Here is a 57,671-nt window from a genome sequence, read left to right as displayed (position 1 = left end):
CCGGTGTTGGAGGAGTATGCCGTCGCCTGCTTAAGCGTGATGTTGCCATAGCTATGGTTGGCGTAGTTTTGGACCTCGGTCGTGGTGCCCTTGGCCTTGAGCGGCGAGTTGCAGTTGAGGGTGACGTTGGGGTTCATGCCGTTTTGGATGGCAGTTGCCAGTGTAAAGGCCTTGAAGGTGGAGCCGACGGGACGCTTGGCCGTGGCATGGTTTACGTGGTTCTCGTCGGCGTTGTAGTCGTAGCCGCCCACCATGCACTTGATGTAGCCGGTCTTGGGGTCGACGACGACCATGCCCATGTCCAGGCCGTCGAGTGAGAGCGTGTCGAGCTGCTCGCGGACGGCATTCTCTGCCACCTGCTGCATCGTGGGGTCGATGGTGGTCTTGACGGTCAGGCCGCCCTTAAAGAGCACGTCGGTCGAGAACTCCTGCTCCAGCAGCTGCTTAACATAGGCGACAAAGTAGGGCTGCGAGTATACGTCGACGCCGCTGCCCGAAATCTCGGTCACGTTGAGGGTGATGGGCTCGGCCTGTGCGGCATCGTGCTCCTCCTGGGTGATGTGGCCCAGGCGCAGCATGTTGTCGAGGACCTTGTTGCGGCGAGACAGTGCCAGGTCGGGATTGACCGTGGGGTCGTACTGCGAAGGCGAGTTGGGAAGGCCGATGAGCAGCGCGGCTTCGCTCAGGGTGAGGTCGGCGGCGCTCTTGGATAGGTAGGTCTCGGCGGCGGCCTCGATACCGTAGGCGCCGTGGCCGTAATAGATGGTGTTGAGGTACATCATGAGGATCTCGTCTTTGGAGTACATGTCCTCCATCTTTACGGCGATGTAGGCCTCGCGCACCTTACGCTCGATGGTCGAGTCGAACTGCTCCTCCTGCAGGATGGTGTTGCGCACCAGCTGCTGGGTGATAGTCGAGGCGCCTTCGTGCCCGCCGCCGAGGGTTGCCACCGCAGCACGCGCGATACCCCACAGGTCGATACCGCCGTGCTCGTAGAAGCGCTCGTCCTCGACGTCAACGGTGCCCTGCAGCACGTAGGGGGAGACCTCGTCCTTGGTGATGGACTTGCGGTTTTGCGTGTAGAAGCTTGCGATCTTGTTGCCGTTGCAGTCGACGATCTCGGTGGGCTCGCTCACCAGATACGCGTTGGCGTCGGTGTAGTCGGGCAGATCGGACAGCCAGCGGTTGACGTTGCCGACCATGCCGATGCCAAACGCCACGCCCGCGATAAGCAAAAAGCCCAAAAACGAGAGCAGGATTATGGGCAGGGCATGCGTCTTTGAACGGCTGCGTCCCTGTCGTTGGCGAGGACCCATATATTGACCTCCAGGTATGTCGTGCCGGACGGCGGATGTGCCGTCGGGGCAGGATGGACATAAGTTATTACACGATAAACCAAACGGGGCGCGCGAGGCCTCGTGTATGCTGGAAGACGGCATTTTTCAGAGTGAATGCATACCTTGGTAAGGAGTTTGCCGATGGCGATTCGGGCGATGGGGCCGAGCGGACAATACGAGACTGGATTGGATGCTGCCGGTGTGGCGCTGCCCGAGCTGCTGGCGCCGGCGGGCGGGCTCGACCAGATGCTTGCGGCCATCGCCGCGGGTGCCGATGCCATCTATGCGGGGTTGGGCGGCTTTAACGCCCGCGTGAGCGCGCATGGCTTTACGGATGACGAGTTTGCGCGCGGCTGCGCCGTGGCGCATGCCCATGGCGTGCGCGTGTACGTGACGCTCAACGTGTTCGTGTTTGACGATGAGTTGTCCGACGCGGTGGCGTTGGGAGCTCATGCACTGGAGTTGGGCGCCGATGCTCTGATTGTCGCCGATGCCGGGTTGGCCTGCGCGCTGCGCGCGGCGATTCCCGGGGTCGAGATTCACCTGTCCACGCAGGCGGGCGCTCATAGCGAAGGCGCCGTGCGGCTTGCCGCCGATGAGCTGGGGGTCGAGCGCGTGACGACGGCACGCGAGCTGACGGTCGACGAGATTGCGGCGCTATGTGCCACGGGCGTGCCCATCGAGGTATTCTGCCACGGTGCGATTTGCATCGGCTATTCGGGGGCGTGCGAGTTCTCGGCCCTGCGGCGTGGGCGCTCGGCGATGCGCGGCGACTGCACGCAGCCGTGCCGTCTGGCGTACGACCTAGTGGACGAGGCGGGACAGAGCGTTGTTGCCGTCGAGGGAGATCGCCTGCTGTGCCCGCGCGACTATCTGGGTATTGCACATCTGCCTGAGCTTGTAGATGCCGGCGTGGCGTCGCTCAAGATCGAGGGGCGCATGAAGAACCCCGATTACGTATTCAACGTGGTACGGGTGTGGCGCCGGGCGCTCGATATGCTGCGCGACGGCGCGTGGGACTCCGGTGCCGTGGAAGAGCTTGAGCGCGAGCTGGGAAGGTCGTTTAACCGTGGGTTTACCGATGCGTACCTGCGAGGGCGTTCGGGTGCCGGGCTGATGAGCTTTGAGCGCGCAATTAACCAGGGCGTGCGCGTGGGGCGCTTGGTCGCTGTGGGCCACGAAGAGGTGACCGTTGAGCTCGACGCCGCTGTGGCGGCGGGTGACACGCTCGAGATTCGGTTCTATCCGGGTGTCGACACGCGTCCCGATGTGCCCAAGCGCTGGCCGCAGGTGCCCTGCCCGGTGGATGCCGCAGCGGGGAAGCGCGTCGTCGTGCATTGCAAGCGTAAGGTGGACGCGGGCTGCGAGGTATACCTGATTCGCAGCGCCGGCGTGTTGGATCAGACGGCGGCGGTGTTGGAGCGCATGCGGGCCGAGGCGGATGCGATTGCGCCCGTTGCGCGTGCCGTTGAGGTGCTGCCCTTTGAGGGCGTTGCGGTGGATGGTGGTGCGTCGACGGAGTTGGTGGAGTGCGCGGTTCCCGCTCGCATGGTTTTTGCTTGGCAGCTGATGGATGCCGACCCGCGCGGAGAACTCGATTTGTCCGACGCCGTTGTGGTGCTTGACGAGGTGTGCCGCACGGGTGACGCTGACCGGACCCGCTCACTGATGCAGCGTGCCGGGTGCGTCGTCTGCCGCAACCTGGGACAGGTGGTGATCGCTCGCGAGCTGGGCGTGACATTTGACGTGGCGGCGCCGGTGTTCTGCGCGAATCGGGCCACGCTTACCTGGCTGCGCGGACTCGGTGCGGGGCGGGTGTACTTGCCGGCCGAGTTGCTCGGCAATGATGCGGAGCGTATTGCCGAACTGGCTGCTGAACCCGGCGTCTTTGGTCCGGTCGACGCCGACCGTCCCGAGCTTATGGTGTGCGAGCACTGCCTGCTGACCGCCGAGGGCGTCTGCGCCACCGATGCGACGGGACAGGTCCGTTGCCGCGACTGCTTGCGTCGTCGGCAGGTGCGCTATCTGGTTGAGCGTGACGGTACACGTCTGCCAGTTGCCATTGACGCATGCGGCAGGACGAGGATTTTCCTGTCGTAGGTGCCGCGTCGCGTCAGTTTGTTATCATAAGAGAGTTTATGGACTTCCAGCACCGCCGTTTTCGGCGAGGGTGCTATAGCAAAAGGAGGATACCCAATGCTGTCTGTTGACGAGCAAATGCGTATCATCACCTCGGGCGCCGCGCAGATCGTTCCCGAGGCCGACCTTCGCAAGAAGCTTGAGAAGGGCGAGCCCCTCAACATCAAGCTCGGCGTCGACCCCACCAGCCCCGACCTGCACCTGGGCCACGCCGTGCCGCTGCGCAAGATGCGTCAGTTCCAGGACCTGGGCCACAACGTCACCCTCATCATCGGCAACGGTACCGCGTTGATTGGCGACCCTTCGGGCAAGAATTCCACCCGTCCGCAGCTTTCGCAGGAGCAGATCGAGGCCAATGCCGAGACCTACGTGAGCCAGGCCATGAAGATCCTGGATCCCGAGAAGACCACCATCGTGCACAACGGTGACTGGATCCTTTCGATGGATCTGGCCGGTCTGCTGCAGGTGTGCTCCAAGTTCACCGTCGCCCGCATCCTCGAGCGCGACGACTTTACCAAGCGCTACCAGTCTCAGACGCCGATCGCCCTGCATGAGTTCCTGTATCCCGTGATGCAGGCTTTCGACTCCGTGCAGATCAAGGCCGACGTCGAGATGGGCGGCACCGATCAGCTCTTCAACCTGCTCGCTGGCCGTGAGCTCATGGAGAAGATGGGCATGGAGCCGCAGATCGCGCTCACCATGCCGCTGCTCGAGGGCACCGATGGCGTGCGCAAGATGTCCAAGTCCTATGGCAACTACATCGGCCTGACCGACGCTCCCAAGGATATGTTCGGCAAGACCATGTCCATCCCCGACGAGATGATCGGCAAGTACTATCGTCTGGCCAGCTCGCTCACCCCGGCCGAGGTCGACAAGATCGACGCCGCCCTGGCCGATGGTTCTGCCGACCCCTACGAGCTCAAGCGCGCTCTGGGCCGCGACCTGTGCGACACCTACCACGGCGCCGGCGCCGGAGACGAGGCTCAGGCCGAGTTCGACCGCGTGTTCAAGGAGGGCCAGCTTGCCGACTTCCCCGAGAAGCATGTCGAGCTGACCGTCAACGACGAGGGCCAGATCTACCTCGCCGGCCTGCTCAAGAACTTGGGCCTTTCGGCGAGCGCCGGCCAGGCTCGTCGCGATATCGACGGCGGTGGCGTCAAGATCAACGGCAAGGCCGTGGCTCCCAAGAGCTACAACATCGATCCCAGCGCCCTCAAGCTGGGCGACACCCTTTCTGTGGGTAAGCGCAAGGGCTTCAAGTTGATTTAGTTCCGCCGTTCTACCGAACGGCGGACCGGCCGACGCTGCGCGGGCCGCATTTGGACAATCTGACGTTCAACTTCAAGGGCGCGACCAGAAGGTCAGCGCCCTTTCGTTTCACGTCACCTTGTCTCAAATGCGACCCGCTCGCTGGCGATGCCAAAACATCGGCGCTTCCGTGGTTGGCACTTGGGGACGTTCCTTTTGTGCCGGCACTTTGGGACACTCCTTGTCATTGGTGCAAAGTAACCTGCCCCCATTGCGCCAAGCGGCGTGTGCCGTTAAGCGGAGAGGCGTATTGTTGACCCATCGTTTGGGCATACAATGGCTATTGGCTTGCTGCGGTGAAGGTCTGTCCGCTCCGCAGCTTTTTTCTACGGTTAAAGGAGTATGTATGTCCGTTGAGGTCATGAGGTCTGTGATCGAGGCCGCCGAGGGCCGCGTGCCCGTCGACACGCTGTTTACCAATGCGCAGATCGTCGACGTATATGGTCAGCGTGTGGCACCCGGCAGCGTTGCCGTTAAGGACGGCGTGATCGTCGGCGTTTTGTATGACGGGCGCGACGATGCCGCTGGCACCTACGAGGCTGCCGAGGCCATCGACTGCCAGGGTCGCTACATCGCCCCGGGCTTTATCGACGGACATCTGCACATTGAGTCTTCGAACATCCGTCCCGCCGAGTACGCGCGTATGGCCGCCACGCGCGGCACCACCACCGCTATAGCCGATAGCCACGAGATTGCCAATGTTGCCGGTCTCGACGGCTTGCGCTTTATGATCGAGGATGGCCGCCGCGCGCCCATCTCCATCAAGTACATGATGCCTTCGTGCGTGCCCGCGCTGCCCGACGAGCAGGCCGGTGCCGTGATTACCGCCGCCGATATGCAGGAGTTTTTTGCCGAGCATCCGGGCGATGTCTTTGGCCTGGGCGAAATGATGAACCTGCCGGGCGTCTTTATGGCTGACTCCGAGACCTGTGCTCGCATCGATGCTGCCAACCAGACGCCGTCCAAGCAGGTCGACGGCCATGCGCCGCTCGTTGCCGGTAAGGACCTCAACGCCTATGCCGCAGCGGGCATTATCGCCGACCACGAGTCGACGATTCCCGAGGAGGCGCTCGACAAGCTGTCCCGCGGCATGTATGTGATGCTGCGTGAGGGCACGTGCAGCCACGACCTGGCCAACCTGTCTCCGATGCTGTTGGAGAATCCTTCCCGTGCCCGCCGCTGCTGCTTTGCGACCGACGACCGCGCTCCCTCCGATGCGCTTTCGACCGGTATGATCGACAACGCCTGCCGCGTGGCGATTGAGGCCGGTATCGACCCCGTGGTCGCTATCTCCATGGCGTCCCTCTCCACGGCCGAGGCGTTTGGCCTGGACCACGGTTGCCGCGACCCGCACGAACTGCGTGGCGCCATCGCCCCGGGCAAGCGTGCCGACCTGCTGGTGCTCAATGACCTGACGTTTGCCACGGCTCCGCATCGCGTATATGCCGCCGGTGCTCTGGTGGCGCAGGACGGCACCTTTGTGGGCGAGATCGCACCCGAGATGGCCGAGGTCGCGGCCCTTGCCGACGAGCTGCGCGCTTCCGTTAAGCTGCCGAAGCTATCGCTCGACGTGTTCGACTATGCCTTTAAGCCGGGCGAGGCTGTGATTGACGTGGTGCCGGGTAAGGCCATCACGGGTATGGTCCGTCCCGAGACTGACGAGGACTTGCGTCGCATTATGCTGATTGAGCGCCATGGCCGCGGCGTGTCGCTGCAGGCCGAGGGCGTCGATGGCGATGGCCCCGCTGGCCTGAGCCTGGTCGGCAAGCACATCGGTCGAGGCTGGGTGCGCGGTTTCACTATCACGGGCGGCGCCATTGCCTCCACGATCGGCCACGACTCGCACAACGTGTGCGTGGTGGGCGACAACGCCGCCGATATGATGGCCGCTGTTGAGGCCGTGGGCCAGGGTGGTCACGTGCTAGTGCGCAACGGCGAGGTCGTGGCGCGCATTCCGCTGGCGCTCGGTGGCCTGATGAGCGAAGGCACGGCCGAGGACGTTGCCGCGCAGCACGACGACTTTATGGTCAAGGCACGTGCCATGGGTATTGAGCCGCCGCTCGATCCCATCATGGGCATCATCTTCCTGCCCCTGCCGGTCATCCCGACGCTCCGCATCCGCCCCGAGGGCATGTTCGACGTCACGACCTTCACCTACGCGGACTAGTCATCGGGGACGTTCTTAAACGACTGGTCGTTGGGGTGACGTGTCGCCTGGCGCCGCGACCGTAGGACCTCTGGCATGTGTGAGCTATTTGCCAGGTCCTTGTAACGTTTACGCCCGCGGAGTCTTATTTGAGCTCCCTTTGGGTACGGTGATTTTGGATATACGTCCGATTCCATCAAGCCCGAAGGGAGCTTTTCTATGTTTAAACTGATTGCATCCGATATGGACGGCACACTGCTTGACGAAAACGGCCAGGTGCCTCCCGAGACCTACGAACTGATTCTGGCGCTACACGAGCATGGCGTGCATTTCGCCGCATCGTCAGGTCGTCGCTACGATCGCCTGTGCGAGTTCTTTGCGCCCGTTCGCGACAAGATGGACTTTGTCGCCGCTAACGGCGCCCAGGTCTACGCCGACGGTAAGATGGTAGACCGTGAGGTGTATTCCCACCTGGCGATTCGAAGGCTCGCCCAAGCCGTCAGGACGTTCCCCAATCTGCATCTTGCGCTCTTTGACCGAACCAAGTCCTTCCTGCTCGATGACGAGTGCAAGTTCGTGCGTGAGGTCGATAAGGACCTTCCCAATGCCGAGCGTATTTGGGAGCTGCCCGATCCCAGCGTAAATATCATCAAAGCGAGTATCTTTTGCGACGACAGTGCGGTTATGGACAGTGCGTACGTGCTACAGCGCGAACTTGGTCAGCTCTTTACTTTTGCGCCTTCGGGCAACGCGTGGATCGATGCCATGCAGCCTGGTGTGTCGAAGGCCTCGGGTATCGCGCAGCTCGCGGAGCATTACGGCATTGGTCGCGACGAGGTCATGGCGTTTGGCGATTCGATGAACGACTACGAGATCATTCGCTTTGTCGGCACGGGCTGCGCCATGCAAAACGCGCGTCCTGCGCTCAAGGCGGTTGCCGACCGCATCGTGGGCTGCAACCGCGACCATGCCGTCCAGCAAGAACTTCGCCACGTGCTGGAGAGCCTCGCCTAATCCTGCAGTTAGGGACACTCCTTGCGGTTTTTCGGGGTAGCTAATTTGGGACGGGGCTATTTTAGCTACCCCACTAGCGGGTAGCTAAAATAGCCCCATTACAGTTTGAGCCGTCCGAAAGGGCGGCTCTTTTCCGTTGCACGGTTATACGATTGAGCCGTACCGGTGGTCGCTGGCCGACCGCCCCGGACGGCCGTCAGCCCCTGCCCCGTAGAGGGCCCGGGACGTGTTGCCGCCGGGGCGGGAGGGGCCGCGGGGAACGACTGATAGAGATGTGCCGGGCCCGGACCGGGCCACGGCGGGGTAATGTGGGTGTCGCTTCCGCGGCTAACGGCCGGCTCAAGGGAGAGGATACACCATGCCTGCAGCAGAGACGCCCGTGGCCTACCTGGGGATCGACGTCGGGAAGAGCTCGCACAGCGCGTGCGCGCTCGATGCGGGAGGGGGCGTCGCCTTCAGGGCCGAGCTGGCAAACAGGCCCGACGACATCGACCGGCTGCTCGAGCGGGCCGGCTCCGGCGCGCTGGTCGTCGTCGACCAGAAGCGAAACATCGGCGCACTGGTCCTCGCGCGCGCCCATGCGCACGGGAACCCCTGCGCCTACCTGCCCGGATATGCCGAGAAGCAGGCCCGCGGGATGTTCCCCGGCATCGCGAAGACCGACGCCATCGACGCCGAGGTGATCGCGCGCACCGCGCTCGGCGTGCCCCGCGCCCTCAGGCCGGCGCCCGAGGAGCCCGAGGGGACCGCCTCGCTGCGGATCCTGTCGTCGCAGCGCGAGTTTGCGTCGTCCGCCAGGACCCGCGCGAAGAACAGGCTGCGCGCGACCCTGCTCGAGGCCGACCCCGCGCTCGAGGGCGCGGTCGACCCGTCGAGCCGCTGGCAGGTGTCGATGCTGGCCGAGTTCGGCGGGGCCGCCGGGTGCTCGGCCGCCGGCTGGCGCAGGTTCTCGAACGCCGCCAGGCGCGCGGGCGCCCCCGCGGCGGGGGCCAGGAGGCTCTGGGAGGCGCTGCTGGCCTCGTCGCGCTCGGGAAGGCGGCTCCCGGCCGGCGAGGACGTCGCGGTCCGGATACTCGCCCGGGAGATAGCCTCCCTCGACGCCGACATCGAGGAACTCGACTCGCTCGTGGCCGACTCGCTGGCGGGCGACGAGGTCTACGAGTGCCTCCTCACGGTGCCCGGGATCGGCCCCAAGACCGCCGCGGCGCTGGTGACGTCGATCGACATATCCGCGTTCAGGGGGCACGACGAGCTCGCGAGCTATTGCGGCGTGGCGCCGTCAGACAGGCGCTCCGGGAGCAGCATCAGGTCGACGTCGCCTCAGCACGGCGGGAACAGGCGGCTCAAGAACCTGCTCATATTCAGCTGCAACTCCCTCATCGGCACGGACAACAGGTTCGGGAGGTACTACGGGGAGTGCAGGGCGAGGGGGATGAGGCACAGCAAGGCGCTGAAGGCGGTCGCGAGGAAGAGGCTCAAGGTCATCTACGCGATCATGCGCGACGCCGTCCCGTACGCGGCCTAGCGGGCGGCGGGATCAACCGAAGAGGAAACCAAGCGGGGGCGCCAGATGCCCGGATGCGTCATGCCGAAATGGCGCGAAGCACGCGGTTGACAAAACTATAGAGACACGTCCCAAATTAGCTACCCCGCTGGGTTGCTGCTGCTAGGCGAGGGCGACCATGATGGCGCGGGCTACGCCGTCGTGGTCATTGTCGTACTCGGTCACGGCGTCGGCGGCCTCGCGGTCCTCGGGCTCGGCGTTGAGCATGGCCATGCCGTGACCCGCTGCCTGCAGCATGGGGATATCGTTGATGTTGTCGCCGAAGGCCCAAGCGTCGGCAAGGGACTCGCCCAGATGCTCGCACAGCCATGTCAGAGCCGTTCCCTTGGTGGCGCCCTCGCCCATGACCTCGATATTCATTTCGTACGAACGCGTGACCTCGATCCCGTCGAGCGTGCCGAGCGCCGCCGCGATGGCGTCGCGGTCGGCGGGGTCGTGCCAGTACATGGCGATGCGCTCGAGCGTCTCGACCTCGTCGATCTTGCTGTCGACGTCCACGTCGATGGGCGTGCGCGTGCGCCTGAGCGAGCCGGCAATATGCGGGTCGCCGCCGCAGAACTCGTCCAGGCGCTCGTAGAGCGAGCGGGGGAGGAAGCACTGGCCGTCGGCGAAGATATCGAAGGTCACATCGTGGCCGGCGGCGATGCGATGGATGCGATGGGCGATGCCACGGTCGAGCGGTCGGCTCAAGATACGTTTGGCGCGTGAGGCATCGGTAGGCGCATCTTCGTCGAGCTGCCAGACGCTGGCGCCGTTGGCGCAGACCGCGTAGTGCACGGCGGGGTGGGCAAGGATGGGCTCAAAGACGCCCGACAGCGGACGGCCCGTGCAGGGCACAAACTCAATGCCGCGACGTGCGAGCTCATCGAGCATCGCCCAGGTGGCGTCGCTCATCTGCTTGTCGCTCGTCAGCAGCGTTCCATCCATATCGGAAAACACGATCATCTGATGTGGTCCTTTCCAAGAGACATAAAAAGCGTGGCCGAGGGCTTGGGGCCCTGGCCACACTCTGGATCTATAACGGTCCGCGTCCTAGCGGTCGGCGAGCGGCTTGTACTCTAGCGGCTCGATTACCGGGCGATATGCCGGGCGGATGATGCGGTGCGCGCAGAAGAGCTCTTCCATTCGGTGTGCCGACCAGCCGGCCATGCGGGCGACGGCGAACAGTGGCGTAAAGAGCGTCTCGGGCACGCCGAGCATCTTGTAGATAAAACCTGTGTACAGGTCGATGTTGGCGCAGATGGGCTTGGTCATGCCGTGGTCGCGCATCACCTGCGGCGCCAGGCGCTCGATGCGCTCGATGAGCGCGAACTCCTCGCCCAGGTCCTTTTTGGTCGCCAGCGAGCGCGCGTAATGACGGCAGACCTCGGCGCGCGGGTCGCTCAGCGTGTAGACAGCGTGGCCCATGCCGTAGATGAGGCCCGTGCCGTCGAAGGCCTGCTTGTCGAGGATCTTGCCCAGATAGGCTGCGACCTCGTCCTCGTTTTCCCAGTTGGAAACATGCGCGCGGATGTCCTCGTGCATGGACACGACCTTGGCGTTGGCGCCGCCGTGGCGCGGGCCCTTAAGCGAACCGATAGCCGCGGCGTAGGCGGAGTACGGGTCGGTAGCCGAAGAGGACAGCACGCGGCAGGCGAAGGTAGAGTTGTTACCGCCGCCGTGTTCGGCGTGCAGCATGAGCATCACGTCGAGCAGCATGGCCTCGTCGCGAGTGAACGCCATGCCGCCGCGCAGGACCTGCAGGATGGTCTCGGCGGTGGAAAGGCCGGGCGTCGGGTGCGGCACGTGCACCTCGGAGCCGCGACGCTTGGCGACCGATGCCATATGCGCGAATGCGGCGATGCGGGGGAGACGGGCGAGCATGGAGATGGCGACGTCGATCTCGTGCTCGGGCGTAATCACGTCGGGCTCGGCGTCGAAGGCGTAGAGCAGCAACACGGCGCGCTGAAGCACGTTCATGATGCTCGACGACACCGTGGTCATGGGGAACTCTTTGACGTACTCGTCGCTCAGGTGCCTAAAGGCGCCCAGGCGTCCGCAAAAGCCGTCAAGTTCCTCCTTGTTGGGCAGCGAGCCCGTGATGAGCAGGTAGGCGACCTCTTCGTAGCCATAGCGATTCTCGGCCTGGGCGCTGTTGACCAAGTCCTCGATGCTATAGCCGCGCAGCGTGAGCTTGCCCTGGTCGGGTACGACCTTGCCGTCGACCTTGTTGTAGCCGTGCACGTCCGAGATGCGGGTAAGGCCCGCGACCACGCCCGAGCCGTCGGCATTGCGCAGACCGCGCTTGACGTTATGCTCGACGAACAGATCCTCGTCGTAAGGGTCGGTCGGCAGGCCATAGTAGAGATTTTCGCTTTCGGGCGAAATCTGGCGGCTCGCTTCATAGTCCAGAACCAGGCGGCTCAGGTGATCGTCAAAGCGGTAATAGATTTTCTTGGCGTCGTAGGCCATGCGCGCTCCTCTCTATGCTGCGTCGGGACGGCGCGCTTGGGCGCAGACGCGCCAGCCTGTCCCCGGGCAGCCTGTTCGCTACAGGCGGTACATAAAGTTAAAAACATCCTCGCGTTGGATGGACACGTTGACGCCCGAAAGCTCGCCGGCCTCGGCCAGTGCCTTCTGCAGTTCGGCGAAGTCGAGCTTGGACTCGGCGGTGTCGGCCAGCATGGTCATGGTGAAGATGTCCTCGATAATGGACTGCGTAATGTCGCGGATGTCGACGTTGGCCTCGCCCAGAACGCGGGTGACGCCGGCGACGATGCCGGGGCGGTTCTTGCCAAGGACGGTGATGACGATACGGGAGGACGAGATCTCGGCCATGGGAAACCCTTTCGCGTGATTGCGGCGCGCGCGGGGCGCTCCGCTACGGTACAGTGTTCATCATTGTACCTGTCTGGCGCCAAAAGGGGTGTGCTTACTGCGGCGTTACACGTCTGCAACATGGGTGAAGGCTCGTCGGGGTGCGTGCTCGCTGCGGTTGGCCACGCCGCCCTGCACAAAGACCGTGAACCTTTTGTGGGACGCGCGACGCCGTGGTACCATAGCCAAGTTTGTTGTCTTGGTCGGAAACCAAGACGCCTTATGCGCTGATCGGTAACCAGCGCCTGACCAATAAGGAGTCCTACCATGAAGCAGGGTATCCATCCCCAGTATGTCGAGTGCACGGTGACGTGCTCCTGCGGCAACACCTTCAAGACGCACGCTACCGTGTCTGAGATGAAGGTCGAGCTTTGCAACGAGTGCCACCCGTTCTACACCGGCCAGCAGAAGTTCGTCGACACCGGTGGACGCGTCCAGCGCTTCGCCGACAAGTTCGGTGGCGCCGCTGCCGCCCAGCTCAAGAAGGCTGAGGAGGCCAAGGCTGCCAAGGCTGCCAAGGCTGCTGAGGCCGAGGCCGCTCGCAAGGCCGCCGCTGAGGCTAAGGCTGCCGAGAAGGCCAAGCGTGCTGCTAAGTTTGCCGAGGAGGCTGCCAAGCAGGCCGCCGAGGCTCCCGCAGAGGCTCCCGTCGAGGAGGCCGCTGCCGAGGCCGAGACCACCGAGGCTGCTGAGTAAATAGCTCGCCGCGGAATCACTCGCATTCATGGCATGAGGGCCGTGCATCCGTTTGGGTGCGCGGCCCTTTTCTTTTTATTGGTGCAGGCTAACCCGTTCCCATTGCACCAGATTGGTGCGAAGGGGACGGGTTGGTTTGCACCAAATGGCAGAGTGACGGCGTTTTCCCAGATAAAACCTGCCAAAATAAACCAGTCCCTTTTTGGCAGGTCGGTCGGGTCGTAGTTATTACGTGGCGGTCGAGGTCGACCGTATAGGCCGCGCCTTGTTTGGCTAAAGTACAATCATCTGTGTTTAACTCGCCCGCAGCTGCACGGCGTGGGCGATGGCCAAAAAGGAAAACCACATGGGATTCATGTCAAAGCTGCTGTCCTTTGGATCCGATAAGGACCTTAAGCGCTACTACAAGATCGTCGACCAGATCAACGGTCTTGAGCCCCAGTTTGAGAAGATGACCGAGGAGGAACTCCGCGCCCAGACCGATAAGTTCCGCGAGCGTTACGCCAACGGCGAGTCGCTCGATGACATGCTCCCCGAGGCCTTTGCCACCGTGCGTGAGGCTTCCAAGCGCACCATGGGTATGCGCCACTTTGACGTGCAGCTCATTGGCGCCATGGCACTGCACGAGGGCCACATCGCCGAGATGAAGACCGGCGAAGGTAAGACCCTCGTCTCCACGTTGGCCGGCTATCTTAACGCTATTGCCGGCAAGGGCGTGCACGTCGTTACTGTCAATGATTACCTTGCCAAGCGCGACTCCGAGTGGATGGGCCGCATCTACAAGTACCTGGGCATGACCGTCGGTCTGCTCCAGAACAACATGCCGCTCGAGCTCAAGCGCCCGGCCTACCAGGCCGACGTCACGTACGGCACCAACTCCGAGTTCGGTTTCGATTACCTGCGCGATAACATGGTCACCCGCCCCGAGCAGCGTGTGCAGCGCGGCCACAACTACGCCATCGTCGACGAGGTTGACTCCATCCTAATCGACGAGGCGCGTACCCCGCTGATCATCTCGGGCGCTGGCACCAAGTCCGCCAGTACCTACAAGGACTTCGCGCGTGCCGTGCGTGGCCTTGAGCGCGGCGAGGACGTGTCGCACGACATGCTCACCGCCACCGAGGACGTGGAGCCCACGGGCGACTACGTCATGGACGAGGCCAAGCACACCATTGCCGCCACCGAGCGCGGCCTTAAGAAAATCGAGCGCCGCCTGGGTATCGATGACATCTATGCCGATCTCTCCGGCCAGCTGGTCAACCACCTGCAGCAGGCGCTGAAGGCCCAGTACATGTTCCACCGCGATAAGCAGTACGTGGTCACCAACGGCGAGGTCAAGATCGTCGACGAGTTCACCGGCCGCATTATGGAAGGCCGCCGTTATTCCGAGGGCCTGCACCAGGCCATCGAGGCCAAAGAGGGCGTGCTCGTACGCGAGGAGAACCAGACCCTGGCCACCATCACCCTGCAGAACTACTTCCGTCTGTATGACAAGCTCTCCGGCATGACCGGCACGGCACTTACCGAGGACGCCGAGTTCCGCGAGATCTACAAGCTGCCCGTCGAGGTCATCCCCTCCAACAAGCCAGTGCAGCGCGTGGACCACGAGGACCTGGTGTACCGCACCATTCAGGCCAAGTACAACGCCGTTGCCGACGACGTCGAGCGACGCCACGCCAAGGGCCAACCGGTCCTGGTGGGCACCGTCTCCATCGAGAGCTCCGAGAAGCTGTCCGCCGCCCTTACCAAGCGCGGCATCGCACACGAGGTCCTCAACGCCAAGCATCACGAGCGCGAGGCCCATATCGTTGCCCAGGCCGGACGCTACGGCGCCGTGACCATTGCCACCAACATGGCCGGCCGTGGCACCGACATCCTGCTGGGCGGCAACCCCGACGAGCTGGTGCGCGAGCGCCTGGAGTATGAGGGCCTGACCATGGAGGACGTGACGCCCGAGCAACTCGAGCAGTTTAACGCCGAGGCCAAGGAGACCTGCAAGGCCGAGCGCGAGCGCGTGCTTGCCGCCGGCGGCCTGACCGTCATCGGCACCGAGCGCCATGAGTCCCGTCGTATCGACAACCAGCTGCGCGGCCGTTCCGGTCGTCAGGGCGACCCGGGCGAGACCCAGTTCTACCTGTCGCTCGAGGACGACCTCATGCGCCTGTTCGGCGGCGACAAGATGGACCGCGTCTCCAAGATGATGGTCACGGCTGACATGGGCGACGACATGCCTATCCAGCACAAGATCATCTCCAAGGCCGTCGAGAACGCCCAGCACAAGGTCGAGAGCATCAACTTCTCCATGCGTAAGAGCGTCCTTGAGTACGATGACGTCATGAACAAACAGCGTCAGGTCATCTACGCCGAGCGTAACAAGATTCTGGATGGCAAGGACCTGACCGACCACATCACCGAGGTCATGCACGACACGGTGTACCGCTGCGTCCAGGAGTTCTGCACCAAGGACAGCCACGATGGCGAGCGCGATCTTGAGGGCCTGCGCAAGTGGGTCGTGGAGCTCACCGGGCATATCGATACGCCGAAGTTCCCCGACGAGGACTTTGAGGCCCTGGCTGCCGATGTCCTGGCCTACGTTGAGAAGTGCTACAACATGAAGGCCGAGCGCCTGGGCGAGGACCTGATGCGTGAGCTCAACACCCAGGTCATGCTGCGCGTCATCGATACCCGCTGGATGAACTACCTGCAGGAGATGGACTACCTCAAGACCGGCATCGGCCTGCGCGGCTTTGGCCAGCGCGACCCGCTGGTCGAGTACAAGACCGAGGCCTACGGCGCGTTCCAGATACTCGTCGATACCATGTATGAGGATTACCTGCGCACGGTTCTGCGCATCGAGATCAAGGCTGCCCCGCGTGCCGTGGAGCACAAGGAGGAGCCCGCGCTCGAGGGCGCGCGCTTCTCCGGTCCTGCCGAGGTCGATGGTGACAACGGCGACTCGGTGCTGCGCAAGCAGGCGCAGGTGCAGGCCCGCACGGCTGTCCAAGGCGGACCGGCTGCCGTCAACAACGGTGGCAAGGTGACCACCTATCGCAAGTCCGAGAGCGACGATCCGTACGTCAACGTGGGCCGCAACGACCCGTGCCCCTGCGGTAGCGGCAAGAAGTTTAAGTACTGCCACGGCAGGAATCGTTAATGGCTGAGGCTTTAGAGGTAACGCCCGCCGAGCTGGACGCGTTCGCGGACCGGCTCGGCGAGGTCGAGTCGTATCTCCATTTGGACGAAAAGCGCACGCGCGTGACCGAGCTCGAGGCCAAAAGTGTTGCCCCTGGCTTTTGGGATGACGCCGACGCCGCCCGTGCCACCATGGAGGAGATCGCGCGTACCAAGGAAGATATCGCTGCCGTGGACACCGCGCGCGGCGAGCTTTCCGATGCCCGCGCCGCGCTGGAGCTTGCCGAGGAGATGGGGGATGACCCCGACGCCGCCGCCCTTCGCGAGGAGGCTGCAGCCACGGCTGAGCGCCTGGCCCGTGCCATCGATGAGCTTGAGCTTTCGAGCTGGTTTACCGGTGAGTTCGATCACGGCGATGCCATTGTGACCATCAAGCCCGGACAGGGTGGTCTGGAGGCCCAGGACTGGACCTTCATGCTCTTTAAGATGTACATGAAGTACTGCCAGCGTCGCGGCTGGAAGGTCACCATCAACGACTGTCCCGCGGCCGAGGTCATCGGCATTGACCGTGCGACCTTTACCGTCGAGGGCAAGGACGCATTTGGCATGCTGCGCGCCGAGGCCGGCGTCCACCGCTTGGTTCGCATTAGCCCCACCGACGACAAGAAGCGCCGCCAGACCACGTTTGCCGGCGTCGAGGTCATCCCCGTGCTACCCGATGATATCGACATCGAGATCAGTCCCGATGACATCCGCGTGGACGTGTACCACGCGAGCGGCCCGGGCGGTCAGGGCGTCAACACCACCGACTCCGCCGTGCGCGTGACGCATTTTCCCAGCGGCATTGTGGTCACCTGCCAAAACGAGCGCAGCCAGATTCAGAACAAGGCCGCGTGCATGCAGATCCTCAAGGCTCGCCTGTACGAGATTGAGCTCGAGAAGCGCGCCGAGGCGCTCGATGAGATCCGCGGACCCAAGACCACGATTGGTTTTGGCAACCAGATTCGCAGCTACGTGCTCTACCCGTACCAGATGGTCAAGGACTTACGCACGGGCGTGGAGACCAGCAATGTCGAGGCCGTCCTTGACGATGGCGACCTGGACCCGTTTGTTATTGGCTACCATCGCTGGGCTACCGGCAACGCTGACGCGGAGACCCCGTCTGCTTAAACCGCCCGGGTTTATGTGGAAATGGATTAAAAACCTCCGAGCGGTGTGGTTTTGTATCCAGAGCAAACCCTGCGCAGGGGTGGTTTTTGTCCGGCGAATCGGTAGAATCGAATACAAGAAGAAGTTCAAAGCGCATCCGTTTGGGTGCGCTTTTTTGAGGGAGGCAGCATGGCATATCGTCTGGACATCAAGCGCATTCTTTCGATGAACTTCTTTCACGACCTGCCCCAGATCATGTTGGGGTGTGCCTTGGCCGCCATCGCGACCGACTTGTTTTTGATTCCCAACGGTCTTGCCGCCGGTGGCGTTACGGGCCTTGCCACCATTATCCAGGCGGTCGGCGCGGCGCGCGGCCTATCGCTTCCCGTTGGTATTCAGACGATCGTGATGAACGCCTTGCTGTTGTTGGTCGTTATGCGCGAGGGCGGCATGTTCTACGTGGTGCAGACCGCGACGGGCTTTGTGCTGCTGGGCTTCTTTACCGATCTGTTCGCCCCGTTTGTAGCACCTCTGGCGGATGCGGACCTGATGCTCCCTGCCATGTGGGGCGGCATTATTACGGGCATCGGTTACGGCATGGTGTTGCGCGCCGGCGCCAACACCGGCGGTTCGGACACGATTGGCCAAATCATCTCGCGTAACACCTCGCTGCCGGTGGGCTCGACCGTCATGGCGATCGATGTTGCCGTATGCGCGCTATCGGCTCCGGTCTTTTCAATCGAAAACGCACTGTATGCAGGCCTTTCGATGGTCATTAGCGGCTACGTGATCGATGCCGTGGTCGATGGTGGCAACAAACGCCGTATGGTACTCATCATCTCGGACAAGTTCCCTGATATCGCTGCCGATATCATGTATGGCCTGGGTCGTGGTTGTACCAAGTTTAAGGCGACTGGCATGTATTCGGGTGCCGAGAAGCCAGTGATTATGGTCATCGTGAGCCGTCGAGAGCTCAATACCCTCAAGACGATCGTGCGCGAGCGCGATCCTCATGCCATCGTGACGGTTGCCGACGTTACGGAAGCCTTCGGCGAGGGATTCAAGGACATTAGCGCGTAGGGTCGATCGCGTTCCATCCAAAAGACGTTCACATTGATAAACCGTTTCATCAGCGGTTCTGCCTGCTAAATTGTTCAAATAATGATAAAAACTCTGGTAAAGCCATCAGTTTCCAGCATAATGAATGACGTACGTGCATTGCGGCTGTGTTGGGATTACCTTTCCGTGCCGTGCGCATTTTGTCTAATGAGGATGAAAGGAAGGCACAATGAGCGACGAAGAGCTCAAAAAGGTTGCCAACGAGGTAAGGAAGGGCATCGTCACCGGCGTGCACGCTGCCAAGTCCGGCCATCCGGGCGGTTCGCTCGGCGCTGCCGACATCATGACCTATCTGTACTTTGAGGAAATGAACGTCGACCCGGCCGATCCCCGCAAGGCCGATCGCGACCGTTTTGTGCTCTCCAAGGGCCATTGCGCTCCGGGCCTGTACGCCGTGCTCGCCGAGCGTGGGTTCTTCCCCAAGGAGGATCTCGAGACGCTGCGCCATATCGGCAGCCACCTGCAAGGTCATCCCAACATGAACGACACCCCGGGCGTCGATATGTCCACCGGCTCGCTCGGCCAGGGCATCTCCGCCGCCGTGGGCATGGCGGTTGCCGCCAAGCACTGGGGCGATACTTACCGCACGTACGCCCTGCTGGGTGATGGCGAGAGCGAGGAGGGCCAGGTCTGGGAGGCAGCCATGTTTGCCGGCAACCATCAGCTCGATAACCTCTGCGTGATCGTCGACCACAACGGCCTGCAGATCGACGGCCCCGTCGAGGAGGTCAACGACCCCATGCCGCTCGCCGACAAGTTCCGCGCCTTTAAGTTCCACGTGGTGGAGCTTGCCGACGGCAACGATTTCGATCAGATCCGCGCCGCCTTTGCCGAGGCCCGCGCCACCAAGGGTCAGCCGACCGCCATCATCGCCGAGACCATGAAGGGCAAGGGCGTTTCCTTTATGGAGAACCAGGTTGGTTGGCACGGCAAGGCCCCCAACGATGAACAGTTTGAGCAGGCCATGGCAGAGCTCACGGCCGCCGGAGAGGAGCTCTAGGATGGCAGACGTCAAAAAAATCGCCACGCGCGTAAGCTACGGCGAGGCCCTCGTCGAGCTCGCCAACGAGCACGATGACTTTGTGGTCCTCGACGCCGACCTGGCCGCCGCCACGCAGACCGGCAAGTTCAAGGCCGCCTGCCCCGATCGTTTCTTCGATGTGGGCATTGCCGAGAGCAACCTGATGGGCGTCGCCGCCGGTATCGCGACCACCGGCCGCGTTGCCTTCGCGAGCACCTTTGCCATGTTTGCCGCCGGCCGCGCCTTTGAGCAGGTCCGTAACTCCATCGGCTACCCGCATCTCAACGTTAAGATCGGTGCCACGCATGCCGGTATCTCGGTGGGCGAGGATGGCGCCACGCACCAGTGCTGCGAGGATATTGCCCTCATGCGCGTCATCCCCGGCATGACTGTGATCGTTCCTGCCGACGACGTCGAGGCCCGCGCCGTAACGCGCGCCGCCTACGAGTGCGACGGTCCGGTGTACATGCGCTTCGCTCGTTTGGCCTCGCCGGTTATCAACGACCCCGAGACCTACAACTTCGAGTTGGGTAAGGGCATTGTCATGCGCGAGGGCGCCGACGTCACCATCATCGCCTGCGGCCTGATGGTCGGCGAGGCTCTCGAGGCCGCCGAGCAGCTCGCTGCCGAGGGCATCGACGCCGAGGTCATCAACATGCACACCATCAAGCCCATCGATGCCGACCTGATCGTCAAGAGCGCCACCAAGACCGGCCACGTCGTGACCGTCGAGGAGCATTCTGTAATCGGTGGCCTGGGCAGCGCCGTTGCCGACGTCCTGTGCGAGCAGTGCCCGACGCCCCTCAAGAAGATCGGCGTCAACGACACCTTTGGCGAGTCCGGCCCGGGTGCCGAGCTCTTGCACAAGTATGGCCTGGACGCCGCCAACATCGTGGCGACCACCAAGGAGTTCTTGGCATAAGGCAAGGCGGATCTCAAGGACTGCTTCGCCAGAACTATGGAAACCCGGCAGGGGCGCTCTCTTGGAGAGCGCCCCTGTTTCAGTTGTGGTGAAATAAGGACTGATTAGACCTTTTAACTGGTAAAACAGTCCCTATTTCACCGCAACTTATGAAGACGCCCCTCAAGCACGGTCCCATCAGGGAAAAGGGCATATATCGACAAAGCGCAATTCAGACCCTTCCAACTTTGTATATGCAGCACCCCAAGTAAAACGCAGCGACCCCTTAGTTATCGCAGGCCGGACACAGGGTTACTCTCCAAATCTTTCCGCAGGACGGAGGAGCCCCCGCCGCACGTAGTGCGCAGCGGGGGCTCCGACATGTCCGAGGACGATTTGGAGAGTAACCCTGTGCACGGCCGACGGGATCCCTAAGCACGCCATGCTTCTTAGGTTGATTTTCAATCTCAACGCAACAGCCTGAACGGGCCCCGCGTTTCCGCAGCTAGCGCAACGCGGAAATAGCCCCCGGCACCTGCTCGTCGCCTCGTTTCCGCAGGTGGAGAGGCTGTGGAGGCCGGTGCCCCCATGCCGCCGCCGCATGCTCCGCCAGCCCGCCGCGCAGCCGTTCCGGACTCAGCGCAACGGGCCCTCCGGCCCATGTCCCGGCCCGCCGCCTATCCCGCCAGCGGCCCCTCGCCCCTCGCGGCCCTGGCCCTGTCGATGCAGCCGGGCGTGAGGTCGAGCTCGCCGGGCGCCAGCTCCTCTATCCCGAACGCGTCCATGAGGGCGGAGGCGTCCTCCCCGAGGGCCGCCCGCAGCACGCGCGCCGGCGTCAGGAACCCGAGCGCCCCCCTCGGCTCGGAGTTCACCTGCGACATGAGCAGCGCGCAGTCCGCCGCCGTCAGCCGGTCGAACCTGGCCCCTGCGCCCTTGGGCAGCAGCTTCCTGATCTCCACGTGGTTCTTCTCGCACGCGCCCTTCTGCTGGCTCTGCCGGGGGTCGCAGTAGAAGAGCCTGGTCTCGCCGTCCCGCTCGCCGAACAGCGCCGCGATGGCGCCCTCGTCGGCGAACTCGCTCCCGTTGTCGGTGAGCACGGCGCCGAAGGCGCGCCTCGCGCCGTCCTCGCCGAGGACCCCGCGCAGGGAGGAGAGCGCCGCCAGGACCGAGGCGCACGTGCCGTCCGGCAGCGGCAGGGCCAGCTGGAAGCGGCTCGGGCGGTGCAGGAGCGTGAGGAGCCTGGCGGAGTCGCCCCTGGGGCCCTCGACGGTGTCCATCTCCCAGGCCGCGGCGCAGGCGTCCTCGCCGAGCGCGAGGAACGACGCGTGCGACCTGCGCGCCGAGTGGGACGTCGCCCTCTTCGGGGCCCGGCGCGACCTCGGCCTGTAGCCGACCTTGCGCCTGAGCTCCATGTTCGTCATGCCGTCGTAGCCGGCGTCCACCCACCTGTAGACGGTGGAGGCGCTGAGCCCGGGGGTCGTCGCCGCTATCTGCTGCGGGGAGAGCCCGCGCGCGAGCCCGTCCCTGATGGCCGCTAGCTTGGCGGCGGCGCCCTCCTCGGTCTCGTCGATCCCGGACCTGCTCGCCGAGAGCTCGGCGTCGGCCGCCTCCTGCGCCCTCCTGGCGCTGTAGAACACCCTGGGCCTCCTCGAGCAGCCGTAGCCCCTCCTGTGCGAGCAGCCGTTGCAGCACCTCGGCCACGCGGAGAGCCTGGGGCAGGCCCCCGACAGGTCCGCGGGCGCGGGCTCGCCGTAGCGCGAGCGCGGCGCGGTGACGTAGCGGTGCGCCGCCACCTCCCTGGTCACGGTCGACGGCGACCTGCCGAGCTCCGCGGCGATCTCGCGGGCGCTGCGGTTGCGGTCGAGCATCCTCTCGACCGTGTTCCTCTCGTGCCTCGTGAGCCTCCCGTACGACCTTCCGGACGGCTTGGGTCTGGACATGCCGGCCTCCCTCCATCGCGGGCCGGGGGATTCCGGCCCCTCTGGGGTTGCCTACCCGGATTCGCGCCTCAGGACTCAGCGCAACGCGTTGCGCTGAGTCCTGAGGCTGTTGCAATGAAAATGAGAATCAAGGGCCATGCTTCTTATGTGCAGCAAAGCTAATGCTGCTAAAATACAAAGCGCTCATGTAGTTTAAACGCACGACGATAAGGAGCACCAGTGGGTAACCACTTCCGTACCTCCGGTGCGGGCGATGATGCCCCCAAGACGCAGGCAGGCGTCCAGGGCAGTCGTTTCGCCACTCCGGATTCAGAGGGCCAGCCTGTTGCTCAGGCCCCCGCTCAGCCGGCAGATCAGGCACAGCCGGCATCCGATCCCTTTGCCTACAATCCAACCAGCGATGTCGCGCTTTCCGGCACGGCGGGTTTTGAGCCCGTTCAGGCCGTGACCGCTCGCGTGGAGCAGCCTCAGGCTGGTGCCGCCACGCCGCAGCCTACCATGGCCGGCATTCCCGACCCCTTGGCCCCTGCGACGCCGGCTCCTCAGCCTGCGCAGTCCGGTCTCTTTGCCGCTATTCCCGACCCCACGCAGCCTGCTGCCCCGGTGGTCGAGAGCGATCAGGCAGCCGAGGTCGCAAGCCTCGATAACGCGCTCAACAACCCCGATTTTACGTCGGTGTTTGCGCCCATCGATCCGCAGGCCAGCCGCAAGAAGATGGCCAAGCAGGCCGGTGTCGAGCCCGTCATCCTTATGGAGCATGTCACCAAGATCTATCCGGCACAGCCTAACAAGCCTGCACTCGACGACATCAACATCGAGATCTATCCGGGCGAGTTCGTCTTCCTGGTCGGTCACTCCGGCTCGGGTAAGACCACGCTGCTGTCGACGCTCAACCGCGACGTCAAGCCGACGAGCGGCCGCATCCTGGTTGCCGGTCAGGACCTCATGAAGATCAAGAACCGTAAGGTTCCGTTCCTGCGCCGCCAGATTGGCGCCGTGTTCCAGGACTTTAAGCTTCTGCCGCAAAAGACCGCCTACGAAAACGTGGCGTTTGCCCTGCAGTGCATCGGCAAGCCCAAGGGCGTCATTCGCAGCCAGGTGCCCGAGGTGCTGCGTCTGGTCGGTCTGGCCGATCAGATGGACTCGCTGCCCGACCAGCTTTCCGGTGGCGAGCAGCAGCGCGTTGCCGTCGCCCGTGCTATGGTCAACCGTCCGCCGCTGCTGATCTGCGACGAGCCCACGGGCAACCTCGACCCGGCGATCTCGCTGGGCATCATGAAGCTGCTTGAGCGTATTAACCGCACCGGCACCACCGTGATCGTCGCCACGCACGACCGCGAGATGGTCGATAGCATGCACCGTCGCGTGATCGCCCTCGAGGGCGGCCACGTCATCCGCGACCAGGAGAGGGGAGGTTACGGCAACTATGGCACCAACTAACGTGGGCTACTCCTTCAAAGAGGCAATCAGCCACTTCTTCCGTAACTGGACTACCTCGCTCGGCGCCGTCATCACGATCTTCCTTTCGCTGTTTATCATCGGCCTGTTCATCATGGGCTCTGCGATGCTGAACTCCGTGATCGGCACCGTCGAGGATCAGGTTGTCATCAACGCGTTCATTAGTGATGACGCCGATCAGGCCGATGTTCAGGCTTTTGAGGCCGAGCTTAAGACGTGGAATAACGTCAAGTCCGTGACCTATAAGGACAAGGACGACGCGCTGGCCGAGTATACGAGCAAGATGTCGGGCAACGCCGACGCCACCATGAGCGCGCTCGATGGCCAGAACCCGCTGCCGGCTTCCTTCGCTATTGAGATGGACGATCCGTCTCAGGTCGAGAGCACGGCCAAGAAGCTCAAGAAGGATGCCGATTTCCAGAAGATCGCGGATGACGGCGACGTCAACGCGAGCGTGCTGTACGGCCAGGAGGAAGTGAGCCGCCTGTTCCAGGTGACCAACTACATCCGCATCGCCGCCGTGGTGCTCGTTGGCCTTCTGACCTTTATCGCATTCATCTTCATCAACAACACGATTCGCCTGTCCATCACGGCGCGTCGTCGTGAGATTGCGATTATGCGTCTGGTCGGCGCCAGCAACGGCTTCATTCGTGGCCCGTTTATCACCGAGGGCGTGCTGCAGGCCATTTTGGGCTCGCTGCTTTCCATCGGCGTTCTGGAGCTGCTGCGCAATCTGATGATTCCGCGTCTGCAGGAGAGCATCGGCTGGATGTCGTTTGCCCTGCCGATGCAGTACTACCTGGTGACCTATGCTGCGCTGATTCTGGTCGGCGTGATTATCGGTCTCTTTGGTTCTGCCATCGCCATGCGCCGCTACCTGCGCGTGTAGGCATGCCTGGAATTCATCCCTTCCAACGGGTCGTCTCTTATGGGGCGGCCCGTTTTTTGATCCCTAGGGGACGGCAGGATGGCGAATCATTTGGGTAGACTCTTTGGAGTCGGCAATCGATAGTTAGGAGGCGCCATGGGGCGCAATAACAAGCATAAGCGTGGAGCTCGCAATAAGCGCGGGCCGGTGCGCAGCGAACGCCGTCCGAGCCTGACCGGGCGCGTGCAGCTCCATGAGCACAGTGCCTATGTCATAACCGAGAATGGCGACTACAAGGTCATGGGCCGTGGCAAGCGCGAGATTATGGATGGCGATACCGTTGCCGTGAGCATTAAGAACAGCCCGCACGGTGAGCGGCGCGCCGTGATCGAAGGCGTGGTTGAGCGCGCAGCCATAAGCGTGGTGGGTACGTACCAGACCGCCGGTCCGCTCGGTGTGATCGAGCCGCTCGATTCGCGTCTGAAGGCTGACTTCTTCATTCTGCCTGAGGATACCTCGGCGGATCGTCTGGGCGTTCACCCGGGTGATGCTGTTGTCGCGCGCATTTTGACCTACCCGACGCGCCTGGAATCGGGCGCTGTGACGATCGAACGCCGCATTGGCGGAGATGACGCGCCCGATTTGGGCGTTCAATATGTGATGGCGCGCTACGGCTATACCGATAGCTATCCCGAGGCCGCGCTGGACGAGGCCGAGGGGCTTTCGCTCGATGTGTCCGCGGCGCTTAAGGACCCGCTCCGCCGCGATCTGCGCGACCGCTTTGTCATCACGATCGACCCAGTCGACGCGCGCGACTTTGACGACGCCATTTCGTTGGAGCGCACGCCCGAGGGTGGCTACAAGCTGGGTGTGCATATCGCCGACGTTTCACACTATGTGGCTTGGGACGGGCATATCGATCTTGAGGCTCGCCATCGTACGACATCGGTGTATCTGGCCGATCGCGTGCTTCCCATGCTGCCCGAACGCCTGTCCTGTGACCTGTGCTCGCTTCGCCCTGACGAGGACCGTCTTGCGTTTACCGTCGATATCGAGCTCGATGCGCAGGGTCGCGTGCGGCATTACGATCCGTATCCCAGCGTGATTCGCTCGCGTGTGCGTATGGACTATGACGGCGCCGAGGCGCTGCTGGTGCGTGCCGGCGCGGTTGAGTATTCGGTGCTGGAGGGTGCAGCCGAGGATGTTGCGGCTGCCGAGACCTCGCGCGAGGAAGCGCTTGAGCGCGGTCTTGCGTGCGAGGAGGCCGCCCGCGGCTACAACATCGACCTCGGCGATTTCCTTGTCGCCGCTAACGAACTCGCCGAACTTCGCCGTCGTATTCGTCGCGCCCGCGGCTCAGTCGATTTTGACACAGCCGAGATTCGTGCTCTATTGGATGAGGACGGAGTGCCCGTGCAGATTGTGGCGCGTGAGCGTTCGTGTGCCACGTCGCTTATCGAGGAAGCCATGCTGCTCGCCAACGAGTGCGTTGCAGAGTGGCTGGCAGACCGTGATATCGAGGCCTGCTATCGTGTGCATGAGGATCCGAGCCCCGATAGCCTGCACGGTGCTGCCGTTGCGCTGGCGCAGCTAGGCATCATCGACGATCGCCGTGCTGCCGGTATTGCCCTGGGGAGCCCCGATGAGCTGCAGGCTGCAGTTGATGCTGCCGCCGGTACGGCCAACGCACCGCTCGTCAACACGCTGCTTCTGCGCAGCATGCAGCGCGCGCTGTACAAGCCGCGCAACGAGGGCCACTTTGCGCTCGCCGCGCCGTGCTACTGTCACTTTACGAGTCCCATCCGTCGCTACCCCGATCTGGTGGTGCACCGCGTGCTCAAACTGCAGTTGGCCTATGAGCAGCTCGGCGGCAAGGACGCCTTGGTCCGTACGCCGCGGCTGATCGGTAAGGGGCGCGAGTCGCTGCCGCGCATTCTGCCGCAGATCTGCCGCGCATGTAGCGATGCCGAGCGCGCGGCAGATGCCGCCAGCCATGCGACGCAAAAGATCAAGATTGCCCAGTACTATGAGGACCGTCTGGGTGAGCGCTATGCCGGAACCGTCTCGTGGGTTAGCAGCATGGGCCTCTTTGTGCGCTTGGACCTAACACAGGTCGAGGGCCTGGTTTCAATTAAGAGCCTGGGCAACGAGTGGTTCGAGTTCGACGAGGACGCGCTAACGCTCACAGGTGCCGACACGGGCACCCGTTACGAGCTGGGGCAGCGCGTGATTATCGAGGTCTCGCGCGTCAATACCACGCGTGGGCACTTGGACTTTAAGCTTATCCATTAGCTAAATCCCGACTCGTGGCGAGAGAGCGGAGGGCGGCCTTTCGGGACCGCCCTTCGCATTTGAATCGTGGCTACCTTGCCGTCTGCTCGGCCGCCCGCTTACCTGCTATTTGAGAGGTAAAACCTACCAAAATAAACCTGTCCCTTTTTGGCAGGTTTACAAGAAAGCGGGGATGAGATGGCGACGGTGTACGGTTATGCGCGGGTGAGTTCGCGCGATCAGAACCTTAATCGGCAGCTGGATGCGCTGGGCGCCTATGGCGTGGGCTCGGCGAATATTTATGCCGACCATGCGAGCGGCAAGGACTTCGATCGACCGCGTTATCGCGAGCTGCTGCACGTCCTGGGAGACGGGGACGTACTGGTGGTGCTTTCTATCGACCGACTTGGCCGTAATTACTCCGAGATTCTTGAGGAATGGCGACGCATTACCAAGGAGCTCGGGGTTGCCATTGTGGTGTTGGACATGCCATTGCTTGACACGCGCGTCAGGGCCAGCGGCGCGCCGGATGTGACCAACACCCTGATTGCCGATATTGTGCTGCAACTGCTGAGCTACGTGGCGCAGGTGGAGCGCGAGAATATCCATCGGCGCCAGGCGGAGGGGATTGCAGCGGCGCGAGCGCGAGGGGTCCGTTTCGGTCGACCTCGCAAGCCGTGCCCTCCTCAGTTTGAGCTGGTGCGCGATAGCTATGAGGCAGGCGATATTACCCGCAGCCAGGCAGCAAAGTGCTTGGGTGTGTGCGTGGGGACGTTCGATCGCTGGATGCGCGAGGCGGGGTAGGGGTTTGCGTCGCTTTGTCGCTTCCTGTTGCGATTCAAATTTTGATACGTTGACGATGTCATTTGGGGCTACACTCGCTGATATTCAAAAAAGGAGGTTGGCCCTTGGCACGCGTAAAACAAATAATCGGATGGACCGCGATCGTTCTGTTCGCTGTAACGCTGACGGGCATCTGGGTGCTGACGGAGCAAAATGCGGTAGAGACGTCGTTGCTGAGCGAGTCCACCGCGCGTGTGGTGGAGGGTCAGGCTACGGGCGTTCAGGCTGCCGATGCCACGGGTGAAGCTCAGACGGAGAACGGAATGACCGGGGGCGCCGATTCGGCTGCCTCGAATGTCCGGTCTGGCCGACTTGCTTCCGTTCGCATGTGGGTGGGCACAAACGTCCGTCGCGTTGCCCATACCGTAGAATTTTTCTTCGTCGGATTGTTCGCCTCGGTGGTCGTGGTTTGCTTTTCCAGGCGTCCGTGGAGCGTATGCTCCCGTTGCGTGCCCGTATTGCTCTTTTGCGCCGCCTGCTCCGTTGGCGATCAGGTACATAAGATCTTTGTCCCCGGCAGGCATTTCGACGTTATCGATTTAGGATTCGATGCTGCGGGCTATGTCACCGCCATGCTGTTGGTATTGCTGGCAGCGGCGTTGGTGCGCCATGTGACTCGGCCGATCGGCGCCCATGCGAGGCGCTAGCCGGTAGCAAACCCGTTTCTGATAATGCGACCTCGTTGAATTATTTTGTGTCGCGCGTATTTCCGAGCGGTCGGATTTGAGGGGCGAGCGGTAGAACGCTCGCCCTTTGTGCGCCACGATGCGGCACAATGTACCGCAAAAGCTGTTTGTATCCGGTACGAATCGTTCGTTGGTCTTTAATTCTTCTCAACGGAGGTGTTTGAGATGGCAAACGGATTGCTTTTGCGGCTTCGCGAGCGTGAGCTCAGCGCGAGCCCGGCGGAACGCAATGTCATCGCATATGTAAGCGCTCATCCGCACGAGGTGGTCGGGCTGTCCGTCCGCGGTCTTGCCGATGTCACGTTCTCCTCGCCCTCGAGCATTTTGCGCTTTTGCAAGCGTTTGGGTTTTGCGGGCTACAAGGAGTTCCAGCGCGAACTGATTGCCGAGCTGGCGCTCTTAGGTGACAAGAAAGACGTAGCCCTCGAGGACATCTCCATGGATGACAGCGTCGAACGTATCGTGGGGAAGGTGATGAAAAGCAACGTGCGCACGATTGAGGCGACGGCGCGAACGCTCGATTACACCGTCTTGGAGCGATGCGCGGCCCGTCTTAAGCGGGCACGCGCGGTCAATCTGTTCGGTATTGGTGCCTCTCGTTTGGTCGCGCACGACCTAGCGCAAAAGCTCATGCGTGTCGACAAAGAGTGCCATCTGTACGACGACTGGCATGATCAGCTCTTATGTGCCAAGAACATGCATGAGGGCGATATGGCAATCGCCTTTAGCTACTCGGGCTTGACGCAAGAGGTGCTGGACTGCACCGCCGAGGCTCAACGTCACAACTGTCCCGTTGTGGCCGTTACCAAAGTAGATGGATCATCCAAGCTTGCCACCATGGCCGATGCCGTGCTCGGCGTCGCTGCGAGTGAACCCTTGGTCCGCAGCGGTGCCATGGCTTCGCGTATGGCCCAGCTTATGGTTGTCGATGCCCTGTACGCTGCTTACGTTGCCAGCGACTACGAACGGGCGACGCATGTCATTAAGCAAAACTACATCGAGAAACAGGAAAGATGAGGTGAATGAAATGCTCGATTTAACAAAATTCACGACCGAACAGCGTAATCAAAGGTCAATGGACCTCGATACGATGACATCGCTGCAAATCGTCACGACGATGAACGATGAGGATCTTCGTGCCGTCCAGTCAGTCACGAAAGTGCTGCCCCAGGTTGCCACGGCAATCGACTGGGCTGCCGAGGCGCTCGAGCGCGGCGGGCGCGTCTTTTACATGGGCGCAGGCACCAGCGGTCGTCTGGGCGTACTCGACGCTTCGGAGTGTCCACCCACGTTTGGCGTGTCACCCGATCTGATTGTCGGGCTCATTGCCGGAGGCGAGACGGCGTTTATCAAGGCTGTCGAAGGTGCCGAAGACAGCGAGGAGCTTGGCGCGAGCGACTTGCGGGAGCGTGGACTCTCGGACAAGGACCTTGTCGTTGGCCTGGCGGCAAGCGGTCGTACTCCTTATGTGGTGGGCGGCCTTGTGTATGCCAAGGCAACTGGGTGCAAGACCATTGCAATTGCCTGTAACCAAGGGTCGAAGATCGGGGAGAGCGCAGATCTTGCCATTGAGCCCGTGCCCGGTCCCGAGGTGCTGACCGGCTCAACGAGGCTCAAGGCGGGAACGGTTCAAAAGCTCATTCTCAACATGATTTCGACCGGTGCCATGGTCAAGATCGGCAAGGTATACCAAAACCTGATGGTCGATGTGCAGCAGACGAACGAGAAGTTGGTGGTGCGCGGCCAGAACATCGTGATGGAGGCGACCGGCTGCACGCGCGAGTGCGCTGTTCAGGCGCTTGCAGATACCGGCGGCCACGTAAAAACCGCTATTGTCTCGGTGCTGCTGGACTGCGATGCCGAGCAGGCCGCGGTGGCTCTTGAGCGGGCGCGAGGCCATGTCCGTGCTGCGGTGAGTGGCCATGAGAAGAGCAATGCCGATGCCCAATAGGTGCGCGGCGTGAGCTGATATGACATCCAGACGAGATACCCAATACAAGGAGGAGTTATGACGAACAAAGAGCTGGCTCAAAAGCTGCTGGACCTTTTGGGCGGTAAAGACAACGTGCTCGCAAACGCGGCGTGCATGACGCGCCTGCGCGTGACCGTCAAAGACACGGGCAACGTCGACACGGAGGGCATTAAGGCACTCGACGGCGTGATGGGCCTGGTCGAGGACGACACGATGCAGATTGTGTTGGGTCCGGGCAAGGTGAATAAGGTGCTCGAGGAGTTCTCCAAGCTCACCGGCCTTGCGAAAGGCGTTGCTGACGAGAGCGTGGTTGACGCTGCGGCCACGAACAAGGCCGCGCAGAAGGCCAAGTACGAGTCCAAGCCGGTTCAGGCCTTCCTCAAGAAGATTTCCAATGTCTTCGTCGCCCTGCTTCCCGGCATCATTGCGGCTGGCCTCATCAACGGTATCTGCAACGTCATTAACGTCTCGACGGCAGGCGCGCTTGCAGGCGAGTGGTGGTACCAGGGCATTCGTTCCATGGGCTGGGCCCTGTTTGCCTATCTGCCCATCTTGGTGGGCTATAACGCGGCACGTGAGTTTGGTGGCTCCGCTGCGCTGGGCGGCATCGCCGGCATGATGTGTATCGCCAACAGTGCCATGCCCCTGCTTGCGCCTGGCGCGGCTGATCCTGCCACTGCCATTCTGCTGCCGCTCACCAATGCGCAGTACAACCCCGCAGCGGGCGGCATGATCGCGGCTCTCATCGCTGGTGCATTTTTTGCCTGGATGGAGCGTCAGATTCGCAAGGTTATGCCCAACGCACTCGACACGTTCCTGTCCCCGCTGCTGGTGCTCATCATCGGCGCCTTTGCTCTGATGCTCGTCATCCAGCCGGTTGGCGCATGGCTGACGACTGCCATCTTTAGCGTTTTGACCTTTATCTTCGAGAAGTTGGGCGTCCTGGGCGGCTATATCCTGTCGGCAGGCTTCTTGCCGCTGGTGTCCGTCGGCCTGCATCAGGCGCTCACGCCGATCCACGCTATGCTCAACGATCCCGACGGCGCTACCAAGGGTATCAATTACCTGCTTCCCATCCTTATGATGGCTGGCGGCGGCCAGGTCGGTGCCGGTTTGGCGCTGTACTTTAAGACCAAGAACGCCAAGCTCAAGAAGTACGTCGCCGAGTCCATCCCCGTTGGAATCCTGGGTGTGGGCGAGCCTCTGATGTATGCTGTTACGCTGCCGCTCGTTCGTCCGTTTGTGACGGCCTGCCTGGGTGCCGGATTTGGCGGCGCGCTCGCGGCGCTGCTTCACATCGGCACGGTTTCTCAGGGCGTTTCCGGTCTGTTTGGCCTGCTGATCGTCGTTCCTGGCCAGCAGCTCGGCTACGTTGCCGCTATGCTGCTTGCCTATGCCGCCGGCTTTGTCCTGACGTGGTTCTTTGGCGTCGACGAGCAGAAGATCAACGAGTTCTTTGGCGAGTAGTTTGATATCGCGAGCCGTGTTGCTCAGAGCTCGCGGCGCGCGGCAGATTTCTTGATGTTATGGTTGTGCCGGCGGGGCTAGCTGCTCCGCCGGCCTTTTTTAAAGGAGCGTTGAAGCGTGAAAACGGGTATTTCGATTTATCTTTCCAGCCCTTTGCAGGATATTGAGCGGACGATTGAGCGTGGTGCCGCGGCGAGTGCGCGCTATGCGTTCACCTCGCTGCATATTCCCGAGGATGGGGGAGCGGCGTATGCCGATAAGGTCCGTCATGTGCTGTCGCTGCTTTCCGCCCGCGGCATTGCGCTCATTGCCGATGTGGGGCCTCGCACGTGCGATTTGCTCGGGCTTGAGCGCATCGAGGACCTGCGCGATCTGGGGTTGGAATACCTTCGTTTGGACTATGGCTTTAGCGCCCAGCGGGTCGCGGAGCTGTCCGGTGTATTTCGCATTGTGGTCAATGCATCGACAGTGAGTTCTGATGAAATCGCATCGTGGCGTGAGGCCGGTGCCGATGTGACTCGTTTTGCCGCCTGCCACAATTTTTACCCCAAGCCTTATACCGGTTTAGCTCTGGAGGACATTGCTCGGGTGAATCTTCGTCTTGCGGCGCTTGGATTCGAAATCATGGCTTTTGTGCCGGGTGATGCTAACGTTCGCGGGCCGGTATTCGAGGGACTGCCGACGGTCGAGGCACAGCGCGGTCGCGCGTCAAAGGTTGCCCTCAATATGCTTGAGCTTGCACATGGCGCCGATTGCGACATTGTGTTGGTCGGCGACCCCGATCTATCCGATGCGGGCTGGGCGCAGTTTGCTCAAGTTTCCGCCGGATACGTGGACCTGCAATGCGAGCTTGAGCCCGGTTATGCCTATGTGCGCGGGCAGATTCATCACGACCGGCCCGACTCGAGTGTCCTCATCTTTAGGTCTCAGGAGTCACGTACGACGCTTAAGCCGGATTCCGTGCCGACGGATGCCGGAGCCGGCCTGCCGCGAAAGGCGGGGTCGATCGCTGTGAGCAATAGCGGATATGGGCGCTACGAAGGCGAGCTTGAGATTGCGCGGGTCGATCTTCCCGGTGACGAGCGCATGAACGTTGCGGGCCATATCACGCCCGAGGCAATGGAGCTACTGCCGTTCATCAAACGCGGATTCGGGGTACGGTTCGTTTAGCGTGTGACCCGTGGGCTACAATTGGCCCATCATACGAAGGCGCCTCGTGTGGCGTGTGCCCGCGTTGGCCGATCTATATTCGGAGGATTCCCATGACCGTACTGTTTGTTGAATATCCCAAGTGCTCGACCTGTAAGAAGGCCAAGGCATGGCTGGACGAACATGGGGTAGAGTATATCGATCGCGATATCGTTTTGGACAATCCCACGGCTGATGAGCTTGCGACCTGGGTTGCTCGTTCGGGGCTGCCGGTGCGGCGTTTCTTTAATTCGTCGGGCATGAAATATCGAGAGCTGGGCCTGAAGGCGCGTCTGGATGCGGGCATGACGGATCGGGAGTGCTACGAGCTGCTGGCGACCGACGGCATGCTGGTCAAGCGTCCGCTGCTGGTGGGCGACGACTTTGCGATTCCCGGCTTTAGGGAAGCGGCCTGGACCGAGGTACTGTTGTAGTGGCTTCGGAAAGTGCGTCCCGTTTTGAGCTCGGATTCCGGGACGCAGTTTCCGGTTGAAGGGGCTAGCGGAAACCGTATCCCAGTTTGAGCGCGAAATCTGGGACGCAGTTTCCGCTTGGGGCCTCTAGGGGAAAGCGCGTCCCGTTCTGGACGTAAATTCCGGGATGAGCTTTCCGGTTGGCGGGCATGCGCACTATCCCGGTTGGCGGGCCTGCCTCAGTCAGTCCGCCAGCTGTGCCCATTCGTGCGGATCGTAGACCTTTACGTGCTTGTTGGGCTTGCCGCTCCAGTACTCCTCGTCCATAAAGGGCAGATATGCCTGAACGCCGGGGCAGATAAAGGGAATCCGCTGCTGTTGCAGTCGCTCGCGCTGGCGCTGCTCCAGGTGCGCCTCGGATATGACGGTCGGCATACCGGACAGCTCGACGAGGCTTGCCTGGATTCGCTTAAGGTCGGGGAGTCCCGCGTGCCATGACACCCGCATGATCAAAAAGGATGCACGGCGGTATTTTGCCTGCATCACCGTGATGGCGGGGCGCAGTGTGGGATGGATTTTGTCCCGTTCGGGCCAAAGGTCAGCAGTGATCTCGAGGCCCAGGGTCTCCCATAGGTAATCAAGCTCTTCGTCCATGGCGCCTCGATATCTACGCGATCATTGATACTTCGATTGTGTTGCCTGGTGCTATTGTTTTCGCGGTAGAATCTGCCAACGGTTGACGGCTACCGCTCGCGGCGTTTTGCCCTTCGTGTGCAGCGGTCGGCTTCACAGGTCCTTCACGGGTTGGGCGAAATCAGGCCAATTTGACTGAATTTCAAAAAAGTCAAAATTGGGGCTTGCGTCACGGCGAGACTTCCCGTATATTTCTTTCTTGCGCAAAGGCACAGCCGAGCGCAGCGATGCAGTCATTGGGATGTCGTCTAATGGCAGGACAGCGGATTCTGGTTCCGTCAATGGGGGTTCGACTCCCTCCATCCCAGCCATTGCATTTGCTACATATGGCCCGTTCGTCTAGCGGTTTAGGACGCCGCCCTCTCAAGGCGGAGATCACCAGTTCGAATCTGGTACGGGCTACCAAAATTGAACGCCCGGGCCTCGTAAGAGACCCGGGTTTTGTGTATTGATCGTATATACGGCGCCTGCCGTGTTTCGCTCAGATCGAGGAGTAGCCATGGATCTGCCCATCAGCTTGCAAGACATCACGTATGCCGAGAACTATCTGGCGCAGGGCGACCTGGCTACGGCGACGCCGCTGCTGGAGCGTCTGGTGGAGCTCGCCGAGGAGTATATCGACGCTGAGTGCAAGACGGAGGAGAAGCGCCAATTCTTTAGCTTCGATAGCAAGTTTGAGCGCTTGGCCTATCGCCGCGTGGAGAAGGATCCGCGCGAGCTCGTGCAGGTCGAGGTGCCGTTTGACCGCCTGTACTCTGATATGGCGTTTGCCTACATTCGCCAGCAGGATTATGTGAGCGCTCGTAATGCCCTGATGCAGGCTGTGCGTTGGGACCCCATGAACTGCAACTATCGCTTGGATTTGGCCGAGCTGTTCCGCGCACTCGAGGACAAGCAGGAATGGGCATCGCTCTCGTTCTCGGTGCTGGAGCGTGCAAGTGATGGCAAGTGCGCCGCCCGTGCTTACGCCAATCTAGGTCAGTACTTCTTGGAGCCCGAGACCGAGAACGTTTCGGCTGCCGTGGGCTGCGCGCGTCTGGCGCTGCGCCTGGCGCCCAACGATGCGCATACGACGCGCCTGCTCAACAAGATCCATACCACCTATCCGGATGCCGCCGATGAGAGCGACGAGCACGTGATGGGTGAACTGGCCCTGCAAGGCGTTCCGACCTCGCCTTCGGCCGAGATTGCCATCTGCCTGATTATGTGCGCGACCGATGCCGCAAGCGACGGCGACAAGCAGGAGGCGACGCGCCTGACGGTACGTGCTCGCGACTTGGTGGGCGAGGAGGCCTGCGCGGCGATTATCAAACTGGTGCGCGAGAGCGATGCCGAGCTCAATGCCGAGCGCGAGGCAAAGCGCGAGACTGCGGGCTCAAACGCCGATGGAGCCAAGGAGGCCGGCGATGCCCAGTAAGCGCGAGCGCAAGCTCATTTCCAAGAATCGCTCGGCGCATCACGAGTACTTTATCGATGAGACATTTGAGTGTGGCATTGAACTGAGCGGCACCGAGGTCAAGTCGATTCGCGAGCGCGCCTGCCAGATCACCGATACCTTCGCGCTGATCCGCGGCGGGGAGTGCTGGCTCGTCGGCCTGCATATCCACCCCTATAGCCATGGTGGCGTGTGGAATCGCGATCCCGACCGTCGGCGTCGTCTGCTGCTGCACCGCAAGGAGATCGACTTTCTTGACGGCAAACTTCGCAACCGTGGTTATGCGCTGGTTCCGTTGGAGCTCTACTTTAATACCGACGGCCGCGTAAAGCTGCTGCTGGGTCTGGGTCGCGGCAAGAAGCTCTACGACAAGCGCGAGGACATGGCCAAGCGTGATGTTCAACGCGAGATCGACCGCGCCCTCAAAGAGCGCAATCGCTGACCACCCTTCATAAGTTGCGGTGGAATACGGACTGTTTTGCCTGATTGAGGGACTATTCAGTCCCTATTTCACCGCAACTGCGGGCGTCTCATCTTTCTTACTGTTCTGACACATATGTCTCAAAGGCGGCGTCCGTTATGGGCGTCGCCTTTTTTGTGGGTACATACATCCATGAGGTTCCAACCCGAGCTAGGGGAGTGATCGTTATGGACAAAACTGCGTTCTTTACCATGCCGAGTGGCCTGTACGTGGTGAGCGCCGCGGCGGACGGGCTGCGTGCCGGCTGCGTTATCAACACAGCGGTGCAGGTGACATCCGCCCCGCCGCGCATCTCGATTGCCGTGAATAAGGACAATGTCACGTCTGGTGTTATCTCGTCTGCCAAGGCCTTCGCGCTGACCGTGATCGACCAGACGGCCGATATGCTCTACATTGGCAACTTTGGGTTCCGCACCAGCAGTGACTATGACAAGTTTGCCAAGTACGAGACGCGCGAGACCACGCTGGGCATGCCCTATGTGCCCGAGCACGCGGCAGCGCTGTTTAGTTGCCGTCTGATTGACACCGTGGACGTGGGCACGCATCTGCTCTTTATTGGCGAGGTTGAGGATGCCGAGCGTCTGAGTGGCGAGACTCCGTTGACCTATGACTACTACCACAAGGTGCTGAAGGGCAAGACGCCGCCCAAGGCTTCATCGTATCAAGGCTAGAAATGTTCTAAAAATACTTGCATTATATTATTGAGAACATATACTAATAAGCGAAGTACATCACCAGTCGCGTTCGAGAGGAGAACATCATGGCTGAGGAGAAGAAGACGTATAAGTTTGTGTGCGTCGTTTGCGGTTACGAGGTTGAGGTCGACACGCCCGAGCTGCCCGAGGACTACGTGTGCCCGGTGTGCGGCGTCGGTCCCGATCAGTTTGAGCTCGTTGAGGAGTAGCTCGCAGGCACGCGGCGAAAGCCGAACATAGCTCTGTCCAAGGGCCCCGGTCGGTCATCCCGGCCGGGGCCCTTTTCCTCCGTCCCCAAGGGATCACGGCTGCTGTTAGCCGCTCCTGTCTGTTGTGAGTCCGGCCGACTGTTTGTCTCAATCTGTAACATGTGGCGGCTCAAAACGGGTCTATCTGTTACAGTGTTAGCGCCGGAATAATTTAGCCAAATATAGTCGGCCGAGATTGACCAATCCCGGCCGACCCATTTTAGCCAACACGCCCGCATCTATGACTTTCCTATCGCATTCCTACATCCCCTCGGGCTGGATCCCCCTCACCTTCACCGCCTGGGGGACGGCCTCCACCGAGTAGGTGTCAAGCTCCCTGCCGCGGTAGCTCGGGCCCCGCATCACGAACACCGACGCCTTGTCGAACAGCCTGTCGAGGGCGCAGAGGAGCGTGTCGTCGCCCGTGAAGAACTCATCCCACCCGCTCGGGGCGATGTTGCTCGTGAGGACCATCGCGTTCGGCCCCTCCTTCTCGTAGCGCCTGTCGACGACATCGAAGAACAGGTCGGTGCACGGCCTGTCGTAGACGCATCTCCCCACCTCGTCAACGATGAGGCACGACGGCTTGACGAGCGAGGAGACGACCCGCGAGGTGTTTCCCCGCTGGACGGCCTTCTGGAACCTGTCCCTGAGCTCGGTCGCCTTTATGTAGTAGGTCTTGAGCCCCCGCATGCAGCACTCGCGCCCGTAGGCCTGCGCGAGGTGCGTCTTCCCTATGCCGCCGGGCCCGACGAAGGCGACGTTGCGGTGCGCGTAGAGGTCGGCCAGCGACGGGAGCTTGCCCAGCGCGGCCGCGTCCCGGCCCTGGATCCTGGAGAAGTCGAAGCCCTCGAAGGTCTTGGGCTCGCGCCTGGGCAGCCTGCTCAGCCTCAGCAGCGTCTCGATGGAGGCGAGCCTCCTCTTCTCCGCAAGGTAGGAGAAGGTGGCTGCCACGGCGGCCATCTCCCCGTCGCCGAGGTCGAGGTCCGAGGCGAGGGTCGCGAGCTCCTCCGCCCCGACGGCGATCCCGAGCCTCGACGCGGCGTCGCTCGCGAGCTCGTAGGGGCTCGCCCCCGCGCCCGCCATCATTCGGCCCTCCCGAAGTCGAACCTCTCGAAACCGGGTTTCGTCCTGGGCGGGGCGATTTGCTCGACCACGGTCCCCACCGGCTGGGTCGGCAGCTCCTCGGGCTGCGCCGGCGATGTCTCCCACTGCCCCTCGCACCAGCTGTCGGCGCCGGTGCCGACGGCGTGGGCGACGAGCTCGCGGGAGAGGTCGTCGCTGTATATGTGCACCACGCGCCCCTCCCGGTTCACCCTGCACTCGCGGCGGACGTACCAGTAGGGCACGCCGTAGCGGTGCCCCTCGAAGCTCACGAAGCCGTCGAAGGAGATCTTCCGGCGCGGGCACAGGTACCGCTCGACCTCGGCCGTGACCTCGAGCGGCCTGGTGTTCGCCGAGCACGCCGCCTCGTGCTCGCGCATCGGGACGCATGCCGCCGCGCGCCGCCAGCGGCCTCCCTGCTCGGCGCACCAGAGGGCGGCCTCCCGGTTGAGGGCGTCAAGGTCGGTAAAGGACCTTCCCGCGAGGAAGTTCCCCTTCACGAAGCGGACGAGCCTCTCCACCTTGCCCTTCGTATAGGGGTGGCGCGGCCTGCACAACCTGGTGCGGAAGCCGACGACGCCCATGAACTCGGCGTAGTCGGCCTGCCAGACGGGCCGGCCGTCGGCATCGCGGCGGACGACCACGCTCTTCATGTTGTCGGTGAGCACGGTCGCGGGCACGCCCAGCGCCGAGAACGCGTGCAGCATCCCGATGAGGAGGTTCTCCTGGCGCGCGTTCGGGAAGAACTCGACGTGGGCGCCCCCGCAATGGTGGCAGACCATGGCGAAGCAGGCGATCCGCGCCCGCTCCCCGCCAGGGCGCTCGACCGCGACGAAGCCCCAGTCCATCTGGTAGGCCTCTCCGGGCGCCGTCCTGAAGCGCTGGCCGCGGCAGCCCTGCGGGGCCGCCTGCCGCCTCTTCGCGGGCACGAGGTCCCGGTGCGCGGCGATATAGGTCTTCACCGTGGTGAGGCCGCCGGCGTAGCCCTGGCCGAGCAGCCGCTCGAATATCACCTGCGAGTTGGTGACGCCCTTCCGCAGGAGGTCGTCCACCAGGCCGGTGTGGCCGGCGAGCACGCCCGGCGCGGCCCTCCTCCCGCTGTTCCCGTGGGGCAGGGCCCTGAACCCGTGTGCCCTGACCGTCCTCGCGCGGGAGCGGGTGAGCCCCGTCCTCCTGCAGAACTCCGCGAGGTTGCATGCCTGCGGGTCGAACCCGTCGCCCTCCTCCGCGGCCATCTCCCGGAGCGCCGCGTCTATAATCTCCTGTAGGTCATCGTGTCTCTCGTTCACCTCAATGGTCCTCCTAACGCCGGCGTGTTGGCACCACCAGCGTAGTGGCGGCGGGGAGGCACGGTGGCCATTATTCGGTGACCGGGATTGGTCAAAATAGTTTGACTATTAGCGGCTAAAATCGCCCGGCGCTAACAACAGATTGAGACAAAAGGTTGGAGCTGAAGAAATGTCTCAATCTGTAACATCTAGAAGCGGAAATTGGGTCCACTTGTTATAGGTCGAGACAAACCAAAACCGTCCGGCAGAAGATCTCAATCTGTAACATCTGGCAGTGAAAACGGGGTCTACGTGTTACAGATTGAGACAAACGGAGCTGTCCCTCGGAATGATCTCGATCTGTAACATCTAGACATCAAAAGCGTGTCTATCTGTTACAGATCGAGACGTTTGCCTGGGTAGGTGCCCCGCCCCATTACATCCCTGTCAACAACACGACATCGAGAATCGTCACGATGGCACCGATCCCTACGAGCAACGCGTTGAGCGGGCGCGAGTTGGCGTATTTGCCCATGACGCGGGCTGAGCTGGTGAGCCGTATGAGCACAAAGACCGTAATCGGCAGCTGAAGCGACAGCAGTGCCTGACTCCAGATGAGACCTTCAAAAGGATTTGGGACGACCAGACACGCCGCCACTGCGCCGGCGAAACAGGCCGCTACCCCGATCGAGGAATGTCGGTCGTGGATGTCGTATTCCTCGTCGAACATGCCCGCGGTGATGGTGCCTGCCGCCATGCCTGCCGTCACACTACTCGATATGCCCGCAAACAGCAGTGCCACCGCAAAGATGGTCGAGCTTGCCGGGCCCAGAATGGGGGAGAGCGTGTCCGCTGCGACGGCGAGGTCGTCTACGACTATGCCATGCGCAAAGAAGGTCGTTGCGGCCAGGATGACCATGGCCGAGTTGATTGCCCAGCCCACGCCCATCGAAAAGAGCGTGTCGAAGAGCTCGTAGTGCAGACGCTCTTCGATAACTTGCTCGCCTTGGCCTTCGAAGTGCATGGATTGGATGACCTCGGAGTGCAGAAAAAGGTTATGTGGCATAACGACCGCGCCTAGGACACTTACGATAATCGCGGCCGAGCCGGTGGGCATACTGGGTGTGATCCAGCTTGCGGCGGCCTGCGGCCAGTCGACCTTGACTAGTGCAAGCTCGGCCAAAAACGAGAGGCCTACCACGCCGACGAAGGCGATGATCCAGCGTTCGGCACGCTTGTAGGAGTTCGTCATGAGCATCGCCATCGATACTGCCGCTATGATGACGCAGCCCGCACGCACGGGCAGCCCAAAGAGCATTTGAAGGGCAATCGCGCCGCCCAGGACCTCTGCCATGGCGGTGGCGATGGTCGCGAGATAGGCGCTGGCGAGCACCGTGCGTCCAACGAAGCGGGGGAGGTAGCGTGTCGTGGCCTCGGCAAGACAGGTGCCCGTGGCGATACCCAGGTGCGCCGCATTGTGCTGCAGCACAATGAGCATAATCGTGGACAGTGTGACGATCCACAGCAGCGCGTAGCCAAACTGCGAGCCCGCGGCCATATTGGAGGCCCAGTTGCCCGGGTCGATAAAGCCGACGGTCACGAGTAGCCCGGGGCCGATGTGCCGCGCAATGTCTAGGCCTCCGTGACCGCCGGTGCGTCGGGAGCCAAAATGATGTTTGAGATGGTTGGGCATGGTGAGCTCCTGCGTGCCGTTTGTTTGACGCCGCAAAGGATACCCGTTTTAGGCCAAAAAGTTAACCAAGACTAACAAAATAGTTGTATTTGAATAAGATGGTGAAAAGGGGGTTGCCGAAATGTCTTGATCTGTAACAACTAGGGATGGAAATTGGGTTTAGGTGTTACAGATCAAGACAGGAAGAAATGGTCCTATGGAATATCTCGATCTGTAACAGCTGGCCGCCAAAACCGACCCTCCGTGTTACAGATTGAGACATTCGGAGCCGTCTCTCAAAAACGTCTCAATCTGTAACAGTTAGTCGTCGAAATTTGGTCTTCCTGTTACAGATTGAGATGTTTGAAGCGGTGAGCATACGGGCCGAACTTGGGGCCCTTGTTGCCGTCCTTGAGGTCGGCGGTGTCCACTCGTAGGGCGTGCGTTACGCGATTGTTTCGAAACGGGCGGGAAACACAACGGGCCGGCGATGCTCCTAGTATGCCTATTCAACTGACTGTCTAATATTTAGGGGAGGATCGCGATGCAGGCAGATTCCGCTCAGCAGCAGGGCCTTTATCGCCCCGAATTCGACCACGATGCATGTGGCATCGGCGCGCTTGCCGATATCAACGGCGAGCGCCATCACCAGATTCTGGACGACGCACTGTCCATTCTGGTCAACTTGGAGCACCGCGGCGGTACGGGACTCGAGAAGAACACCGGCGACGGCGCCGGCATCCTGTTCCAGGTTCCGCATCACTTTTTCCGCAAAGAGGCTCAAAAGTGCGGCCAGATTCTGCCGGCAGAGGGCGACTATGGCGTGGCCATGCTGTTCTTCCCGCAGGACGACAAGGGCGTAGAGGATGCCCGCCGCGTGTTTGAGGAGGGCTGCGCCGAGGCCGGCGTGCCGCTGCTCTTTTGGCGCGAGGTGCCGGTCGACCCGCACGACCTGGGCGAGACGGCCCGCGCCTGCATGCCCACTATCCTGCAGGCCTTCCTGGGCCGTCCGGACGACACGCCGGCGGGCGACGCCTTCGAGCGCCGTCTGTATGTGTGCCGCCGCACCATCGAGAAGAAGGCCGACGCTGAGTTTGCCCTGCGCGACAAGATCTTCTACGTGTGCTCCATGAGCTCGCGCACCATCGTGTACAAGGGTATGCTGGTCGCCACGCAGATGCGCCGCTTCTTCATCGATCTCAACGACGCCGCCGTCAAGACGGCCGTGGCGCTCGTCCACTCGCGCTACTCCACCAACACCACGCCCAGCTGGGAGCGCGCGCACCCCAACCGCTTTATCATCCACAACGGCGAGATCAACACCCTCAAGGGCAATGTCAACTGGATTCGCGCCCGCGAGCCCAACCTGTACAGCCCCGTGCTGCAGCACGATCTTGAGCGCGTGATGCCCATCATCAACCGTGAGGGTTCCGACTCCGCGATTCTAGACAACGTGCTTGAGTTCCTGGTCATGAACGGTCGCCCGCTCACGCGTGCCGCGTCCATGTTGCTGCCCGAGCCGTGGGATCACAACGACAGCCTGAGTGAGGAGCGCCGCGCCTACGACGCTTACCAGTCCATGCTCATGGAGCCGTGGGACGGTCCTGCCGCTATCGCCTTTACCGACGGCCGTACCCTGGGTGCCGCCCTCGACCGTAACGGCCTGCGTCCGGCTCGCTACTACGTGACGCGTGACGGCCTCTTTATGCTGGCGAGTGAGGTGGGCACCATCGAGGTGAGCCCCGAGAACATCCTGACGAGCGGCTGTCTGGGACCGGGCCAGATGCTCGAGGTCGATTTTGCCCGCGGCCGCGTGATCTACAACGACGAGCTGCGCGCCCGCTATGCCAAGGAAAAGCCCTACCGTGATTGGATTGCCGAGGAGACACTGACCGTCGACGCGCTCGATGAGCCCGTTGCGGCAACACCCGCCGAGGACGCCGAGGTGCCTGCCGCCGTGCGCATGGCTAAGCTCGGGTATCACTGGGATGATGTTGACGAGGTCGTGCGTCCCATGGCCCAGCAGGGCAAGGCGCCGCTCGCCTCGATGGGCATCGATGCGCCGCTGGCCTGCCTGTCCAAGAAGACGCGTTCGTTCTTTGACTACTTCTATCAGCTGTTCGCTCAGGTCACGAACCCGCCCATCGACGCCCTTCGCGAGCATATGGTCACCTCGACCACGCTCTACCTGGGCAACCACGGCAACCTGCTCGAGGACTCTCGTGCGGCCTGTCAGCTGGTGCGCTTGGAGCGCCCACTGCTGAGCGAGGAGGAGTTCGAGCGTATCTGCGCCATCGACCGCGTGGGCTTTAAGACCCGCCGTTTCCGTGCCGTGTACCGCCGCGACGCGGGTGAGGGCGCGCTGCAGGCTGCGCTCAAGCAGCTTGCCGAAGACGTCGAGGCCGCGGTTCGCGATGGCGTGAACATCGTGGTGCTGAGCGACCGTGCTGCGGCGGGCGAGGTCCCTGTGCCGTCGCTGCTCGCCGTGGGCTGCGTGCACAACCACCTGATTCGCGCCGGCGTGCGTACCTTTGCCGACATCGTGGTGGAGTGCGGCGACGCCGTGTCCCCGCACGACTTTGCGGCACTGGTGGGCTACTCCGCGAGCGGCATCTATCCGTACAACGCGCACGCGTGCATTCGCGACTTGGCGGCGCACGGCGATCTGGACGTGACAGCCGAGCAGGGCATCGCCAACTACAACAAGGCTGCGACCGCTGGCATCGTTTCCATCATGTCCAAGATGGGCATCTCCACGGTGCAGAGCTACCACTCCGCGCAGATCTTCGAGGCCGTGGGCTTCACTCCGGAGTTCGTCAACGCGTACTTCGCCGGCACGGTGAGCCGTGTGGGCGGTATGGGTGTCGAGGACGTCGAGCGCGAGCAGAATGAGCGCTACGACGCCGCGCTCGCTATCCTTAAGAGCCCGGCTCCCGATCAGCTGCCCACGCTGGGTCTGACCAAGTGGCGCCCGCTCGGCGGCGAGGATCACCTTATCGACCCGCAGACCGTCTACCTGCTGCAGACCGCCTGCCGCGAGGACAGCTACGACACCTTTAAGGAGTACAGCGCCCGCCTGCACCGCACCGGCCGTGCCGTGCGCCTGCGTGACCTGCTGGACTTTAATGCCAACGGTCGCACCCCGGTGGCACTCGACGAGGTGGAGCCCGCGCTCAACATCGTCCGCCGTTTTAACACCGGCGCCATGTCGTACGGCTCCATCAGCAAGGAAGCACACGAGTGCATGGCCATCGCCATGAACCGCCTGCACGGCCGTTCCAACTCGGGCGAGGGCGGCGAGGACCCGCGTCGCGAGACCCCGCTGGCTAACGGTGACTCCAAGAACTCCGCCATCAAGCAGGTGGCAAGCGCGCGCTTTGGCGTGACGAGCCGCTACCTGTGCAGCGCCTTCGAGATTCAGATCAAGATGGCCCAGGGCGCCAAGCCCGGCGAGGGCGGTCACCTGCCCGGCAAGAAGGTCTACCCCTGGATTGCCGAGGTCCGTCAGTCCACGCCCGGCATCGGCCTGATCTCGCCTCCGCCGCACCACGACATCTACTCCATCGAGGACCTGGCAGAGCTGATCTTTGACCTTAAGAACGCCAACCCCGGCGCGCGCGTGTCGGTCAAGCTGGTCAGCGAGGCCGGTGTCGGCACCATCGCCACTGGTGTTGCCAAGGGCGCTGCCGACAAGATTTTGATCAGCGGCCACAACGGCGGCTCGGGTGCCGCTGCTCGCGATTCGATCTGGCACGCCGGTCTGCCGCTGGAGCTTGGCCTTGCCGAGGCCCAGCAGACGCTGCTGCAAAACGGCCTGCGCTCGCGCGTGGTGCTCGAGGCCGACGGCAAGCTCATGGACGGCACCGATGTTGCCGTCGCCTGCCTGCTGGGTGCCGAGGAGTTTGGCTTTGCGACCATGCCGCTCATCTCCATGGGCTGCCTCATGCAGCGCGACTGCCAGCAGGATACCTGCCCGGCCGGCATCGCCACGCAAAACTGTCGCCTGCGTCGCGGCTTCCGCGGCAAGCCGGAGCACGTCGAGCACTTTATGCTCTTTGTTGCCGAGCAGCTGCGCGAGGTCATGGCGAGCCTGGGCTTCCGCACCGTCGACGAGATGGTCGGCCATCCCGAGTGCCTGCGCCAGATTGAGGTCCCGGGCAACCGCAAGGCTAACCTGCTGGATCTGTCGCCCGTGCTGGCGAGCGCGACCTGTGAGTTTGGTGCCCATATCCCGGGTGCCGACGGCCGTCACTTCCTGCCCCAGATGGCTGCGGACAGCGAGCTCGAAAAGACGCTCGACTCCACGTTGTTTGTGCCCTATACGGCCGATGCCCGTGCGCACCTGCGTCCGATTCGCTTCCGCGCCGATATCGCCAACGTCAACCGCTGCGTGGGCACCATCTTGGGCAACGCGGTGACCAAGGCGCATCCCGAGGGCCTGCCCGCCGGCTCCATCACCATCGATTGCGATGGTTCGGCCGGTCAGAGCTTTGGCGCCTTCCTGCCGCGCGGCATTACGCTCAACGTGTGCGGCGACGCCAACGACTACTTTGGCAAGGGCCTTTCGGGCGGCGAGGTGTCGGTGCGCCCCAACCCGCATGCGACCTACAAGTTCGACGAGAACATCATCGTGGGCAACGTTGCGTTCTTTGGCGCTACGAGTGGCCGCGGCTTCATTAACGGCCTGGCCGGCCAGCGCTTTGGCGTACGCAACTCCGGTGCCACGGTGGTGGTCGAGGGCTGCGGCAACCATGGCTGCGAGTACATGACGGGAGGTCTGGCGCTCATCCTGGGCGAGGTCGGGCAGAACTTCGCCGCCGGCATGACGGGCGGCGTGGCTTACGTCTTTGACCAGTACGGCACGCTCGATGCCCGTGTGAACCACGAGAGCGTTGAGCTTAAAGCCCCGACGGCCGGTGAGCTGGCGCAGATTCGTGCGCTCGTCCAGGAGCACGTGGACGCGACGCAGAGCCCGCGCGGCATTAAGCTGCTCTACAGCTTTGAGACGATGAGCAAGCACTTTGTGAAGGTCATTCCGACCGAGTACGAGCGCGTGCTGGCGATTGTCGCCGCCGCCGAGGCCGTCGGCAAGACGCATGAGCAGGCCGAGGAGCTGGCGTTTGACATTGTGACCGGTCGCGCCGACGCCGCCGATGTCGCTCGCTTTGATGTGGCGGGTGGTGTCGCTGGCGCTGTGCCCGCCGCCGCCAGCTCTGTTGCTTCGACCAAGAAGGAGGCGTAAGTGCCATGGGTAAGCCCGGTGCTTTTCTTGATATCGATCGCGTGACCCACGAGCTGCGCCCCGTGGAGGAGCGCAGCCGCGATTTCGATCCGCTGTACGTGGAGCTCGACGACGATGCGCGCCGTGCCCAGGCGAGCCGCTGCATGATGTGCGGTGTGGCGTTTTGTCAGATGGGCGCGAGCTTTGGCAAGGCACGTCCGAGCGGCTGTCCGCTGCACAACCTGATTCCCGAGTGGAACGAGCTGGTGTACCGCGGCCGTTGGGACGAGGCTGCCGAGCGCCTGTCACTCACCTCGCCCATGCCCGAGTTCACGAGTCGCGTGTGCCCGGCGCTGTGCGAGGCCGCATGCAACCTGGGCTCGGTCGATGGCCAGCCCACGACGATTCATGACAACGAGCGCGCGATTAGCGACCATGAGTGGGCCAACGGCGGTCCGCGCCGCTTTGAGCCGGCAGGGGAGGGTGCACCCACGGTTGCCGTGGTGGGTTCCGGTCCCGCTGGTCTGGTGGCAGCATGGGAGCTTGCGCGTCGTGGCGCCCGCGTGACGGTGTTTGAGCGCGACGACCGCCCGGGCGGTCTGCTCATGTACGGCATTCCCAACATGAAGCTCGAGAAGTCCGTGGTCGAGCGTCGCGTGGCGCTCATGCGCGAGCTGGGCATTGTGTTCGAGCTGAGTGCCGACGTGAGCGATTCCAAGGTTACCGCCAAGCTCGACGACTTTGACGCCGTCGTGGTGGCTGCCGGCGCCCGTGCTCCGCGTGGGCTTTCGGCTGCGAACATTGATGCCCCGGGCGTGGTGTATGCCGTGGACTACCTGGCGGCTTCGATCGTCTCGGTGCTCGATGGCGGCGAGCCCGCGGTGAACGCGCGCGGCCTGGACGTTGTGGTCATTGGCGGCGGCGATACCGGTAACGACTGCGTGGGCACCGCGGTACGTCAGGGTGCGCGCAGCGTGCGCCAGTTTGAGTTCTTGCCGGCGGCGCCTGATGCGCGCGCGGCGAGCAGCCCCTGGCCGCAGTGGCCCAACGTGAAGAAGACCGATTATGGCCAGCAGGAGGCCATCGCTGCCATGGGCGGCGAGATGCGCGCTTGGGGTGTGGATACGCTCGAGGTACTGTTGGACAAGAAGGGCGCGGCCGCGGGCCTGCGCGTGGTCGATCTGGATTGGTCGGCTGGCAAGCCCGAGCGCATCGCGGGCTCCGAGCACGAGGTGCCGGCCCAGCTGGTGCTCATCGCCTGCGGCTTTACGGGTCCCGAGCATGGCGTGTTCGACGCCGTTGGCGTGCCTGTTGCCACCGCTGGTCGTCCGCTGCCGGTGATGGCTGCCGAGGGCTCGCACCTTGCGGCCCGTGTCGACGGCGTCGCCGCGGGCGCCACACCGGTATACGTGGCCGGCGATGCTCGCAATGGCAGTTCGCTCGTGGTAAGCGCCATGGCCGACGCCCTGGCCTGCGCTGCCGAAGTCGCCGAGGCGCTGGAGCTGTAAAGTAGTCATTTAAGAACGTTCCCAATGACTAGTCATTTTTTGTCTAGTCGTTGGGGACACTCTTTGCGAGCGATTTGCTCGTTTGTCGACGTACGGGTGTTTATTTGTCGACTTCTTGGGCTGTGGTCACCTGTTGTTTCTGTGGTGGCTGTGGGTATCTGGCTCAAAAGGGCGGGTTGGCCGTCTATGTTTACCTGCGGTTTTGTTGCGGTGCGCATTTTCGGTCAAGCTTTTCGTCAAGTGTTTGGTCAGCATCTGGTTTGCAGCCGGAGGCCTATTTTGCCCGCGCTGGTCGTGGCCGACCACCCTCCTCGTAAGCTCAAATTGAGGTCTATCAGTTTGAGGAGGATGCCATGACTGACCACGCTTTAGACCGAGCGCAGCTAGCCGAAGCCGTCGGCAACGATATTGCCGACATAGCCCATTTTTGGATGCTGCGGAAGTTCCAGTTTTTGGAGCCGGCGCGCGAACAGTTCGAGATCATTGTCGACCCGTGGCTCAGCTATTGCACCGAGCCTTCGCAAAACGAAATCATGGCCTACAACATGGCGTTTACCGATTGGCTGCTCTTCGAGCGCTCCTATCGCCATGGCAAGACGCTGCTCGAGCTGTATGTTGACGAGCCGCCGGCATCGCTTTCGCCTGCCTCGCTCAAGCGGCTCGAGCAGGTACGCGACACGCAGTATTTCTCGCGCTTTGGCATTTTGGACAAGGATCCTGCGAACGGCATAGTTGCGCTGAAGGATACGCGCACCGACCGTCGCTTTGATGTCTACGACCCGCATATCGTGCAAAAGGAGCATTGGAGCGACGGCGCGATTGCGGTGCGCCTCGCTTGCGTCGACGATGTCTGGCTGACGGCGGGACAGCTCTATCTGTACGACATCGCGCGCCTGAGTGACACGGCAGTCGATGGGCCGGGTGCGGTGCATCCGGAGGACCTGCAGGATGGCTTTGACACCTCGTGCATCAGCTTCTTTTTGCGCCTGGTCCGCGACATCATGGGCGCCCAGGGGCGGTACGTGAAGTCGCTCAACATCTACGAGCAGGAGTGGGAGTAGGGGGTGTGGCTGGCGTCGCCTGCCTTGCCTTCTGCCGTTATGTCTCGGTCTGTAACGTCTAGGGACAAAAAACCGGTCTACCTGTTGCAGATCGAGACGAACGCCTGGGCGCCGCTGGTTTGTCTAAATCTGTAACGTTTGGGGGTCTGGAGAACGTCTAACTGTTACAGACCGAGACGTTTGGCACCTGGTTGGGGGAATGTCTCAATCTGTAACATCTACAGGCCCAAATTCGACCTGCCTGTTACAGATTGAGACAAAGGCTGGACGCGGTGCCGAACAATCTAAATCTGTAACAACTAGAGGCTCAAAGACTGTCTTCCTGTTACAGATCAAGACATTTGTCAGCGGAGGCAACGGTGACGATGGCCCATTTGTCTGACGTGGCGGTGATGAAAGTGCCTAATACCGTTCTCAAACACAAACATGCGACTCGCAACACGTTGGCGCGGAATAGAATGCTCGCGCGGCTCACGGAGACGGCCAAGCAAGGTGCGCTGCTCGCAACGCATGACAATACCGAGCTCATGTGGCTGCGACGCCATGTTGGAACCGACGATATCGCGGAGCCCGAGCCGTACCTGTTCTGTTTTCAGCATGATTGGGATGCATTGACGCCGGCGGAGCGAGCGCTGAGGACTATCAAAGGGCTTGCGGAATTTCATCCCGATTGGGCGTTTTGGGGCTATGACGCGGCGCTTTTGTGGGGTCTGGAGGTGCCGAATGATCTGCTCGGGCCGCGCTTTCTTGTTAAGACGGGTTGTTCGGTGACGTTGAGCGGCGGGTGCAGGTTGTTGCGTCCGCAGATGGCGGGCGCGCTCGAGCGTGTTGATGGCGTGCGGGTGACGTCGTTTTTGGCGCACGGTGGAGGATTGCTTACTGCGTGCGCCGTTCTCCTACGGGTTGGCGATTGCCGATTCTGCACTGCGGGCGAAAGGCGTATCACGTTGGGATTTGTGCGAGCGCCTCCGTGCCGATTGCGAGGGCAGGCGAGGGTATCGCAGGGCACAGGTGATTGCGTCGTATGCGGACGGGCTGTCCGAAAACGGCGGCAAGTCTCGGTTCCGAGCGTTCTTTATTGCGTACGGCTTTCCAGTTCCGGAGCTGCAGGTGGAGTTTCGCGACCCGCTCGATTCGAGCCAGGTGTTTCGCGTCGACTATTTTTGGCGGCTCGAGAACGGGACGTGTGTCATCGGCGAGCTCGACGGGAAGGGAAAGTATACCCTGCAGGATGGTGGGGATCGGGGGTCGGTCGACCCATTCGTGGCAGAACGTCAACGGGAGTCCCATCTGACAATGCTCGGGCACAAGGTGCTTCGGTTTACGTTTGATGAGCTCAAGAATCCGGGGAAGCTGGTTGAGAAGATGAGGTTGGCGGGTATTCCGCGACGGCCCGATTTGGCTGAGGAGTGGAGACGTCAGTGGTATGGGCGCTGAGAGGTTTTGTCTCGATCTGTAACATCAGGGGGCCCAATAACCCTGTACCTGTTACAGATCGAGACATTTCCCTGTTGTCGGTGGGGTGGGACTGCAACGTATTCCGTCCCCCACATCCCCTCTTCCCTCCGTTAACCGATATGTCTGTGGCAATCGGGCTACACTGGATAATAATGGACAGATGTTCAAGTTTTCTGAGGGGGAGGAGCTCGATATGGCGTCTGCCGATCGTTCCACGTTGTTTATCAATGCGACCGTCCTGGATGGTTCGGAGCATATGGAGCCGCAACCCGATATGGCCGTGACTGTTGAGCGCGGTGTCATCACGTGGATGGGGCCGAGTGCTGTGGCGCAGGCACCTGCAGGTGCCGAGGTCATCGACCTGGCAGGTGCGTATCTCATGCCCGGTCTCATCAATATGCATGTGCATCTGTGCGGTTCGGGCAAGCCGGTTTCGGCGGGCGATGCCGGCGCGCTGATGAAGAAGCTCGATAATCCCGTGGGGCGCGCCATCGTGCGCCATATTCTTAAGGGCAGCGCCCAACAACAACTGGCAAGCGGCGTGACCACGGTGCGCGGCGCGGGCGACCCACTGTTTGCCGACATCGCCGTTCGTAATGCCATCGACGCCGGCAAGTATCAAGGTCCTCGCCTGGTGGCGCCGGGAACGGGCGTCACGGTGCCGGGCGGCCATGGTGCGGGCTTGTTCGCCCAGGTGGCAAACAGTCCCGCCGAGGCAGCCGAACAGGTGCGCGACCTGTATGCGCGCGGTGCCGACGTCATTAAGCTGTTCGTAACGGGCGGTGTGTTCGATGCGACCGAGGTGGGCGAGCCGGGCGTGCTGCGTATGCCGGTGGAGGTTGCCGCGGCGGCGTGCAAGGCGGCGCACGATATGGGCCTTCCGGTCATGGCCCATGTCGAGAGTACCGAGGGTGTGAAGGTTGCGCTTGAGGCCGGCGTTGACACGATTGAGCACGGCGCTCCGTTGACGTCCGAGATTCTGGAGCTGTACCGTGGCGCCGCGGGCACGCAGCTCGAGGGGCGTGCGCCCTGCGTTACCTGCACTATCAGCCCGGCGCTGCCGTTTGTATTGCTCGACCCGGAAAAGACCCATTCGACCGATACACAAAAGAAGAACGGCGACATCGTGTGCTCGGGCATCATCGAGAGCGCCCGTGCCGCACTGGAAGCTGGCGTTAAGGTGGGCCTTGGCACGGACTCGAGCTGCCCGTTCGTGACGCAGTACGACATGTGGCGTGAGGTGGCCTATTTTGCCAAGTACGTGGGTGTGAGTAACGCCTTCGCGCTGCATACGGCCACGCAGGTCAATGCCGAGCTGCTGGGGCTGGGCGGCGAGACCGGCACAATCGAGTGCGGCAAGGCCGCCGATATCCTGGTGACGCGCAAGAACCCGCTCGATGACCTGTGCGCGCTGCGTGAGCCGGCGTACGTGATGTGCCGTGGTGATCTGGTGCGCAAACTCAAGGTGAAGCGTATTCCCGAGGTGGACGCCGAGCTCGACACGATTATGGCCATGCCGTCCGAGGCACTGGCCGAGGAGCTCGCCCGCGACGGCGTGGCATAGGTGTGACAAAGGGGCAATCCCTTTGTCATAATCAAAAATGCCGAGGTCTCAGTGCGAGGCCTCGGCTTTTATTTGTCCCATGGTATGGCGGCTAGGAGCGCGTCTCCATCTTGGCGTGGCACTTGGGGCAGGTGACGCGGATCTTGCCCTTGCCCTTGGGGACGGAGAGCATCTGGCCGCAGTTGGGGCACTTGAGATAGGCCGTGGTCTTGCGGCCCTTCCACATCTTCTTGGCCGTACGCTTGGCACGCTCAAAGTCTTCCTTGCTCGTTCCAGCTGCGCGCGAGGTGCTGGCCGCTGCTGTTCCACCGCCCAAGCTGGCGACGAACTTGCCTAGGCCGGGGACGTTTGCGGTCGCCGTGACAAAAGCATCGTTCTCCTTGCGGCGGGCGTCGATGTTTTTGGACAGGCCGCGCAGCACGCCGAGTACGATTACGGCGATGGCGATCCAGCTGAGCCACTGGATGCGGGCCATCGATCCGATCATCGCGATGATAATGCCTGCGAAGCCCAACACGACGGTGAGTTCATCGGCGCCGTTGCGACCCTTCATAAAGTCATTCATGCACACTGCCTTTCATTCGATATGCTGCACGCCTTTATACCCCTTTTGGTGCATTGGGGACAGGTTAATCTGCACCAAGGTGGTGCAAACGTACCTGTCCCCGGAACACCAAGACGGTGCAAAGAAGCCTGTCCCCAATGCACCAATTACTTGGCGAGCTTATCGACGACGCGCTCTATCTCGGCGAGCTTGGCGGCTTTGAGCTCCTCGTCGCCCGATTCGATGGCCGAGGCGACGCAGCCCTCGATGTGTGCCTTCAGCACATCGGCGTTGATGCGGGCGATGAGCGCCTGCGTGGCCATAAGCTGCGTGGAAATATCGACGCAGTAACGGTCCTCCTCGACCATCCGCAAGATGCCGTCGATCTGGCCGCGTGCCGTCTTGAGCATGCGGGTCACCGATTTGTGGTCTGCCATCATGGCGAGTCCTCGTTTCTGGTCAATCCTTCAAATGCCCCCGTCAGTTGCGGTGAAATAGTTCCTGATTGAAGGCTTAAAGCGTTTAAACCGGAACTATTTCACCGCAACTTCTGAGGGGCTGGTTGGGCAGCGGTGTCTGTTGGTGCGCAGCTGCTACGCGGCGGTCACGGACAGGGCGTGGAACTTCTCGCCGGCGCCCTCGACGGCAGCGGCGAGCTGCTCGGCGGTCACGGTGTCGGCGCACTCCACCTGGACGGTCTGGGTCTCGTGATCGGCATCGGCATCGGTCACGCCGGCTACGTTGAGCAGCGCGGTCTCGACAGTAGCGTCGCAGTGGCCGCACATAAGGCCAGACGTTTTAACGATGTAGTTCATGATTATCTCCTTTTCGTTGAGTACCTAAAGTTGCGGTGGAATACGGACTAAATAGCGGTTTAGCTAAGCATGTTACGCCTTATTTCACCGCAACTGATGGCTTAAAGGTTCGCAGGCGCAGCGCATTGCTCACAACGCAGACGCTCGACAGGCTCATGGCCGCGGCGCCAAACATTGGCGAGAGCTGCCACCCGGTGAGCGGGAAGAACACGCCCGCCGCCAGCGGAATGCCGATGCCGTTGTAGAACAGCGCCCAGAACAGGTCCTGCTTGATGTTGCGGATCGTGGCGCGCGAAAGCTCGATGGCGCGGGCGACATCCATGAGGTCACTGCGCATGAGCACCACATCAGCCCCTTCTTTGGCGATGTCTGCGCCGGTGCCGATGGCAAGGCCCACGTCGGCGCGCGCCAGGGCGGGGGAGTCGTTGATGCCGTCGCCCACCATGGCGACCTTGCCGCCCGCGTCCTGCAGTTCGCGCACATGGCGTTCCTTGTCGGCGGGGAGGACGTCGGCGATGACTTGCTCGCTGCTCAGTCCCACGCGGCGGGCGATTGCTTCGGCAGTGACGCGGTTGTCGCCGGTGAGCATGCGCACGTCGACGCCAAGCGAGCGCAATGCGGCGATGGCCTCGGCGCTCGTCTCCTTGACCTCGTCAGCTACGGCAATGGTGCCGGCAAGCTCACCGTTCTTGGCAAAGAACAGCGGCGTCTTGCCCTCGGCGGCAAATTGCTCGGCAAGACCCGCGGGCACGGTAACGCCCAGCTCGTCCATCAGGCGTATGTTGCCGGCGGCGATGGCGTTTTGCCCCTCGCGTGCTGTGACGCCGCGACCGGGCACGGCGGTAAAGTCCTCGACCATGCGCGCGACGATTCCGCGTGTCTCGCATTCGACCATAATCGCCTCGGCCAGCGGGTGCTCGCTTGAGCGTTCCAGCGCGGCGGCCAACTTGAGCAGCGCCTTTTCGCTCATGGCGGGCGAGCCGTCAGCGCGCGTGGCTACCACGATATCGGTCACGGCAGGCTTGCCGCGGGTGACCGTGCCCGTCTTATCGAGCACCACGGTGCCCACGCTGCGCAGGTTCTCCAGCGCCTCGGCGCTCTTAAAGAGAATGCCCATCTCGGCGCCCTTGCCGGTGCCGACCATAATGGCGACTGGCGTGGCCAGGCCCAGCGCGCACGGGCAGCTGATCACCAGCACGGCGACGGCGGAGGTAAGCGCTTCGTTGACGCTTCCGGTCAGCACCATCCACGCCACAAAGGTCACGGCCGAGATCGCGAATACTACGGGCACGAACACGCCGGCGACCTTGTCGGCCATGCGGGCGATGGGCGCCTTGGTGGCGTTGGCGTCCTCGACGAGCTGGATAATCTTGGCGAGCGACGTGTCGGCGCCCACACGCGTGGCGCGGAAGGTAAACGAGCCCGTGCGGTTGACCGTGGCCGCATTGACAGTGTCGCCGGCGGTCTTCTCCACGGGGATGGACTCGCCGGTGAGCGCGCTCTCGTCCACGGCCGAGCTGCCCTCGAGCACCACGCCATCGACGGGGATGGACTCGCCGGGGCGCACGCGCAGGACCTGGCCGGGAAGGATGGCGTCGACATCGACGGTGGTTTCGGTGCCGTCCTCTGCCACGACGGTCGCGGTCTTGGGCGCCAAGTCGATGAGCGCCTCGATGGCGCCGCCGGTCTTGGATTTGCTGCGTGTCTCGAGATATTTGCCCACGGTGACGAGCGACAGGATTGTGCCGGCGCTCTCAAAATACAGGTTGTCCATGCTTGTCATCATGGCCTCGTGGACCTGACCCGCGGCTAGCTGGTCGGCCATGATGAACATGGCGTAGAGCGACCAGGCGATGGAAGCAGTGGCGCCCACGGCAATAAGGGCGTCCATGGTAGGCGCGCCGTGCGTAAGCGATTTAAACCCGTTGATAAAGTATGCGTCGTTGACGTAGACGATGGGAATGAGCAGGACGAGCTCGGTGAGCGCGAGCGTCATGTTGTGGGTGTGGTCGGTGAAGACGCCGGGCAGTGGCCAACCGAGCATGTGCCCCATGCCTATGTAGAACAGTGGGATGAGGAAGATGATCGAGATGATGAGGCGGGTGCGCATGGCAGAGGCGGCGGCCTCCAACTTTTTGGTCGGCGACTCCATATGGGCGGCGCCGGACCTGGCTTGCGCGTTGCCGTTTGAGTTGGCGGCATCGGTGCCCGTGCTAACGGGCGAGGCCGAATAACCCGCGCGATCGACGGCGGTACAGATGTCGTCGGGGGAGACCTGCGCGGGGTCGTAGTCGACCAGCATGGAGCCGGCGAGCAGGTTGACCGCGACGCTTTGGACGCCGTCGAGCTTGCTCACGGCACGGTCCACGTGCGCCTGGCAGGCGGCGCACGTCATGCCGCCCACATCGAACTTATCTTGAGCCATGGCTTCTCCTTTCTGTGGCGTAGTGTCGGAAATGTTAACCATCCGATACTATACACCCATACCCCCTGGGGGTGTCCAGTGGAGATTGAAATGTATGACATTCTGGTATTGGTCGAGGTGATAGCCAGGTCGGCGGACCGTAGCCGGTCTAATGTCTCAATCTGTAACAACTAGACCCGTTTTTGTCGAGTAACTGTTACAGATCGAGACATTACATCGAGCCACAACTTAACGTCTCAACCTGTAACGCCTAAGGACCGTTTTTCCTGCTAGATGTTACAGATCGAGACAAACCGTCCGCGGTCAACTCAAATGTCTTGATTTGTAACATCTAGAGAGGTTTTTGACCCCTTACTGTTACAGATCGAGACAATTGCCGGGGAGGGGTCCCGTCACGGCAAGACGCCCGCCGCCTAGATACAGAACCCGGGGATCACACAGGTTAGCTTGCTTGGCTTTTCCGCAGGCGTTGCGTACGTAAAGACGTCGCCGTCGTGCCCCACGCGGTTCATATAGAGCGTGCCTTCGCTCTCCGATGTGTCGGGGCTCACCGTGCGCTCCCACCAACAGGTGTCCTTGCCCTTCCACTGGCGGACCATCGTCTCGTTCGTGGAATACGGGCTCACCTTGAGCTCGCGGAAGAGCTGATACTCCCTGCCCTCGCCGTTGTAGATGTCTGCCAGGTAGTGATAGCCCTCGGTAAACGAATCGGGCGGTTGCGTACCGCACAGCTCGACCATGGCGGGCAGCCAAAGGGTTGCGGGCAACTCGCTCAGGCACGATGCGCTGTTGGCGGCGCCCACATTGTTCGAGACCTTCTTGACCCCTTTAATGAGTGTGCGCAACTCGTTGGGCAGCAGCTTAAGGCCGTCGCCGTTGAGCCATTCCCGCAGCTCGCAATCTGCCCAGCCGGCGCTCGGCGGTTCAGCCGCAGCGTTGCGCTCGGCAATACCCGCGTCGAACATAAACGTCAGCCCGGCCTTGCCCGTACCGTCCAGAAGCTCATCGTGACGGATGCCCACAAGCTGCGCGCCGACCTCCAGCCCGTTGGTGAGCGTGACACGCTTGGTGCACGGATAGGGGATATGCCCATCAGCGTCGAGCAGGTGGTAACGCTTGGCAATCTCGCGTGCCTCGCTACGGGTCTCGGCGGCCTTAATCTTGAGCGAAATCTCCTGCAGCTGATCCCAGGTGTAGTCGTCAAGTGAACCGCGGATGCCGTCAAGGTAGTCGGGGATGCCAAAGCCATGGGTTGCCGCCCCGATAACGCTGAGCCCCGCAACGGCTGCGATAGCGCCGCCGATAATAAAGCGGCGGCGGGTCATGGCATCGTGGCGGCCTGATTCAGGATCTCTCGTGCGCGCTCGCCGGCGACGTCGACCTTAAGGTGCGTGCCAGAATCGATATCAATCGCGGCCTCGTCTCCTGTGCCTTCGCGGCCCTCGGATTCGGCATCAGTGAGGTATGCCGAGAGCACCTCGAGCATCTGCTGCTCGGTGGGACGATCGCACTGCTCGACTGAGAGACCCTTCATGATGATTTGGACGAGCGCTTCATCGCCCTCGCAGCGCAGCTCGAGCGGCGCCGGCTTGGTCTTGGTCTTTACGAGATAGAACGAGCCGGTTGCAGTGGCGTCCGTCGACTCAAAGTCAAACGGTTTGCGACCGCTGTAGAGCTGGTACAGAATGCTCGAAAGCGCGTAGACATCGATTGCCGGCGAACGGCGAAGAGCCGCGATGCCTTCGATATCCTGCGTGAGCATCTCGGGCGCGGCGTATGCGGGTGTGGCAAAGCGCCAGATGTCGGCGCGCCGGGTGATCGTGTCGTCGCCGAGAGCCATGGTCGCGGAGCCCATGTCGATGAGGCAGGGGTCAAAGGAACAATCGGCAATCTGCTGCTCGAGTGTTCGGCTGGTGGTGCGGAACATGATATTGGCAGGCGACAGGTCGCGATGGACGACCGGATTCACGAGGCCTTGGGTCATCAAGAGCGCA

The 57,671-nt window shown here is 62.1% G+C and carries 45 protein-coding genes and 2 tRNA genes (2 of these 47 cut by a window edge); 32 read left to right on the top strand and 15 right to left on the bottom strand.

What is annotated here, in order from left to right; translation table 11 throughout:
- Nucleotides 1-1,316 carry the 5' portion of a transglycosylase domain-containing protein gene (locus tag LCQ44_RS00435; RefSeq protein ID WP_225093813.1) on the bottom strand. The gene continues 880 nt to the left of window position 1, outside the view, so 1,316 of the gene's 2,196 nt are visible here — the first part of the coding sequence; its start codon is at nt 1,314-1,316; its stop codon lies off the left edge, out of view.
- A 162-nt stretch (nt 1,317-1,478) separates the two neighbouring features.
- Between LCQ44_RS00435 and LCQ44_RS00430 the strand changes: the two genes are divergently transcribed.
- The 5 genes from LCQ44_RS00430 to LCQ44_RS00410 all read left to right on the top strand — a co-directional run bounded on the left by LCQ44_RS00430 (nt 1,479) and on the right by LCQ44_RS00410 (nt 9,469).
- A complete protein-coding gene (locus LCQ44_RS00430) occupies nt 1,479-3,437 on the top strand; it encodes a U32 family peptidase (protein ID WP_225093812.1) in 1,959 nt (652 codons plus the stop codon).
- Between the two features lie 96 nt (nt 3,438-3,533).
- Nucleotides 3,534-4,745 (top strand): tyrosine--tRNA ligase, encoded by a 1,212-nt coding sequence (gene tyrS / locus LCQ44_RS00425; RefSeq protein ID WP_195503621.1) that lies wholly within the window; start codon nt 3,534-3,536, stop codon nt 4,743-4,745.
- A gap of 385 nt (nt 4,746-5,130) precedes the next feature.
- Nucleotides 5,131-6,951 (top strand): adenine deaminase, encoded by a 1,821-nt coding sequence (locus LCQ44_RS00420; protein ID WP_225093811.1) that lies wholly within the window; start codon nt 5,131-5,133, stop codon nt 6,949-6,951.
- Between the two features lie 198 nt (nt 6,952-7,149).
- Nucleotides 7,150-7,944 (top strand): Cof-type HAD-IIB family hydrolase, encoded by a 795-nt coding sequence (locus LCQ44_RS00415; protein WP_225093810.1) that lies wholly within the window; start codon nt 7,150-7,152, stop codon nt 7,942-7,944.
- A 358-nt stretch (nt 7,945-8,302) separates the two neighbouring features.
- Entirely contained in the window at nt 8,303-9,469 is a 1,167-nt protein-coding gene (locus LCQ44_RS00410) for an IS110 family RNA-guided transposase (RefSeq protein WP_225093809.1), read from the top strand.
- 141 nt (nt 9,470-9,610) lie between these two features.
- On the opposite strand, the gene LCQ44_RS00405 is transcribed toward LCQ44_RS00410, so the two are convergent.
- The 3 genes from LCQ44_RS00405 to LCQ44_RS00395 all read right to left on the bottom strand — a co-directional run bounded on the left by LCQ44_RS00405 (nt 9,611) and on the right by LCQ44_RS00395 (nt 12,325).
- Entirely contained in the window at nt 9,611-10,453 is an 843-nt protein-coding gene (locus tag LCQ44_RS00405; protein WP_225093808.1) for a Cof-type HAD-IIB family hydrolase, read from the bottom strand.
- 87 nt (nt 10,454-10,540) lie between these two features.
- Nucleotides 10,541-11,959: a citrate synthase gene (locus LCQ44_RS00400; protein WP_225093807.1), complete on the bottom strand. Its 1,419-nt coding sequence runs from the start codon at nt 11,957-11,959 to the stop codon at nt 10,541-10,543.
- A gap of 78 nt (nt 11,960-12,037) precedes the next feature.
- On the bottom strand, nt 12,038-12,325 hold the full coding sequence (locus LCQ44_RS00395) for an ACT domain-containing protein (RefSeq protein ID WP_006235289.1): 288 nt from the start codon (nt 12,323-12,325) through the stop codon (nt 12,038-12,040).
- A gap of 306 nt (nt 12,326-12,631) precedes the next feature.
- Between LCQ44_RS00395 and rpmE the strand changes: the two genes are divergently transcribed.
- The 6 genes from rpmE (at nt 12,632) to LCQ44_RS00365 (ending at nt 20,400) form a co-directional block, all read left to right on the top strand.
- Nucleotides 12,632-13,057 carry a 50S ribosomal protein L31 gene (gene rpmE, locus LCQ44_RS00390; RefSeq protein WP_006235303.1) on the top strand — a complete coding sequence of 142 codons (426 nt, stop codon included), beginning with the start codon at nt 12,632-12,634 and terminating at the stop codon, nt 13,055-13,057.
- A 346-nt stretch (nt 13,058-13,403) separates the two neighbouring features.
- A complete protein-coding gene (gene secA / locus LCQ44_RS00385) occupies nt 13,404-16,211 on the top strand; it encodes a preprotein translocase subunit SecA (RefSeq protein ID WP_225093806.1) in 2,808 nt (935 codons plus the stop codon).
- Nucleotides 16,211-17,359 carry a peptide chain release factor 2 gene (prfB, locus tag LCQ44_RS00380; protein ID WP_225093805.1) on the top strand — a complete coding sequence of 383 codons (1,149 nt, stop codon included), beginning with the start codon at nt 16,211-16,213 and terminating at the stop codon, nt 17,357-17,359. The genes secA and prfB overlap by 1 nt, the downstream gene beginning before the upstream one ends.
- Before the next feature lie 168 nt (nt 17,360-17,527).
- On the top strand, nt 17,528-18,418 hold the full coding sequence (locus LCQ44_RS00375) for a YitT family protein (RefSeq protein WP_195247200.1): 891 nt from the start codon (nt 17,528-17,530) through the stop codon (nt 18,416-18,418).
- A gap of 208 nt (nt 18,419-18,626) precedes the next feature.
- Nucleotides 18,627-19,457 carry a transketolase gene (locus LCQ44_RS00370; protein ID WP_225093804.1) on the top strand — a complete coding sequence of 277 codons (831 nt, stop codon included), beginning with the start codon at nt 18,627-18,629 and terminating at the stop codon, nt 19,455-19,457.
- A 1-nt stretch (nt 19,458) separates the two neighbouring features.
- Nucleotides 19,459-20,400, top strand: coding sequence for a transketolase family protein (locus tag LCQ44_RS00365; protein WP_117769460.1), 942 nt, complete (start codon nt 19,459-19,461; stop codon nt 20,398-20,400).
- Between the two features lie 656 nt (nt 20,401-21,056).
- Here the strand turns inward: LCQ44_RS00365 and LCQ44_RS00360 are convergent.
- Nucleotides 21,057-22,319 (bottom strand): IS30 family transposase, encoded by a 1,263-nt coding sequence (locus LCQ44_RS00360; protein ID WP_225093555.1) that lies wholly within the window; start codon nt 22,317-22,319, stop codon nt 21,057-21,059.
- Nucleotides 22,320-22,538: 219 nt separating this feature from the next.
- Here LCQ44_RS00360 and ftsE point away from each other — a divergent pair, with 219 nt between their 5' ends.
- From ftsE to LCQ44_RS00310, 10 genes are all read left to right on the top strand, one after another.
- Nucleotides 22,539-23,759, top strand: coding sequence for a cell division ATP-binding protein FtsE (gene ftsE, locus LCQ44_RS00355; RefSeq protein ID WP_022094244.1), 1,221 nt, complete (start codon nt 22,539-22,541; stop codon nt 23,757-23,759).
- The gene (gene ftsX / locus LCQ44_RS00350; protein ID WP_225093803.1) at nt 23,746-24,666 is read left to right on the top strand and encodes a permease-like cell division protein FtsX; all 921 of its coding nucleotides are present in this window, start codon (nt 23,746-23,748) and stop codon (nt 24,664-24,666) included. Before ftsE ends, ftsX begins: the two co-directional genes overlap by 14 nt.
- A gap of 135 nt (nt 24,667-24,801) precedes the next feature.
- The gene (locus LCQ44_RS00345; protein ID WP_225093802.1) at nt 24,802-26,937 is read left to right on the top strand and encodes a ribonuclease R family protein; all 2,136 of its coding nucleotides are present in this window, start codon (nt 24,802-24,804) and stop codon (nt 26,935-26,937) included.
- 177 nt (nt 26,938-27,114) lie between these two features.
- Nucleotides 27,115-27,720 (top strand): recombinase family protein, encoded by a 606-nt coding sequence (locus tag LCQ44_RS00340; protein WP_035137411.1) that lies wholly within the window; start codon nt 27,115-27,117, stop codon nt 27,718-27,720.
- Nucleotides 27,721-27,824: 104 nt separating this feature from the next.
- Nucleotides 27,825-28,406 carry a VanZ family protein gene (locus LCQ44_RS00335; protein WP_225093801.1) on the top strand — a complete coding sequence of 194 codons (582 nt, stop codon included), beginning with the start codon at nt 27,825-27,827 and terminating at the stop codon, nt 28,404-28,406.
- A gap of 204 nt (nt 28,407-28,610) precedes the next feature.
- On the top strand, nt 28,611-29,462 hold the full coding sequence (locus tag LCQ44_RS00330; RefSeq protein ID WP_055310345.1) for a MurR/RpiR family transcriptional regulator: 852 nt from the start codon (nt 28,611-28,613) through the stop codon (nt 29,460-29,462).
- Nucleotides 29,463-29,472: 10 nt separating this feature from the next.
- On the top strand, nt 29,473-30,396 hold the full coding sequence (gene murQ, locus LCQ44_RS00325; RefSeq protein ID WP_225093800.1) for an N-acetylmuramic acid 6-phosphate etherase: 924 nt from the start codon (nt 29,473-29,475) through the stop codon (nt 30,394-30,396).
- A gap of 57 nt (nt 30,397-30,453) precedes the next feature.
- Nucleotides 30,454-31,884, top strand: coding sequence for a PTS transporter subunit EIIC (locus LCQ44_RS00320; RefSeq protein WP_035137407.1), 1,431 nt, complete (start codon nt 30,454-30,456; stop codon nt 31,882-31,884).
- Between the two features lie 117 nt (nt 31,885-32,001).
- Nucleotides 32,002-33,054 (top strand): MupG family TIM beta-alpha barrel fold protein, encoded by a 1,053-nt coding sequence (locus tag LCQ44_RS00315; protein ID WP_225093799.1) that lies wholly within the window; start codon nt 32,002-32,004, stop codon nt 33,052-33,054.
- A gap of 92 nt (nt 33,055-33,146) precedes the next feature.
- Nucleotides 33,147-33,506: an arsenate reductase family protein gene (locus LCQ44_RS00310; protein WP_225093798.1), complete on the top strand. Its 360-nt coding sequence runs from the start codon at nt 33,147-33,149 to the stop codon at nt 33,504-33,506.
- Between the two features lie 222 nt (nt 33,507-33,728).
- Here the strand turns inward: LCQ44_RS00310 and LCQ44_RS00305 are convergent, their stop codons facing one another.
- Nucleotides 33,729-34,139, bottom strand: coding sequence for a hypothetical protein (locus LCQ44_RS00305; RefSeq protein ID WP_195503493.1), 411 nt, complete (start codon nt 34,137-34,139; stop codon nt 33,729-33,731).
- A 276-nt stretch (nt 34,140-34,415) separates the two neighbouring features.
- On the opposite strand from LCQ44_RS00305, the gene LCQ44_RS00300 reads away from it, so the two are divergent.
- The 6 genes from LCQ44_RS00300 to LCQ44_RS00275 all read left to right on the top strand — a co-directional run bounded on the left by LCQ44_RS00300 (nt 34,416) and on the right by LCQ44_RS00275 (nt 36,998).
- Nucleotides 34,416-34,489, top strand: a tRNA-Gln gene (locus LCQ44_RS00300).
- A gap of 17 nt (nt 34,490-34,506) precedes the next feature.
- Nucleotides 34,507-34,583, top strand: a tRNA-Glu gene (locus LCQ44_RS00295).
- A gap of 94 nt (nt 34,584-34,677) precedes the next feature.
- Nucleotides 34,678-35,595 carry a tetratricopeptide repeat protein gene (locus LCQ44_RS00290; protein ID WP_225093797.1) on the top strand — a complete coding sequence of 306 codons (918 nt, stop codon included), beginning with the start codon at nt 34,678-34,680 and terminating at the stop codon, nt 35,593-35,595.
- On the top strand, nt 35,585-36,055 hold the full coding sequence (gene smpB / locus LCQ44_RS00285; protein WP_006235325.1) for an SsrA-binding protein SmpB: 471 nt from the start codon (nt 35,585-35,587) through the stop codon (nt 36,053-36,055). Before LCQ44_RS00290 ends, smpB begins: the two co-directional genes overlap by 11 nt.
- 206 nt (nt 36,056-36,261) lie before the next feature.
- Nucleotides 36,262-36,765, top strand: a complete 504-nt coding sequence (locus LCQ44_RS00280) for a flavin reductase family protein (protein ID WP_225093796.1) — start codon at nt 36,262-36,264, stop codon at nt 36,763-36,765.
- Nucleotides 36,766-36,854: 89 nt separating this feature from the next.
- Nucleotides 36,855-36,998, top strand: coding sequence for a rubredoxin-like domain-containing protein (locus tag LCQ44_RS00275; RefSeq protein ID WP_055251878.1), 144 nt, complete (start codon nt 36,855-36,857; stop codon nt 36,996-36,998).
- 300 nt (nt 36,999-37,298) lie between these two features.
- Here LCQ44_RS00275 and LCQ44_RS00270 read toward each other — a convergent pair whose 3' ends face one another.
- From LCQ44_RS00270 to LCQ44_RS00260, 3 genes are all read right to left on the bottom strand, one after another.
- Nucleotides 37,299-38,126 (bottom strand): ATP-binding protein, encoded by an 828-nt coding sequence (locus tag LCQ44_RS00270; RefSeq protein WP_006235234.1) that lies wholly within the window; start codon nt 38,124-38,126, stop codon nt 37,299-37,301.
- Nucleotides 38,123-39,430, bottom strand: coding sequence for an IS21 family transposase (gene istA, locus LCQ44_RS00265; RefSeq protein ID WP_035138955.1), 1,308 nt, complete (start codon nt 39,428-39,430; stop codon nt 38,123-38,125). The genes LCQ44_RS00270 and istA overlap by 4 nt, the downstream gene beginning before the upstream one ends.
- Nucleotides 39,431-39,845: 415 nt before the next feature.
- Nucleotides 39,846-41,102 (bottom strand): Nramp family divalent metal transporter, encoded by a 1,257-nt coding sequence (locus LCQ44_RS00260; RefSeq protein WP_225093795.1) that lies wholly within the window; start codon nt 41,100-41,102, stop codon nt 39,846-39,848.
- 523 nt (nt 41,103-41,625) lie between these two features.
- On the opposite strand from LCQ44_RS00260, the gene gltB reads away from it, so the two are divergent.
- The 5 genes from gltB to LCQ44_RS00235 all read left to right on the top strand — a co-directional run bounded on the left by gltB (nt 41,626) and on the right by LCQ44_RS00235 (nt 51,893).
- Nucleotides 41,626-46,323 carry a glutamate synthase large subunit gene (gltB, locus tag LCQ44_RS00255; RefSeq protein ID WP_225093794.1) on the top strand — a complete coding sequence of 1,566 codons (4,698 nt, stop codon included), beginning with the start codon at nt 41,626-41,628 and terminating at the stop codon, nt 46,321-46,323.
- Between the two features lie 5 nt (nt 46,324-46,328).
- On the top strand, nt 46,329-47,810 hold the full coding sequence (locus LCQ44_RS00250; protein WP_225093793.1) for a glutamate synthase subunit beta: 1,482 nt from the start codon (nt 46,329-46,331) through the stop codon (nt 47,808-47,810).
- 353 nt (nt 47,811-48,163) lie between these two features.
- Complete coding sequence (locus tag LCQ44_RS00245) at nt 48,164-48,871, top strand: hypothetical protein (RefSeq protein WP_138375206.1); 708 nt, start codon at nt 48,164-48,166, stop codon at nt 48,869-48,871.
- 1,011 nt (nt 48,872-49,882) lie between these two features.
- Nucleotides 49,883-50,308: a hypothetical protein gene (locus tag LCQ44_RS00240; RefSeq protein ID WP_225093792.1), complete on the top strand. Its 426-nt coding sequence runs from the start codon at nt 49,883-49,885 to the stop codon at nt 50,306-50,308.
- A 181-nt stretch (nt 50,309-50,489) separates the two neighbouring features.
- On the top strand, nt 50,490-51,893 hold the full coding sequence (locus tag LCQ44_RS00235) for an amidohydrolase family protein (protein WP_225093791.1): 1,404 nt from the start codon (nt 50,490-50,492) through the stop codon (nt 51,891-51,893).
- 91 nt (nt 51,894-51,984) lie between these two features.
- Here the strand turns inward: LCQ44_RS00235 and LCQ44_RS00230 are convergent, their stop codons facing one another.
- The 6 genes from LCQ44_RS00230 to LCQ44_RS00205 all read right to left on the bottom strand — a co-directional run.
- The gene (locus LCQ44_RS00230; RefSeq protein WP_225093790.1) at nt 51,985-52,458 is read right to left on the bottom strand and encodes a hypothetical protein; all 474 of its coding nucleotides are present in this window, start codon (nt 52,456-52,458) and stop codon (nt 51,985-51,987) included.
- Nucleotides 52,459-52,604: 146 nt separating this feature from the next.
- Complete coding sequence (locus tag LCQ44_RS00225; RefSeq protein WP_118335402.1) at nt 52,605-52,877, bottom strand: metal-sensing transcriptional repressor; 273 nt, start codon at nt 52,875-52,877, stop codon at nt 52,605-52,607.
- Nucleotides 52,878-53,030: 153 nt separating this feature from the next.
- Nucleotides 53,031-53,252 (bottom strand): heavy-metal-associated domain-containing protein, encoded by a 222-nt coding sequence (locus LCQ44_RS00220; RefSeq protein ID WP_225093789.1) that lies wholly within the window; start codon nt 53,250-53,252, stop codon nt 53,031-53,033.
- A gap of 79 nt (nt 53,253-53,331) precedes the next feature.
- A complete protein-coding gene (locus LCQ44_RS00215; protein ID WP_225093788.1) occupies nt 53,332-55,677 on the bottom strand; it encodes a heavy metal translocating P-type ATPase in 2,346 nt (781 codons plus the stop codon).
- A 413-nt stretch (nt 55,678-56,090) separates the two neighbouring features.
- On the bottom strand, nt 56,091-57,002 hold the full coding sequence (locus tag LCQ44_RS00210; RefSeq protein ID WP_225093787.1) for a DUF6273 domain-containing protein: 912 nt from the start codon (nt 57,000-57,002) through the stop codon (nt 56,091-56,093).
- Nucleotides 56,999-57,671: the 3' portion of a serine/threonine protein kinase gene (locus LCQ44_RS00205; RefSeq protein WP_225093786.1), read on the bottom strand. Its footprint extends 503 nt past the window's final position; 673 of the gene's 1,176 nt are visible here — the last part of the coding sequence; its start codon lies off the right edge, out of view; it ends in the stop codon at nt 56,999-57,001. Before LCQ44_RS00205 ends, LCQ44_RS00210 begins: the two co-directional genes overlap by 4 nt.

The sequence above is a fragment of the Collinsella aerofaciens genome, from assembly GCF_020181355.1.
Classification (GTDB): domain Bacteria; phylum Actinomycetota; class Coriobacteriia; order Coriobacteriales; family Coriobacteriaceae; genus Collinsella.
The sequence above is the reverse complement of the archived record's forward strand: the minus strand, read 5'-3'. Positions and strand labels throughout refer to the sequence as shown.

Bases quoted from the DNA above. Each gene is read 5' to 3' on its own strand.
- LCQ44_RS00260 (WP_225093795.1), bottom strand. From the start codon at position 41,102: ATGCCCAACCATCTCAAACATCATTTTGGCTCCCGACGCACCGGCGGT.
- LCQ44_RS00250 (WP_225093793.1), top strand. From the start codon at position 46,329: ATGGGTAAGCCCGGTGCTTTTCTTGATATCGATCGCGTGACCCACGAG.
- LCQ44_RS00345 (WP_225093802.1), top strand. From the start codon at position 24,802: ATGGGGCGCAATAACAAGCATAAGCGTGGAGCTCGCAATAAGCGCGGG.
- LCQ44_RS00290 (WP_225093797.1), top strand. From the start codon at position 34,678: ATGGATCTGCCCATCAGCTTGCAAGACATCACGTATGCCGAGAACTAT.
- LCQ44_RS00415 (WP_225093810.1), top strand. From the start codon at position 7,150: ATGTTTAAACTGATTGCATCCGATATGGACGGCACACTGCTTGACGAA.
- LCQ44_RS00375 (WP_195247200.1), top strand. From the start codon at position 17,528: ATGGCATATCGTCTGGACATCAAGCGCATTCTTTCGATGAACTTCTTT.
- LCQ44_RS00225 (WP_118335402.1), bottom strand. From the start codon at position 52,877: ATGATGGCAGACCACAAATCGGTGACCCGCATGCTCAAGACGGCACGC.
- LCQ44_RS00420 (WP_225093811.1), top strand. From the start codon at position 5,131: ATGTCCGTTGAGGTCATGAGGTCTGTGATCGAGGCCGCCGAGGGCCGC.
- secA (WP_225093806.1), top strand. From the start codon at position 13,404: ATGGGATTCATGTCAAAGCTGCTGTCCTTTGGATCCGATAAGGACCTT.
- LCQ44_RS00330 (WP_055310345.1), top strand. From the start codon at position 28,611: ATGGCAAACGGATTGCTTTTGCGGCTTCGCGAGCGTGAGCTCAGCGCG.
- LCQ44_RS00360 (WP_225093555.1), bottom strand. From the start codon at position 22,319: ATGTCCAGACCCAAGCCGTCCGGAAGGTCGTACGGGAGGCTCACGAGG.
- LCQ44_RS00310 (WP_225093798.1), top strand. From the start codon at position 33,147: ATGACCGTACTGTTTGTTGAATATCCCAAGTGCTCGACCTGTAAGAAG.
- LCQ44_RS00270 (WP_006235234.1), bottom strand. From the start codon at position 38,126: ATGATGGCGGGCGCGGGGGCGAGCCCCTACGAGCTCGCGAGCGACGCC.
- LCQ44_RS00245 (WP_138375206.1), top strand. From the start codon at position 48,164: ATGACTGACCACGCTTTAGACCGAGCGCAGCTAGCCGAAGCCGTCGGC.
- tyrS (WP_195503621.1), top strand. From the start codon at position 3,534: ATGCTGTCTGTTGACGAGCAAATGCGTATCATCACCTCGGGCGCCGCG.
- LCQ44_RS00320 (WP_035137407.1), top strand. From the start codon at position 30,454: ATGACGAACAAAGAGCTGGCTCAAAAGCTGCTGGACCTTTTGGGCGGT.
- LCQ44_RS00405 (WP_225093808.1), bottom strand. From the start codon at position 10,453: ATGATCGTGTTTTCCGATATGGATGGAACGCTGCTGACGAGCGACAAG.
- LCQ44_RS00340 (WP_035137411.1), top strand. From the start codon at position 27,115: ATGGCGACGGTGTACGGTTATGCGCGGGTGAGTTCGCGCGATCAGAAC.
- LCQ44_RS00220 (WP_225093789.1), bottom strand. From the start codon at position 53,252: ATGAACTACATCGTTAAAACGTCTGGCCTTATGTGCGGCCACTGCGAC.
- LCQ44_RS00400 (WP_225093807.1), bottom strand. From the start codon at position 11,959: ATGGCCTACGACGCCAAGAAAATCTATTACCGCTTTGACGATCACCTG.
- LCQ44_RS00275 (WP_055251878.1), top strand. From the start codon at position 36,855: ATGGCTGAGGAGAAGAAGACGTATAAGTTTGTGTGCGTCGTTTGCGGT.
- LCQ44_RS00430 (WP_225093812.1), top strand. From the start codon at position 1,479: ATGGCGATTCGGGCGATGGGGCCGAGCGGACAATACGAGACTGGATTG.
- LCQ44_RS00395 (WP_006235289.1), bottom strand. From the start codon at position 12,325: ATGGCCGAGATCTCGTCCTCCCGTATCGTCATCACCGTCCTTGGCAAG.
- LCQ44_RS00370 (WP_225093804.1), top strand. From the start codon at position 18,627: ATGAGCGACGAAGAGCTCAAAAAGGTTGCCAACGAGGTAAGGAAGGGC.
- LCQ44_RS00280 (WP_225093796.1), top strand. From the start codon at position 36,262: ATGGACAAAACTGCGTTCTTTACCATGCCGAGTGGCCTGTACGTGGTG.
- LCQ44_RS00230 (WP_225093790.1), bottom strand. From the start codon at position 52,458: ATGAATGACTTTATGAAGGGTCGCAACGGCGCCGATGAACTCACCGTC.
- prfB (WP_225093805.1), top strand. From the start codon at position 16,211: ATGGCTGAGGCTTTAGAGGTAACGCCCGCCGAGCTGGACGCGTTCGCG.
- ftsX (WP_225093803.1), top strand. From the start codon at position 23,746: ATGGCACCAACTAACGTGGGCTACTCCTTCAAAGAGGCAATCAGCCAC.
- LCQ44_RS00210 (WP_225093787.1), bottom strand. From the start codon at position 57,002: ATGACCCGCCGCCGCTTTATTATCGGCGGCGCTATCGCAGCCGTTGCG.
- rpmE (WP_006235303.1), top strand. From the start codon at position 12,632: ATGAAGCAGGGTATCCATCCCCAGTATGTCGAGTGCACGGTGACGTGC.
- LCQ44_RS00215 (WP_225093788.1), bottom strand. From the start codon at position 55,677: ATGGCTCAAGATAAGTTCGATGTGGGCGGCATGACGTGCGCCGCCTGC.
- LCQ44_RS00410 (WP_225093809.1), top strand. From the start codon at position 8,303: ATGCCTGCAGCAGAGACGCCCGTGGCCTACCTGGGGATCGACGTCGGG.
- smpB (WP_006235325.1), top strand. From the start codon at position 35,585: ATGCCCAGTAAGCGCGAGCGCAAGCTCATTTCCAAGAATCGCTCGGCG.
- murQ (WP_225093800.1), top strand. From the start codon at position 29,473: ATGCTCGATTTAACAAAATTCACGACCGAACAGCGTAATCAAAGGTCA.
- gltB (WP_225093794.1), top strand. From the start codon at position 41,626: ATGCAGGCAGATTCCGCTCAGCAGCAGGGCCTTTATCGCCCCGAATTC.
- LCQ44_RS00365 (WP_117769460.1), top strand. From the start codon at position 19,459: ATGGCAGACGTCAAAAAAATCGCCACGCGCGTAAGCTACGGCGAGGCC.
- LCQ44_RS00305 (WP_195503493.1), bottom strand. From the start codon at position 34,139: ATGGACGAAGAGCTTGATTACCTATGGGAGACCCTGGGCCTCGAGATC.
- LCQ44_RS00235 (WP_225093791.1), top strand. From the start codon at position 50,490: ATGTTCAAGTTTTCTGAGGGGGAGGAGCTCGATATGGCGTCTGCCGAT.